The sequence below is a fragment of the Pseudomonas sp. UBA6562 genome (assembly GCF_002434265.1).
Taxonomy (GTDB): domain Bacteria; phylum Pseudomonadota; class Gammaproteobacteria; order Pseudomonadales; family Pseudomonadaceae; genus Aquipseudomonas.
The window spans coordinates 855,571-913,241 of the sequence record NZ_DJJS01000006.1 but is presented as its reverse complement, the minus strand read 5'-3'; the positions used below and the strand labels follow the sequence as shown (position 1 = coordinate 913,241).

At 63.6% G+C, this 57,671-nt stretch carries 43 protein-coding genes (2 of these 43 only partly in view); 29 read left to right on the top strand and 14 right to left on the bottom strand.

What is annotated here, in order from left to right; translation table 11 throughout:
• On the top strand, positions 1-425 hold the 3' portion of the coding sequence (locus B4M43_RS11565) for a lysophospholipid acyltransferase family protein (protein WP_296267109.1). The gene continues 346 nt to the left of window position 1, outside the view; the window shows 425 of its 771 coding nt (coding positions 347-771); its start codon lies beyond the left edge, outside the window; it ends in the stop codon at positions 423-425.
• 326 nt (positions 426-751) lie between these two features.
• Here B4M43_RS11565 and gyrB read toward each other — a convergent pair whose 3' ends face one another.
• Genes gyrB through dnaA form a run of 4 tightly spaced genes read right to left on the bottom strand, consistent with a single transcriptional unit; the run spans position 752 to position 6,967 of the window.
• The gene (gyrB, locus tag B4M43_RS11560) at positions 752-3,172 is read right to left on the bottom strand and encodes a DNA topoisomerase (ATP-hydrolyzing) subunit B (protein ID WP_296267106.1); all 2,421 of its coding nucleotides are present in this window, start codon (positions 3,170-3,172) and stop codon (positions 752-754) included.
• 4 nt (positions 3,173-3,176) lie between these two features.
• Positions 3,177-4,280: a DNA replication/repair protein RecF gene (gene recF / locus B4M43_RS11555; RefSeq protein WP_296267104.1), complete on the bottom strand. Its 1,104-nt coding sequence runs from the start codon at positions 4,278-4,280 to the stop codon at positions 3,177-3,179.
• Between the two features lie 16 nt (positions 4,281-4,296).
• Positions 4,297-5,400: a DNA polymerase III subunit beta gene (dnaN, locus tag B4M43_RS11550; RefSeq protein ID WP_296267101.1), complete on the bottom strand. Its 1,104-nt coding sequence runs from the start codon at positions 5,398-5,400 to the stop codon at positions 4,297-4,299.
• 40 nt (positions 5,401-5,440) lie between these two features.
• On the bottom strand, positions 5,441-6,967 hold the full coding sequence (dnaA, locus tag B4M43_RS11545; RefSeq protein ID WP_296267099.1) for a chromosomal replication initiator protein DnaA: 1,527 nt from the start codon (positions 6,965-6,967) through the stop codon (positions 5,441-5,443).
• A gap of 586 nt (positions 6,968-7,553) precedes the next feature.
• Between dnaA and rpmH the strand changes: the two genes are divergently transcribed.
• From rpmH to B4M43_RS11435, 22 genes are all read left to right on the top strand, one after another.
• Positions 7,554-7,688: a 50S ribosomal protein L34 gene (gene rpmH / locus B4M43_RS11540; protein WP_002551315.1), complete on the top strand. Its 135-nt coding sequence runs from the start codon at positions 7,554-7,556 to the stop codon at positions 7,686-7,688.
• A 13-nt stretch (positions 7,689-7,701) separates the two neighbouring features.
• Positions 7,702-8,106 (top strand): ribonuclease P protein component, encoded by a 405-nt coding sequence (gene rnpA, locus B4M43_RS11535; protein ID WP_296267331.1) that lies wholly within the window; start codon positions 7,702-7,704, stop codon positions 8,104-8,106.
• Entirely contained in the window at positions 8,099-8,344 is a 246-nt protein-coding gene (gene yidD / locus B4M43_RS11530) for a membrane protein insertion efficiency factor YidD (RefSeq protein WP_081673786.1), read from the top strand. Before rnpA ends, yidD begins: the two co-directional genes overlap by 8 nt.
• A gap of 2 nt (positions 8,345-8,346) precedes the next feature.
• The gene (yidC, locus tag B4M43_RS11525; RefSeq protein WP_296267095.1) at positions 8,347-10,029 is read left to right on the top strand and encodes a membrane protein insertase YidC; all 1,683 of its coding nucleotides are present in this window, start codon (positions 8,347-8,349) and stop codon (positions 10,027-10,029) included.
• 86 nt (positions 10,030-10,115) lie between these two features.
• Positions 10,116-11,486 (top strand): tRNA uridine-5-carboxymethylaminomethyl(34) synthesis GTPase MnmE, encoded by a 1,371-nt coding sequence (gene mnmE / locus B4M43_RS11520; RefSeq protein ID WP_296267093.1) that lies wholly within the window; start codon positions 10,116-10,118, stop codon positions 11,484-11,486.
• A gap of 514 nt (positions 11,487-12,000) precedes the next feature.
• Positions 12,001-13,893 carry a tRNA uridine-5-carboxymethylaminomethyl(34) synthesis enzyme MnmG gene (gene mnmG, locus B4M43_RS11515; RefSeq protein WP_296267091.1) on the top strand — a complete coding sequence of 631 codons (1,893 nt, stop codon included), beginning with the start codon at positions 12,001-12,003 and terminating at the stop codon, positions 13,891-13,893.
• Positions 13,890-14,540 carry a 16S rRNA (guanine(527)-N(7))-methyltransferase RsmG gene (gene rsmG / locus B4M43_RS11510; RefSeq protein WP_296267089.1) on the top strand — a complete coding sequence of 217 codons (651 nt, stop codon included), beginning with the start codon at positions 13,890-13,892 and terminating at the stop codon, positions 14,538-14,540. The genes mnmG and rsmG overlap by 4 nt, the downstream gene beginning before the upstream one ends.
• An 18-nt stretch (positions 14,541-14,558) precedes the next feature.
• The gene (locus B4M43_RS11505; RefSeq protein ID WP_296267088.1) at positions 14,559-15,347 is read left to right on the top strand and encodes a ParA family protein; all 789 of its coding nucleotides are present in this window, start codon (positions 14,559-14,561) and stop codon (positions 15,345-15,347) included.
• A 9-nt stretch (positions 15,348-15,356) separates the two neighbouring features.
• Positions 15,357-16,229, top strand: coding sequence for a ParB/RepB/Spo0J family partition protein (locus tag B4M43_RS11500; protein ID WP_296267086.1), 873 nt, complete (start codon positions 15,357-15,359; stop codon positions 16,227-16,229).
• Positions 16,230-16,377: 148 nt separating this feature from the next.
• On the top strand, positions 16,378-16,785 hold the full coding sequence (locus B4M43_RS11495; protein ID WP_296267084.1) for a F0F1 ATP synthase subunit I: 408 nt from the start codon (positions 16,378-16,380) through the stop codon (positions 16,783-16,785).
• A 16-nt stretch (positions 16,786-16,801) separates the two neighbouring features.
• Positions 16,802-17,671, top strand: a complete 870-nt coding sequence (atpB, locus tag B4M43_RS11490) for a F0F1 ATP synthase subunit A (RefSeq protein WP_296267082.1) — start codon at positions 16,802-16,804, stop codon at positions 17,669-17,671.
• A gap of 145 nt (positions 17,672-17,816) precedes the next feature.
• Positions 17,817-18,074: a F0F1 ATP synthase subunit C gene (gene atpE / locus B4M43_RS11485; protein WP_003097235.1), complete on the top strand. Its 258-nt coding sequence runs from the start codon at positions 17,817-17,819 to the stop codon at positions 18,072-18,074.
• 58 nt (positions 18,075-18,132) lie between these two features.
• A complete protein-coding gene (locus B4M43_RS11480) occupies positions 18,133-18,603 on the top strand; it encodes a F0F1 ATP synthase subunit B (RefSeq protein WP_296267080.1) in 471 nt (156 codons plus the stop codon).
• Between the two features lie 12 nt (positions 18,604-18,615).
• Positions 18,616-19,152 (top strand): F0F1 ATP synthase subunit delta, encoded by a 537-nt coding sequence (locus B4M43_RS11475; protein ID WP_296267079.1) that lies wholly within the window; start codon positions 18,616-18,618, stop codon positions 19,150-19,152.
• A 21-nt stretch (positions 19,153-19,173) separates the two neighbouring features.
• Positions 19,174-20,718: a F0F1 ATP synthase subunit alpha gene (atpA, locus tag B4M43_RS11470; protein ID WP_296267078.1), complete on the top strand. Its 1,545-nt coding sequence runs from the start codon at positions 19,174-19,176 to the stop codon at positions 20,716-20,718.
• Between the two features lie 49 nt (positions 20,719-20,767).
• Complete coding sequence (atpG, locus tag B4M43_RS11465; RefSeq protein ID WP_296267077.1) at positions 20,768-21,628, top strand: F0F1 ATP synthase subunit gamma; 861 nt, start codon at positions 20,768-20,770, stop codon at positions 21,626-21,628.
• Between the two features lie 27 nt (positions 21,629-21,655).
• Positions 21,656-23,032, top strand: coding sequence for a F0F1 ATP synthase subunit beta (gene atpD / locus B4M43_RS11460; protein ID WP_296267076.1), 1,377 nt, complete (start codon positions 21,656-21,658; stop codon positions 23,030-23,032).
• Positions 23,033-23,076: 44 nt separating this feature from the next.
• Positions 23,077-23,502 (top strand): F0F1 ATP synthase subunit epsilon, encoded by a 426-nt coding sequence (locus B4M43_RS11455; RefSeq protein WP_296267075.1) that lies wholly within the window; start codon positions 23,077-23,079, stop codon positions 23,500-23,502.
• Between the two features lie 116 nt (positions 23,503-23,618).
• Complete coding sequence (gene glmU, locus B4M43_RS11450; RefSeq protein ID WP_296267074.1) at positions 23,619-24,986, top strand: bifunctional UDP-N-acetylglucosamine diphosphorylase/glucosamine-1-phosphate N-acetyltransferase GlmU; 1,368 nt, start codon at positions 23,619-23,621, stop codon at positions 24,984-24,986.
• Between the two features lie 171 nt (positions 24,987-25,157).
• Entirely contained in the window at positions 25,158-25,934 is a 777-nt protein-coding gene (locus B4M43_RS11445; RefSeq protein ID WP_296267073.1) for a DeoR/GlpR family DNA-binding transcription regulator, read from the top strand.
• Positions 25,935-25,936: 2 nt separating this feature from the next.
• Positions 25,937-27,772, top strand: a complete 1,836-nt coding sequence (glmS, locus tag B4M43_RS11440) for a glutamine--fructose-6-phosphate transaminase (isomerizing) (RefSeq protein ID WP_296267072.1) — start codon at positions 25,937-25,939, stop codon at positions 27,770-27,772.
• 309 nt (positions 27,773-28,081) lie between these two features.
• A complete protein-coding gene (locus B4M43_RS11435) occupies positions 28,082-28,531 on the top strand; it encodes a LysR family transcriptional regulator (RefSeq protein WP_296267071.1) in 450 nt (149 codons plus the stop codon).
• Between the two features lie 307 nt (positions 28,532-28,838).
• Here B4M43_RS11435 and urtE read toward each other — a convergent pair whose 3' ends face one another.
• The 8 genes from urtE to atzF all read right to left on the bottom strand — a co-directional run bounded on the left by urtE (position 28,839) and on the right by atzF (position 40,673).
• Positions 28,839-29,537, bottom strand: coding sequence for an urea ABC transporter ATP-binding subunit UrtE (urtE, locus tag B4M43_RS11430; RefSeq protein ID WP_296267070.1), 699 nt, complete (start codon positions 29,535-29,537; stop codon positions 28,839-28,841).
• A gap of 10 nt (positions 29,538-29,547) precedes the next feature.
• The gene (gene urtD / locus B4M43_RS11425) at positions 29,548-30,399 is read right to left on the bottom strand and encodes an urea ABC transporter ATP-binding protein UrtD (protein WP_296267069.1); all 852 of its coding nucleotides are present in this window, start codon (positions 30,397-30,399) and stop codon (positions 29,548-29,550) included.
• Positions 30,396-31,475, bottom strand: a complete 1,080-nt coding sequence (gene urtC, locus B4M43_RS11420) for an urea ABC transporter permease subunit UrtC (protein WP_296267068.1) — start codon at positions 31,473-31,475, stop codon at positions 30,396-30,398. The genes urtD and urtC overlap by 4 nt, the downstream gene beginning before the upstream one ends.
• Positions 31,475-32,974 carry an urea ABC transporter permease subunit UrtB gene (gene urtB / locus B4M43_RS11415; RefSeq protein WP_296267067.1) on the bottom strand — a complete coding sequence of 500 codons (1,500 nt, stop codon included), beginning with the start codon at positions 32,972-32,974 and terminating at the stop codon, positions 31,475-31,477. Before urtB ends, urtC begins: the two co-directional genes overlap by 1 nt.
• 74 nt (positions 32,975-33,048) lie before the next feature.
• Positions 33,049-34,314, bottom strand: a complete 1,266-nt coding sequence (gene urtA / locus B4M43_RS11410) for an urea ABC transporter substrate-binding protein (protein ID WP_296267064.1) — start codon at positions 34,312-34,314, stop codon at positions 33,049-33,051.
• A gap of 64 nt (positions 34,315-34,378) precedes the next feature.
• Complete coding sequence (locus tag B4M43_RS11405) at positions 34,379-35,101, bottom strand: GntR family transcriptional regulator (RefSeq protein ID WP_296267062.1); 723 nt, start codon at positions 35,099-35,101, stop codon at positions 34,379-34,381.
• 49 nt (positions 35,102-35,150) lie between these two features.
• Complete coding sequence (gene uca / locus B4M43_RS11400; protein ID WP_296267059.1) at positions 35,151-38,789, bottom strand: urea carboxylase; 3,639 nt, start codon at positions 38,787-38,789, stop codon at positions 35,151-35,153.
• A gap of 63 nt (positions 38,790-38,852) precedes the next feature.
• Entirely contained in the window at positions 38,853-40,673 is a 1,821-nt protein-coding gene (atzF, locus tag B4M43_RS11395) for an allophanate hydrolase (RefSeq protein WP_296267057.1), read from the bottom strand.
• Between the two features lie 367 nt (positions 40,674-41,040).
• Here atzF and B4M43_RS11390 point away from each other — a divergent pair, with 367 nt between their 5' ends.
• Positions 41,041-42,054, top strand: coding sequence for a hypothetical protein (locus B4M43_RS11390; protein WP_296267056.1), 1,014 nt, complete (start codon positions 41,041-41,043; stop codon positions 42,052-42,054).
• Positions 42,055-42,280: 226 nt separating this feature from the next.
• Entirely contained in the window at positions 42,281-44,341 is a 2,061-nt protein-coding gene (locus tag B4M43_RS11385; RefSeq protein ID WP_296267329.1) for a TonB-dependent siderophore receptor, read from the top strand.
• 112 nt (positions 44,342-44,453) lie between these two features.
• On the opposite strand, the gene B4M43_RS11380 is transcribed toward B4M43_RS11385, so the two are convergent.
• Both B4M43_RS11380 and zapE read right to left on the bottom strand, forming a co-directional pair.
• Entirely contained in the window at positions 44,454-45,206 is a 753-nt protein-coding gene (locus B4M43_RS11380; protein ID WP_296267054.1) for a sulfite exporter TauE/SafE family protein, read from the bottom strand.
• A gap of 96 nt (positions 45,207-45,302) precedes the next feature.
• Positions 45,303-46,376 carry a cell division protein ZapE gene (gene zapE / locus B4M43_RS11375; RefSeq protein ID WP_296267052.1) on the bottom strand — a complete coding sequence of 358 codons (1,074 nt, stop codon included), beginning with the start codon at positions 46,374-46,376 and terminating at the stop codon, positions 45,303-45,305.
• A 288-nt stretch (positions 46,377-46,664) separates the two neighbouring features.
• Here zapE and B4M43_RS11370 point away from each other — a divergent pair, with 288 nt between their 5' ends.
• The 4 genes from B4M43_RS11370 to B4M43_RS11355 form a co-directional block, all read left to right on the top strand.
• Positions 46,665-47,099 carry a DUF3592 domain-containing protein gene (locus tag B4M43_RS11370; RefSeq protein ID WP_296267050.1) on the top strand — a complete coding sequence of 145 codons (435 nt, stop codon included), beginning with the start codon at positions 46,665-46,667 and terminating at the stop codon, positions 47,097-47,099.
• A 13-nt stretch (positions 47,100-47,112) separates the two neighbouring features.
• Positions 47,113-47,691 (top strand): hypothetical protein, encoded by a 579-nt coding sequence (locus tag B4M43_RS11365; RefSeq protein ID WP_296267048.1) that lies wholly within the window; start codon positions 47,113-47,115, stop codon positions 47,689-47,691.
• A gap of 224 nt (positions 47,692-47,915) precedes the next feature.
• A complete protein-coding gene (locus B4M43_RS11360; RefSeq protein ID WP_414707830.1) occupies positions 47,916-49,619 on the top strand; it encodes a ShlB/FhaC/HecB family hemolysin secretion/activation protein in 1,704 nt (567 codons plus the stop codon).
• A 38-nt stretch (positions 49,620-49,657) separates the two neighbouring features.
• On the top strand, positions 49,658-57,671 hold the 5' portion of the coding sequence (locus B4M43_RS11355) for a DUF637 domain-containing protein (RefSeq protein WP_296267047.1). The gene runs 407 nt beyond the window's last position; only the first 8,014 of its 8,421 coding nucleotides appear in the window; its start codon is at positions 49,658-49,660; its stop codon lies beyond the right edge, outside the window.

The following is a 57,671-nucleotide window of genomic DNA, read 5'->3' as shown; positions in this document are numbered from 1 at the left end:
TGGCCATGCTGCGCCCCATCGCCATCGACCGCGACAATCCCAAGGAAGCCCTGCGTCAGGTGGCCAAGAAGGGCGACGAACTGCTCAAGCAGCGTATTTGGGTGCTGATTTTCCCGGAAGGGACGCGCGTGCCCTTTGGCGAAGTCGGCAAGTTCTCCCGCGGCGGTACGGCCTTGGCCGTCAACGCTGGCCTGCCGGTGCTGCCCATCGCGCACAACGCGGGCAAGTTCTGGCCCAAGACCGGTTGGAACAAGCGGGCAGGGGTGATCGACGTGGTGATTGGCGAGCCGATGTACGCCAACGGCACCGGGCCACGGGCCATCGCAGAGCTCAACGAGCGCGCCCAGGCGTGGAATGAGGCGACTCAACGCGCCCTGGGCTCGTTGCCTGCCCTAGTCGATGCCAGCGCTGAGCAGGTCGCTTGACGATTCTGTGGATAAGATGTGAGCAACTATTCTGAAAAGCTGTCCATTTCATAGGTAAGCCTTTGAAATATATAGATATTTCAGTCACTCTGAATTTTTAGTAAATCGTGCATAAGTTTTTGTACGTTTTAAAAAACCGGCTCTTATGCCGGTTTTTTATTTCTCGTTCTTCGCCCTTTACCCACAGACGCCAGCTCGTGAGCAGTTGCCAGGTGCCTCTGCGTCATATGCTGGGAATTCGATAGATCAGGGTAGGCGCACACACTTATTTCCAGGCAAAAAAATGCCCCGGGCGACCGGGGCATAGTGTGTCGCTGTAACCTGAATCAGAAGTCCAAGTTGGATACTGACAGCGCATTGCTCTCGATGAAGTCACGCCGTGGCTCGACCGCATCGCCCATCAGGGTATTGAACAGCTGGTCGGCACCAATCGCATCTTCGATCGTCACCTTGAGCATGCGACGCACCGTTGGGTCCATGGTGGTTTCCCACAGCTGGTCCGGGTTCATCTCGCCCAAGCCTTTGTAGCGCTGGATGGTATGGCGCTTTGTTGACTCGTTCATCAGCCAGTTCAGGACTTCCTTGAACTCCGAGACCGCCTTGCGGCGCTCGCCACGCTTCACGTAGGCACCTTCGCCGAACAACGTGCTCAGCTTGTTGCCGATGTTGACCACCGAGCGGTAGTCGTTGCTGCCGAAGAAATCACGGTTGAAGGTCACGTAGCTCGAAGAACCGTGCGAGATGATCTCGACCTCGGGCAGCCAGACGTTGCGCTCCTTGTCTTCACGCAGAGTGGCTTTGTACGACAGGCCAGAGCGCTGGGTAGTGAGCAGCCGTTCCTGGTAATTCGCCAGCCAAGCCTGCATGTGCGCGTGGTCGCCCAGATGCTCCTGGGTGATCTCGGTCATATAGATGAAGTGCTCGGTAAGCGCTTCGGGATACAGACGCGACAGGCGCTTGAGGGTCTTCATGACCGCACGGAAGTCATTCACCAGGCTTTCGAGCTGTACGCCGGACACTGGTGGTGCCGACTCGTCCAGGTGCAAGCTGGCATCTTCGAGAGCCGACTGGGTCATGTATTCCTCCATGGCTTCGTCGTCCTTGATGTACTGCTCGTGCTTGCCTTTCTTGACCTTGTACAGCGGCGGCTGGGCAATGTAGATGTAGCCACGCTCGACCAGCTCCGGCAACTGACGGAAGAAGAAGGTCAGCAGCAGGGTACGGATGTGCGAACCGTCGACGTCGGCATCGGTCATGATGATGATGTTGTGGTAGCGCAGCTTGTCGATGTTGTACTCGTCGCGGCCAATGCCGCAGCCCAAGGCCGTGATCAGCGTGCCGACTTCCTGGGAGGAGATCATCTTGTCGAAGCGTGCCTTCTCGACGTTGAGGATCTTGCCCTTGAGCGGCAGGATGGCTTGCGTGCGACGGTTGCGGCCCTGCTTGGCCGAACCACCTGCGGAGTCACCCTCCACCAGGTACAGCTCGGAAAGGGCAGGGTCCTTCTCCTGACAGTCGGCCAATTTGCCCGGCAGGCCAGCGATGTCCAACGCGCCTTTGCGGCGGGTCATCTCGCGGGCTTTGCGCGCGGCTTCACGGGCGCGTGCCGCGTCGATCATCTTGCCGACCACGGCCTTGGCTTCGTTCGGGTTTTCCAGCAGGAAGTCGGAGAAGTACTTGTTCATCTCCTGTTCGACCGCAGTCTTCACTTCCGAGGAAACCAGCTTGTCTTTGGTCTGCGAGCTGAACTTGGGGTCCGGCACCTTGACCGAAATGATCGCGGTCAAACCTTCCCGCGCATCGTCACCGGTAGTGGAGACCTTGTTCTTCTTCGCCAGGCCTTCCTGCTCGATGTAGTTGTTCAAGCTACGGGTCAGGGAAGAACGGAAGCCCACCAGATGGGTGCCACCGTCGCGCTGGGGAATGTTGTTGGTGAAGCACAACAGGTTCTCGTTGAAGCTGTCGTTCCACTGCAACGCCACTTCGACGCCCACGCCATCGTCACGCTGTACCGAGAAGTGGAAGACCTGGCTGTTCACCGGTGTCTTGTTGGTGTTCAGGTATTCCACGAAGGCGCGCAGGCCGCCTTCGTACTTGAAGAACTCTTCCTTGCCCGAGCGTTCGTCCTTGAGCAGGATGCCTACACCCGAGTTGAGGAACGACAGCTCGCGGATCCGCTTGGCCAGGATGTCCCAGCTGAAGTGGATGTTCTTGAAGGTTTCGGCCGAAGGCTTGAAGTGGATGTGGGTACCGGTGGTTTCGCTTTCGCCCACAACCGCCATCGGTTCCTGGGGTACGCCGTGGACGTAGGTCTGTTCCCAGATCTTGCCGCTGCGGCGCACGGTCAGAACCAGCTTCTCGGACAAGGCGTTCACTACCGAGACGCCCACACCGTGCAGGCCACCGGATACCTTGTACGAGTTGTCGTCGAACTTACCGCCGGCGTGCAGCACAGTCATGATGACCTCAGCTGCCGAGACGCCTTCCTCTTTATGCACGTCGACCGGGATGCCACGGCCGTTGTCACGGACGCTGATGGACTCGTCCGGGTGAATGATGACGGTAATGTCGTCGCAATGACCGGCCAAGGCTTCGTCGATCGAGTTGTCGACGACTTCGAACACCATGTGGTGCAAGCCGCTGCCGTCATCGGTATCGCCAATGTACATGCCGGGACGCTTGCGCACGGCATCCAGCCCTTTCAACACCTTGATGCTGGAAGAGTCGTACGTTTGATTTTCGCTCATGCCTTCACTCCCGATGGACGTGTGTCTGGGTGATGTGGCCTTGTTCCACGTGGAACAAAGCGACTGGCGTTTCCTTCTGCCAGCTCTCCCGCAGAAATTCGTGGTCTACGCAGGTGATGAACACCTGGCAGTTCAATTCTTCGAGCAACCGGCACAGTGCGCGTCGGTGTTGCTCATCAAGCTCGGAGGGCAGGTCGTCGACCAAGTAGATGCATTGCCCGCGACGAGCTTGATTGACCAAATGCCCCTGCGCGATCCGCAGGGCACATACGACCAGCTTCTGCTGGCCTCTGGAAAGGATATCGGCAGCGTTGTGTGCGCCCAGTCTCAGGCGCAGATCGGCACGCTGTGGCCCCGCCTGGGTATGGCCCATCTGCTGATCGCGTTGAAGGGAGGTGGCCAGTACTTCGGCAAGCGACCGGTCTTTATCCCAACCTCGGTAGTAACTGAGTGTCAGGCCTTCGAGGTCGAGCAACTCGCTCAACGTCTTTTCGAAGACAGGCTTCAAAGCGGCGATGTAGCTACGGCGGTACTCGTCGATTTCATCGCTGGAAGCGCTCAATTCGCGGTCCCAGACGGCTTGCGACGCAGTGTCGAGTGTACCATGCCGCAGCCATGAGTTCCGCTGTCTGAGGGCCTTCTGCAAGCGCTGCCACGTGGCCATGAAACGAGGTTCCACGTGGAACACTCCCCAGTCCAGAAACTGCCGACGTACCTTGGGCGCACCTTCGAGCAAGCGGAAGCTGTCAGGATTGATCAGCTGCAAAGGCAACAACTCGGCAAGTTGCGCGGCGCTCCGTGCATTCTGACCATCGATACGGATGGTGAAGTCACCTTGCCGCTCGCGAGACACGCCCAAGCTGCTGGTGGCACCGCTCTCGAGCGACACTTGGCCGAACACCGTGCAGGTCGGCTGCTCGTACTGGATTACCGGAGTGAGTCGCGTACTGCGGAACGAGCGGGCCAGGCCAAGCAGATGCACGGCCTCCAGCACGCTGGTTTTACCGCTGCCGTTGTCGCCGTAGAGGATGTTGATGCGTGGGGACGGAGAGAGGGTCACCGGGTGCAGGTTGCGCACCGCGGTGACTGAAACGCGTAGAAGCGACATAGAGGCGTCTGGGTGGTTACAGACGCATCGGCATGACGACGTAGGACGAGTCGTCGTTGCCGGCTTCTTGCAGCAACGCACTGCTGTTGGAATCGGACAAGATCAGACGCACCTGCTCGGTGGTCATGACGCCCAAAACGTCCAACAGATAGCTAACGTTGAACCCAATCTCCAGCGAAGCGCCGCTGTAATCTACGCTGATCTCTTCCTCGGCTTCCTCTTGCTCAGGGTTGTTGGCCTGAATCTTCAACTGCCCACTGGCCAGTTGCAGACGGATACCGCGGTACTTTTCATTGGACAGAATCGCAGTACGGCTGAACGCTTCGCGCAGCGCCTGGCGATCGCCGATCACAAGCTTGTCGCCGCCCTTGGGCAAGACGCGCTCGTAGTCGGGGAACTTGCCGTCGACCAGCTTGGAGGTGAACGTGAATTCACCCGTAGTTGCGCGGATATGGTGCTGCCCCAATACGATGCTGACCATGCCTTCCGGATCGGTAAGCAGACGCGCCAGTTCGAGGATGCCTTTACGCGGCACGATCACTTGATGCCGCTCGGCCTGGCCGATCGCCGCCTGCATGGCGCACAGGGCCAGACGGTGACCGTCGGTGGCCACGGCACGCAGGGTGTCGGTGGAGACTTCGAGCAGCATGCCGTTGAGGTAGTAGCGAACATCCTGCTGGGCCATGGCGAAGCTGGTGCGCTCGATGAGGCGGCGCAGTTTGCTTTGCTCCAGGTTGCAGGTCAGCGAACCCGGGCCTTCCTCGACATTGGGGAAGTCGTTCGCCGGCAGCGTGGACAGCGTGAAGCGGCTGCGACCCGCTTTGACCAACAGCTTCTGCTCGTCGAGCTTGATGTCGATCAGCACGTCGCTGGGCAGGCTCTTGCAAATGTCCATCAGCTTGCGCGCCGGAACCGTGATCTCGCCGGGCTCGGCGGGTTCTTCCAGCTGTACGCGGCCGACCAGTTCGACTTCGAGGTCGGTACCGGTCAGCGACAGCTGTTGGCCTTGGACCACCAGCAGCACGTTGGACAGGACCGGCAAGGTCTGACGGCGCTCGACGACCCCTGCGACCAGTTGCAGAGGTTTCAACAAAGCTTCGCGTTGAATGGTGAAATGCATGGTCTAGTCCCTTGCCTTCAATAAGCGGTGCGCATACGCATCAGGTGGTCAGCGTACGCAGCAGGTTCTTGTAGTCCTCGCGGATGTCCGCGTCGGATTCCTTGAGTTCGTTGATCTTGCGGCAGGCATGCAACACCGTGGTGTGGTCGCGGCCGCCGAACATATCGCCGATCTCGGGAAGACTGTGGTTGGTCAGTTCCTTGGACAACGCCATGGCCACTTGACGAGGACGGGCCACCGAGCGCGAGCGACGCTTGGACAACAGATCGGAGATCTTGATCTTGTAGTAGTCCGCCACGGTGCGCTGGATGTTATCCACACTGACCAGTTTGTCTTGCAGCGCCAGCAAGTCCTTGAGCGACTCGCGGATCAGCTCGATGGTGATGTCGCGGCCCATGAAGTGCGAATGGGCGATCACCCGTTTCAACGCACCTTCGAGCTCGCGCACGTTGGAGCGGATGCGCTGGGCGATGAAGAACGCCGCGTCGTGAGGCAGGTCGACCTTAGCCTGGTCGGCCTTCTTCATCAGAATGGCGACCCGGGTTTCCAGCTCCGGCGGTTCGACCGCGACCGTCAGGCCCCAACCGAAACGCGACTTCAGACGCTCTTCGAGGCCCTCGATCTCTTTGGGATAACGGTCGCTGGTGAGGATCACCTGTTGGCCCCCTTCGAGCAGGGCGTTGAAGGTGTGGAAGAACTCCTCCTGGGAACGCTCTTTGCGTGCGAAGAACTGGATGTCATCGATCAGCAAAGCGTCCACCGAACGGTAGAAGCGCTTGAATTCGTTGATGGCGTTCAGCTGCAGCGCCTTGACCATGTCCGCGACGAAGCGCTCGGAATGCAGGTAAACGACCTTGGCGTTCGGGTTCTTCTTCAGCAGGTGGTTACCCACAGCATGCATGAGGTGCGTCTTGCCCAAACCCACGCCGCCATAAAGGAAGAGCGGGTTGTAGCCATGCTTGGGGTTGTCGGCGACCTGCCAGGCGGCGGCACGCGCCAACTGGTTCGACTTGCCCTCGACGAACGTTTCGAAGGTGAAAGTACGGTTCAGGTAGCTGGTGTGCTTGAGAGCGCCCTCGACCTGCACGGTGCGCTGTTCGGTACGCGGGCTGGGCGCAGGTGCAGGCGTGCTGTCACCCATGGCGTCGAAACTGTCCCGGGACGACGCATGGTCGACCTGGTTGCCCTGACCGAACTCGAGGGCCGGCTTATGCACAGGCTCGCTGACCGGCACATTGGCGGGCGTGACGACCTGCTGCTGATTGGCCGCCGCCATGGCCGCGCTGACCGGCGCATTGGGCGCCGCGCGAGGTGCGGAACTGCGCTTGCTGCCTATTAATAAGGAAAGGGCGGGGGCCATGCCGTTGCCATGCTCACCGATCAGCTCGAGCAAGCGGCCAAGGTACTTTTCGTTCACCCAGTCGAGCACGAAGCGGTTGGGCGCATAGACGCGCAGCTCGGTGCCTTCGGCTTCGACCTGCAGTGGACGTATCCAGGTGTTGAATTGTTGAGCAGGCAGCTCATCGCGCAAGAGCTCGACGCACTGCTGCCAAAGTTCCACTGACACAGGTATCCCCTGAATTTGAGAGCCGCTAGGCCAAAACAAGCCGGCTATTGTACCGATGCGAGGGAAACTTATCCACACGTCACAGCGAGTTCAGCTAAGACGAATACGCCATATTTTGACGTATATACCGTTTTATCTTGTGCATAAGCTCTGTGGATAACCACTACTGAGGGCTATGCACAACCCGGGCCCATAGCCTGTGTATAAGTCGGATGTGGATAAATAGTCAAGATGTCCACAGGTTGAGCGCAGGTGCAGCACATCCACAGCACCGATTACGGACAGACTTGTCATCCTCTGTACAGCTTGAATTATCTGGTCTTGCGAAGGTTATCCACAGATAGGGGGCTGCCTAAGAGTTATAGATTCTTTAAAAAAGCTTTTTATATCTCTCTCTTTATTTTCAATGTTGTCCGGTTCGTGGACCGACGAAAAAATCGGTCTCGCTCCGCCAGTCGGCTCGCCGACCACAGGTCACAAGTAAAGGCTGGTTGGAAATTGACCTATGGCCTTGCTTTCTCTAGAATCGCCGGTCTCTTAAAAAGGGGTCATTCCGACCCGTTGTTTACAAACCAGGTAGCACGCCATGAAACGTACTTTCCAACCCAGCACCATCAAACGCGCTCGCACCCACGGCTTCCGTGCCCGTATGGCCACCAAGAACGGCCGCGCCGTCCTGTCGCGTCGTCGTGCCAAAGGCCGTAAGCGTCTGGCTGTTTGATTCTCCGGCACAGGTGGTGAGTCAGGACTTCAGTCGGGATAAGCGACTGCTTATACCTCGGCACTTCAAAGCGGTCTTCGACTCCCCAACCGGCAAGGTTCCAGGGAAAAACCTGCTGATCCTTGCGCGTGAAAACGGTCTCGACCTGCCACGGCTAGGCCTGGTGATCGGGAAAAAGAGCGTCAAGCTCTCTGTTCAGCGCAATCGCCTCAAACGTTTGATGCGTGATTCCTTTCGCCGGAACCAGCAGAGCCTTGCTGGTCTCGACATCGTGATCGTCGCGCGCAAGGGGTTGGGCGAGATAGAAAACCCAGAATTGCACCAACATTTTGGCAAGCTCTGGAAACGGCTCGTACGCAGTCGTCCCTCTCCAGCGGTCACTGCCGACACCGCAGGGGTAGACAGTCACGATGCGTAAACTGGCACTCGTCCCGATCCAGTTTTACCGCTACGCCATTAGTCCACTGATGGCCAGTCACTGTCGTTTCTACCCCAGTTGCTCCTGTTACGCCTATGAAGCCATCGAAACCCATGGCCTCTTGCGTGGTGGGTGGCTAACCGTTCGTCGCCTGGGGCGATGTAATCCGTGGAACGACGGTGGTTATGATCCCGTTCCGCCAGCGCCTTCCTCCCGAACTTCTTCGATAGCCGAGTAATCATGGATATTAAACGCACGATCCTGATCGTCGCCCTGGCAATCGTGTCCTACGTTCTGGTCCTGAAATGGAACGAGAACTACGGGCAGGCCGCCTTGCCGACTCAGCATGCTGCTGCCAATAACGCCGCCCCGGCTTTGCCGGACACCACGGCGACCGGTAACAGCGGTGCCAACGCCGATGTGCCGAGCACCACTGCTGAATCCAGCCCGACCGAACTGGCCCCCGTGGCGGTCAGCAAGGACCTGATCCGGATCAAGACGGATGTCCTGAACCTGGCTATCGACCCGGTCGGTGGCGATGTCGTCCAGCTGACCCTGCCCACCTACCCACGTCGCCAAGACCATCCGGAAATTCCTTTCCAGCTGTTCGACAACGGTGGCGAGCGCGTCTACCTCGCGCAAAGCGGCCTGACCGGCGCCAACGGCCCGGATGCCCGCAGCAGCGGTCGCCCGCTGTACGCCGCCGAGCAGAAGAGCTACCAACTGGCCGACGGTCAGCAGCAATTGGTGGTCGACCTCACGTTCAGCGACAACGGCGTCAACTACATCAAGCGCTTCACCTTCAAGCGCGGCGAGTACGACCTGAACGTCAGCTACTTGATCGACAACCAGAGCGCTCAGGCCTGGAACGGCAACCTGTTCGCCCAGCTCAAGCGTGACGCCAGCTCCGATCCTTCCTCGAGCACCGCGACCGGCACCGCCACCTACCTGGGTGCGGCGCTGTGGACCAAGGAAGAGCCCTACAAGAAAGTGTCGATGAAAGACATGGACAAGGGCAGCCTGCAGGAAACCGTATCCGGTGGCTGGGTCGCCTGGCTGCAGCACTACTTCGTGACCGCGTGGATTCCCGCCAAGTCCGAAAACAACGTGGTGCAGACGCGCAAAGACAGCCAGGGCAACTACATCATCGGTTACACCGGCCCGGCCATCAGCGTGCCGGCCGGCGGCAAAGCCGAAACCAGCGCCGTGCTGTACGCCGGCCCCAAGAGCCAGGCCAAACTCAAAGCGTTGTCCCCAGGCCTGGAACTGACCGTCGACTACGGCTTCCTGTGGTTCATCGCCCAGCCGATCTTCTGGCTGCTGCAACATATCCACAGCATCCTGGGCAACTGGGGCTGGTCGATCATCGTGCTGACCATGCTGATCAAAGGCCTGTTCTTCCCGCTGTCCGCCGCCAGCTACCGTTCCATGGCCCGCATGCGCGCCGTGGCGCCGAAACTGGCCGCGCTCAAGGAACGCTTCGGTGACGATCGCCAGAAGATGTCCCAGGCGATGATGGAGCTGTACAAGAAAGAGAAGATCAACCCGCTGGGCGGCTGCCTGCCGATTCTGGTGCAGATGCCGGTCTTCCTGTCCTTGTACTGGGTACTGCTGGAAAGCGTCGAGATGCGCCAGGCGCCGTGGATCCTGTGGATCACCGACCTGTCGATCAAGGATCCGTTCTTCATCCTGCCGATCATCATGGGCGCCACCATGTTCATCCAGCAGCGCCTGAACCCGACGCCGCCCGATCCGATGCAGGCCAAGGTGATGAAAATGATGCCGATCGTCTTCACCTTCTTCTTCCTGTGGTTCCCGGCTGGTCTGGTGCTGTACTGGGTTGTGAACAACTGCCTGTCGATTTCGCAGCAGTGGTACATCACCCGTCGCATCGAGGCGGCCAACAAGAAAGCGGTCGTCTGACAGGCTGCGGTCTAACCTGTGAATAAAAACGCCCCCATCGTGGGGCGTTTTGCTATCTGTGATTCAGCCAATGGAGGCTTTCGAGCATGCACACCGCGCGTGAAACCATCACCGCCATCGCGACCGCTCAAGGTCGGGGTGGCGTCGGCATCGTCAGGCTTTCGGGGCCGCTGGCCAAGAAAGCCGGCGAGATCATCACCGGCCGGGCGCTCACGCCCCGCCATGCCCACTACGGACCGTTCCGCGCCGAAGACGGCCTAGTGCTGGACGAAGGCATCGCGTTGTTCTTCCCTGGCCCCAATTCCTTCACGGGCGAAGACGTGCTGGAGCTGCAAGGCCATGGCGGGCCCGTGGTACTGGACATGCTGCTGCAGCGCTGCGTGGCGTTGGGCTGCCGCCTGGCGCGGCCCGGCGAGTTCAGCGAGCGGGCGTTTCTCAACGACAAGCTCGACCTGGCCCAGGCCGAAGCCATCGCCGACCTCATCGAAGCCAGCTCGGCCCAGGCGGCGCGCAATGCCTTGCGTTCGTTGCAAGGCGAGTTTTCCAAACGCGTGCATTCCCTGACCGAGGCGCTGATCGCGCTGCGCATCTACGTCGAGGCCGCCATCGACTTCCCGGAAGAGGAAATCGACTTTCTCGCCGACGGCCATGTGCTGTCGATGCTCGAAGCGGTGCGCCGCGAGTTGTCCACAGTGCAGCGCGAAGCCGGGCAGGGTGCCTTGCTGCGCGACGGCATGACGGTGGTGATCGCCGGCCGGCCCAATGCCGGCAAGTCGAGCCTGCTCAACCAGCTGGCAGGGCGCGAAGCGGCCATCGTCACCGACATCGCCGGTACCACGCGGGACATCCTGCGCGAACATATCCACATCGACGGCATGCCGCTGCACGTGGTCGATACCGCAGGGCTGCGCGACACCAGCGATCAGGTCGAGCGCATCGGGGTGGAGCGCGCCCTCAAGGCCATCGGCGAGGCCGATCGGGTGCTGCTGGTGGTGGACTCCACGGCGCCGGAAGCGGCCGACCCATTCGCGCTGTGGCCCGAGTTCCTGGTGCAGCGGCCCGCGCCCGGTACGGTCACGCTGATCCGTAACAAAGCCGACCTGAGCGGCGAAGCGGTCGGCTTGCAGCAAGGCGCAGACGGCCACGTCACCATCACCCTGAGCGCCAAGGAGGGCGACCAGGGCCTCGAACTGCTGCGCGAACACCTCAAGGCCTGCATGGGCTACGAGCAGACCGCAGAGAGCGGTTTCAGCGCCCGTCGTCGCCATCTGGAGGCCTTGCGCCTGGCCAGCGACCATCTCCAGCACGGGCACGCCCAGCTGACCCTGGCGGGCGCCGGCGAGCTGCTGGCCGAAGACCTGCGACAGGCTCAACAGGCTTTGGGCGAGATCACCGGCGCGTTCAGCTCGGACGATCTGCTCGGTCGTATCTTCTCGAGTTTCTGTATCGGCAAATGACCTTCGGCGCCGTTCGCCCCCTTCGTCCGTGAGGGGGTAGCGCCGATCCGTGCCGCTTATGCACAGGCACGCCGCGTTTCTTCCTCTCGCTGCACCTTCCCATACCCCATCGCTTGCTCATTACACCCAGGCTAAGCCCTGTGGAAAACTGTGCCTAAGCTCAGTTGATAAGCAGGCTCTTTGCCTGAGGAAAAAACACGTTGTGTGTAAATAGGCTAGTTATACACAGGCTACACAGACTTGTGCAGATGGCTCATAGGCAGTGAGCCACAGGGTTTTGAAACGCTGTATGCCACGTATTAAAAGGCTTCTATAGATCTATCCACAGATAAAGGTGTGCATAAGAGTAGTAACAGCAGTAAAGCTTTTTAAATATCTACCTTGTTAATTTCTATAACTGCCACTCATCCACAGCCTGATCAAATTTTGCTCAGACGGTTTCTTTGGGAGGGGTGAATTCCCTATACTTGCCGGCTTACCTTCTTTATTCGCAAAAACAGGCACGAGGTGCGTGGTGGATTTCCCTTCCCGTTTTGAAGTGATCGTCATCGGCGGCGGCCATGCCGGTACCGAGGCTGCGCTTGCCTCAGCACGCATGGGTGTGAAAACCCTGTTGCTGACCCACAACGTGGAAACCCTCGGTCACATGAGCTGCAACCCCGCCATCGGCGGTATCGGCAAGAGCCATCTGGTCAAGGAGATCGATGCGCTCGGCGGCGCCATGGCGTTGGCCACCGATATGAGCGGTATCCAGTTCCGCGTATTGAACAACCGCAAAGGCCCTGCGGTGCGGGCCACCCGTGCCCAGGCGGACCGCGCCATCTACAAGGCAGTGGTGCGCGAGATTCTGGAAAACCAACCCAACCTGTGGATATTCCAGCAGGCCTGCGACGACCTGATCGTCGAACAGAGCGAGGTCAAAGGCGTGGTCACGCAGATGGGTCTGCGTTTCCATGCCGACGCCGTGGTCCTGACCACCGGCACCTTCCTCGGCGGACTTATCCACATCGGCATGCAGAACTACTCCGGTGGCCGCGCCGGCGATCCGCCCGCCATGGCCCTGGCCAAGCGCATGCGTGAACTGCCGCTGCGCGTCGGTCGCCTGAAGACCGGCACGCCGCCGCGCATCGACGGCCGTTCGGTGGACTTCTCGGTAATGACCGAGCAACCCGGCGACACGCCGATCCCGGTCATGTCGTTCATGGGCGATGCGCAACTGCACCCGCGGCAGGTCAGCTGCTGGATCACCCACACCAACGCGCGTACCCACGAGATCATCGCCGCCAACCTCGACCGCTCGCCGATGTACTCGGGCATGATCGAAGGCATCGGCCCGCGCTACTGCCCGTCGATCGAAGACAAGATCCACCGCTTCGCCGACAAGGACAGCCATCAGGTGTTCATCGAGCCCGAAGGCCTGAACACCCACGAGCTGTACCCCAACGGCATCTCCACCTCGCTGCCCTTCGACGTGCAACTGCAAGTGGTGCGCTCGATCCGCGGCATGGAGAACGCGCACATCGTGCGTCCCGGTTACGCCATCGAATACGACTACTTCGACCCGCGCGACCTCAAGTACAGCCTGGAAACCAAAGTCATCGCCGGTCTGTTCTTCGCCGGGCAGATCAACGGCACCACCGGTTACGAAGAGGCCGGCGCGCAAGGTTTGCTGGCCGGCACCAACGCCGCGCTGCGGGCGCAGGGCAAGGACAGCTGGTGCCCACGCCGCGACGAGGCGTACATCGGCGTGCTGGTCGACGACCTGATCACCCTCGGCACCCAAGAGCCGTACCGCATGTTCACCTCGCGGGCCGAATACCGCCTGATCCTGCGCGAGGACAACGCCGACCTGCGTCTGACCGAGAAGGGCCGCGAGCTGGGCCTGATCGACGACGCGCGTTGGGCCGCCTTCTGCGCCAAGCGCGAAGGCATCGAGCGCGAAGAGCAGCGCCTCAAGAGCACCTGGGTGCGCCCCAATACCCCGCAGGGCGATGCCGTGTCGGAAAAGTTCGGCACGCCCCTGAGCCATGAGTACAGCCTGCTCAACCTGCTGACCCGCCCGGAAGTCGACTATGCCGGGCTGATCGAAGTGACCGGCGGCGAAGCCGTGCCGGCGCAGGTGGCCGAGCAGGTCGAGATCAAGACCAAGTACGCCGGCTACATCGACCGCCAACAGGACGAGATCGCCCGCCTGCGCGCCAGCGAGGACACCCGTCTGCCTGTGGATATCGACTACGCCGGGATCTCCGGTCTGTCCAAGGAGATCCAGGGCAAGCTCGGCCAGACCCGCCCCGAAACCCTGGGGCAGGCTTCACGTATCCCAGGCGTCACGCCGGCGGCGATTTCCCTGTTGCTGATCCATCTGAAGAAACGCGGCGCCGGTCGCGAACTGGAGTTGAACGTTTGAGCGCGCAGGTTTCCCCGCAACACGCCGCAGAGTTGTCCACAGGCGCCGAGCAGCTGGGCGTAGCACTGACCGAGCGTCAGCACGAGCTGCTGTTGGCCTACCTGGGCCTGTTGATCAAATGGAACAAAGCCTACAACCTGACCGCTGTGCGCGATCCGGACGAAATGGTCTCGCGCCACTTGCTCGACAGCCTGAGCGTCATGCCGTTTATCCACAGCGACAGCCAGCGTTGGCTGGACGTGGGCAGCGGTGGCGGCATGCCGGGCATTCCCCTGGCCATCCTGCATCCGCACAAGCAGGTCACGGTGTTGGACAGCAACGGTAAGAAAACCCGCTTCCTGACCCAGGTGAAAATGGAGCTGAAGCTGGACAACCTGCACGTTGTCTACAGCCGCGTGGAAGCCTTCGAACCTGCCGAACCCTTCAGTGGCATCGTCTCTCGTGCGTTCAGCAGCATGGAGAACTTCACCAACTGGACACGCCACCTTGGCGACCTCTCTACGCAATGGCTCGCAATGAAGGGGCTGCATCCTGCCGATGAACTGGTAGCATTGCCGCCTGACTTCACAGTGGAAAGCGAACAGGCCTTGACCGTCCCCGGTTGCCAGGGCCAGCGCCATTTACTGACACTGCGCCGCAAGGCATGACAGGGAACACGCGCAATAATGGCTAAGGTATTCGCGATCGCGAACCAGAAAGGTGGCGTGGGCAAGACCACCACCTGTATCAATCTCGCTGCCTCGTTGGCGGCGACCAAGCGTCGTGTGCTGCTGATCGACCTCGATCCGCAGGGCAATGCCACCATGGGCAGCGGCGTCGACAAGCATGAGCTCGAACACTCGGTGTACGACCTGCTGATCGGTGAGTGCGACCTGAGCCAGGCCATTCACTATTCCGAGCATGGCGAGTTCCAGTTGCTGCCGGCCAACCGCGACCTCACCGCGGCCGAAGTGGTGCTGCTGGAAATGCAGATGAAGGAGAGCCGCCTGCGCAACGCGCTGGCGCCGATCCGCGACAACTACGACTTCATCCTCATCGACTGCCCACCGTCGCTTTCGATGCTGACGCTCAACGCCCTGGTGGCCTCCGATGGCGTGATCATCCCCATGCAGTGCGAGTACTACGCGCTCGAAGGGCTGAGCGACCTGGTCGACAACATCAAGCGCATCGCCGCCAAGCTCAACCCGGAGCTGCGCATCGAAGGCCTGCTGCGGACCATGTACGATCCGCGCCTGAGCCTGAACAACGAAGTCTCGGCGCAGCTCAAGGAACACTTCGGTCCGCAGCTCTACGACACCATCATTCCGCGCAACATCCGCCTTGCCGAGGCGCCGAGCTACGGCATGCCGGCCTTGGCCTACGACAAGTCGTCGCGCGGCGCCCAGGCCTACCTGGCCCTGGCCGGCGAGCTGGTGCGTCGGCAACGTCAATCACGCACTGCGAAGGCACTCTGAGGATCGCGCATGGCCGTTAAGAAACGAGGTCTGGGACGTGGGCTGGATGCGCTGCTCAGCGGTCCGTCCGTCAGCGCGCTCGAAGAGCAGGCTGTCCAGATCGACCGCAAGGAATTGCAGCAACTGCCGGTGGAGCAGATCCAGCGCGGCAAGTACCAGCCGCGCCGTGACATGGATCAGCAGGCGCTCGAGGAACTGGCCCAGTCGATCCGTACCCATGGGGTGATGCAGCCGATCGTGGTGCGCCCCATCGGCGAGTCGCGCTTCGAGATCATCGCCGGCGAACGGCGCTGGCGCGCGACCCAACTGGCCGGGCTGGACAGCGTGCCGGCCATGGTCCGCGAGGTGGCCGACGAGGTGGCCATCGCCATGGCGCTGATCGAGAACATCCAGCGCGAAGACCTCAACCCTCTGGAAGAGGCCATGGCGCTGCAACGCTTGCAGCAGGAATTCGAGCTGACCCAGCAACAGGTGGCCGACGCCGTAGGCAAGTCGCGGGTGACCGTGGCCAACCTGCTGCGGTTGATTTCGCTGCCCGAGGCGATCAAGACCATGCTGGCCCACGGCGATCTGGAAATGGGCCATGCCCGTGCGCTGCTCGGTCTGGACGAACAACGGCAGGTGGAAGGGGCGCGTCATGTTGTCGCACGTGGGCTGACCGTGCGTCAAACCGAGGCACTGGTGCGCCAGTGGCTCAACGGGCCGACTGAGCCGGTCGAAGCGAGCCCGTCTGATCCGGACATCACCCGCCTCGAACAGCGTTTGGCAGAGCGTTTAGGGTCTGCGGTGCAGATCCGCCATGGCAACAAGGGCAAAGGCCAGCTGGTGATTCGCTACAACTCCCTGGACGAGTTGCAAGGCGTACTTGCCCACATTCGCTGAAACAATTGCGGTTGTAGCGTGTAGGCGGAAATCACTACCAAGAGTTGAATAGGGGTTAATCCACCCCTATACTCTGCGCGCATTTTGTCGGCACAAATTATGCCAAGTCGTTGCTGGCTTGACGGTCGACTTTCGAGGAGCAGTTGTGATGGAAATCCGCACGCCAAACCGCCTGCCTTTCCATCGCTGGGCGGTTTTTCCGGTACTGCTGGCTCAATGCATCGTTTTCCTGCTGGCGACTCTGGTGTTGTGGCTGTGGCAAGGCGCGGTCGGTGGCTATTCGAGTCTCTGCGGAGGGCTGATTGCCTGGCTACCGAATCTGTACTTCGCCTGGAAGGCATTCCGCTTCAGCGGTGCCAGGGCAGCACAGGCCATCGTCAAGTCGTTCTATGCGGGCGAGGCAGGCAAGATGATTTTGACGGCAGTGCTGTTCGCACTGACCTTCGCAGGCGTGAAACCCCTGGAGCCGCTGGCTGTATTCGGCGTCTTCGTACTGACCCTTCTGGTCAGTTGGTTCGCACCCCTGCTCATGAATAAAAGACTTTCGAGACCTTAGGGCGTTTGAGGCAACCATGGCAGCAGAAACCGCTTCGGGCTATATCCAGCACCACTTGCAGAACCTGACCTACGGTCAACTACCAGACGGCACCTGGGGCTTCGCCCATTCGGCTGCGGAAGCCAAAGCGATGGGCTTCTGGGCGTTCCACGTGGACACGCTCGGCTGGTCGGTCGCCCTGGGTCTGATCTTCCTGTTCATCTTCCGTCTGGCAGCCAAGAAGGCCACTTCCGGTCAGCCTGGCGGCCTGCAGAACTTCGTCGAAGTGATGGTGGACTTCGTCCACGGCAGCGTGAAGGACTCCTTCCACGGCCGCAGCCCGGTGATCGCACCGCTGGCGCTGACCATTTTCGTCTGGGTCTTCCTGATGAACGCCGTCGACCTGATTCCCGTCGACTGGATCCCGCAACTGGCGATCCTGATCTCGGGCGATCCGCACATTCCGTTCCGCGCCGTTTCCACCACCGACCCGAACGCGACCCTGGCCATGGCCTTCTGCGTGTTCGCGCTGATCATCTTCTACAGCATCAAGGTCAAGGGCCTGGGCGGCTTCATCGGTGAGCTGACCCTGCACCCGTTCGGCAGCAAGAACATCTTCCTGCAGATCCTGCTGATTCCGGTCAACTTCCTGCTCGAGTTCGTCACCCTGATCGCCAAGCCGATCTCGTTGGCACTGCGACTGTTCGGCAACATGTACGCCGGCGAGCTGGTGTTCATCCTGATCGCGGTCATGTTCGGTTCCGGCCTGCTCTGGCTGAGCGGCCTGGGTGTGGTGCTGCAGTGGGCGTGGGCGGTGTTCCACATCCTGATCATCACCCTGCAAGCTTTCATCTTCATGATGCTGACCATCGTCTACCTGTCGATGGCCCACGAAGATAATCATTAAGACCGCCTGGCGTGTCTGATAGTCTTCCCCCCGCTGTTTGGGGGGAGGGCTTAAAACGTCCGCAAGGGCAGTTGTACCGAACGATCCCGTTTATCGCTTCAAACTGAAAAACCTAACCAATACGACGTAAAAGTCGGGAGGAAAGATGGAAACTGTAGTTGGTCTTACCGCTATCGCTGTTGCTCTGCTGATCGGTCTGGGTGCTCTGGGTACCGCCATTGGTTTCGGCCTGCTGGGCGGCAAATTCCTGGAAGGCGCTGCTCGTCAGCCAGAAATGGTGCCGATGCTGCAGGTCAAGATGTTCATCGTTGCGGGCCTGCTCGACGCCGTAACCATGATCGGCGTTGGTATCGCCCTGTTCTTCACCTTCGCAAACCCCTTCGTTGGTCAGATCGCCGGCTGATCACTCGTTTCCAACGAGTGAATGGCTGTGATGAACGAAGACCGAGCGAGGTGTTGGCGTGAATATTAATGCAACCCTGATTGGCCAATCCGTTGCTTTCCTGATTTTTGTCGTCTTCTGCATGAAGTATGTATGGCCTCCGGTCATCACTGCTCTGCACGAGCGTCAGAAGAAGATTGCCGACGGCCTGGACGCTGCCAACCGCGCTGCTCGTGACCTGGAGCTGGCCCAAGAAAAAGCGGGTCAGCAACTGCGCGAAGCAAAAGCACAGGCGGCTGAAATCATTGAGCAGAGCAAGAAACGTGCTGCTCAGCTGGTAGACGAGGCCCGTGAACAGGCCCGTGTCGAAGCTGACCGCGTGAAGGCTCAGGCTCAGGCCGAGATCGAACAGGAACTGAACAGCGTCAAAGACGCCCTGCGTGCCCAAGTGGGTGCCCTGGCCGTTGGCGGTGCTGAAAAGATCCTTGGCGCCACAATCGATCAAAACGCGCATGCGGAGCTGGTTAACAAACTGGCCGCTGAAATTTAAGCGAGGGCGATCATGGCAGAACTGACCACGTTGGCCCGACCTTACGCTAAGGCTGCCTTTGAGCATGCCCAGGCCCAGCAGCAACTGGCCAATTGGTCAGCCATGCTCGGCCTGGCTGCTGCGGTATCGGAAGACGATACGATGCAGCGCCTGCTCAAGGCCCCGCGACTGACGAGCGCAGAAAAGGCCGCCACGTTCATTGACGTGTGCGGTGACAAGTTCGATGCACAAGCACGTAATTTCATCCACGTCGTTGCGGAAAACGACCGCCTCCTGCTTCTGCCGGAGATCGCGTCGCTGTTCGACCTGTACAAGGCCGAACAGGAGAAATCCGTCGATGTGGAAGTCACCAGTGCTTTCGCATTGAACCAAGAACAGCAAGACAAACTCGCCAAGGTTCTCAGTGCACGGCTAGGCCAGGAAGTTCGCCTGCACGCGTCGGAGGATGCCAGCCTGATCGGCGGCGTCGTCATCCGCGCAGGCGACCTGGTAATCGATGGCTCTGTTCGCGGCAAGATCGCGAAACTGGCCGAAGCATTGAAATCTTGAGTTTGAAGGGGCAGCAGAGCAATGCAGCAACTCAATCCTTCCGAAATTAGTGAAATCATCAAGGGCCGCATCGAGAAACTCGATGTCAGCTCCCAAGCCCGTAACGAAGGCACCGTAGTCAGCGTTTCCGACGGTATCGTCCGGATCCACGGCTTGGCCGACGTCATGTACGGCGAAATGATCGAGTTCCCAGGCGGCGTCTACGGTATGGCGCTGAACCTGGAGCAAGATTCCGTCGGTGCCGTCATCCTGGGTGGTTATACCTCCCTGGCCGAAGGCATGAGCGCCAAGTGCACCGGTCGCATCCTCGAAGTGCCGGTCGGCAAAGGCCTGCTGGGCCGCGTCGTCGACGCCCTGGGCAACCCGGTTGACGGTAAGGGCCCACTGGCCACCACCGAAACCGACGCCGTCGAGAAAGTCGCACCGGGCGTGATCTGGCGTAAGTCGGTAGACCAGCCTGTACAGACTGGCTACAAGGCTGTCGATGCCATGATCCCGGTCGGCCGTGGCCAGCGCGAGCTGATCATCGGTGACCGTCAGATCGGTAAGACCGCTCTGGCGATCGACGCGATCATCAACCAGAAAGACAGCGGCATCTTCTGCGTCTACGTGGCCGTCGGCCAGAAGCAGTCGACCATCGCCAACGTCGTGCGCAAGCTGGAAGAAAACGGTGCCCTGGCCAACACCATCATCGTTGCCGCCAGCGCCTCGGAATCGGCCGCACTGCAGTTCCTGGCACCTTATGCCGGCTGCACCATGGGCGAATACTTCCGTGACCGCGGCGAAGACGCACTGATCGTCTACGACGACCTGTCCAAGCAGGCCGTGGCCTACCGTCAGATCTCCCTGCTGCTGCGCCGTCCGCCAGGACGCGAAGCGTACCCAGGCGACGTGTTCTATCTCCACTCCCGTCTGCTGGAGCGTGCATCGCGCGTTTCCGAAGAGTACGTCGAGAAGTTCACCAACGGTGCCGTAGTCGGCAAGACCGGCTCGCTGACCGCACTGCCGATCATCGAAACCCAGGCGGGCGACGTTTCCGCGTTCGTTCCGACCAACGTGATTTCCATCACCGACGGTCAGATCTTCCTGGAATCGGCCATGTTCAACTCGGGCATCCGTCCTGCAGTGAACGCCGGTGTTTCGGTATCGCGTGTAGGTGGTGCCGCTCAGACCAAGATCATCAAGAAGCTGTCCGGCGGTATCCGTACCGCGCTGGCTCAGTACCGTGAACTGGCGGCCTTCGCCCAGTTCGCGTCCGATCTGGACGAAGCGACCCGCAAGCAGCTCGAGCATGGTCAGCGCGTCACCGAGCTGATGAAGCAGAAGCAATACGCTCCAATGTCCATCGCGGACATGGCGCTGTCGCTGTACGCCGCTGAGCGTGGCTTCCTGACCGACGTCGAAATCGCCAAGATCGGCAGCTTCGAACAAGCACTGATCGGCTTCTTCAACCGCGATCACGCCGATTTGATGGCCAAGATCAACGTCAAGGGCGACTTCAACGACGAAATCGACGCAGGCCTCAAAGCCGGCATCGAGAAGTTCAAGGCCACCCAGACCTGGTAAGCCGCAGCGGGGGCTTCGTGCCCCCGCTTGCTAACCTGATAGGTGATACATGGCAGGCGCAAAAGAGATTCGCAGTAAGATTGCGAGCATCAAAAGCACGCAAAAGATTACCAGCGCCATGGAAAAAGTGGCGGTCAGCAAAATGCGCAAGGCTCAACTGCGCATGGCTGCTAGCCGTCCTTATGCGGAGCGTATCCGCCAGGTGATCGGTCATCTGGCCAACGCCAACCCGGAATACCGCCACTCGTTCATGATCGACCGCCCTGTGAAGCGCGCCGGTTATATCGTGGTGAGCAGTGACCGTGGTCTGTGCGGCGGCTTGAATACCAACCTGTTCAAGGCCTTGGTCAAGGACATGAACGACAACCGCGAACAGGGCGTCGAAGTCGACCTGTGCGTGATCGGCAGCAAGGGTGCGGCTTTCTTCCGCAGCTTTGGCGGCAACGTCGTAGCAGCCATCAGCCACTTGGGCGAGGCGCCATCGATCAACGATCTGATCGGCTCCGTCAAGGTGATGCTCGATGCCTACCTCGATGGCCGTATCGACCGTCTCAGCGTGGTGTCGAACAAGTTCATCAATACCATGACGCAAAAACCTACGGTCGAGCAGTTGGTACCGTTGGTTGCAACCCCGGATCAAGAACTCAAGCACCACTGGGACTACCTCTACGAACCCGATGCCAAAGAGCTGCTGGACGGCCTGATGGTGCGTTACGTGGAATCGCAGGTCTATCAGGCGGTGGTCGAGAACAACGCCGCTGAACAAGCGGCCCGGATGATCGCCATGAAGAACGCCACAGACAACGCCGGTGACCTGATCAGCGAACTCCAGCTGATCTACAACAAGGCGCGTCAGGCTGCGATCACCCAGGAGATCTCGGAAATCGTCGGCGGCGCTGCCGCGGTTTAACGGTTCACATATTCAGAGGATCCAGCTATGAGTAGCGGACGTATCGTTCAAATCATCGGCGCCGTCATCGACGTGGAATTCCCACGTGACGTCGTGCCGAGTGTTTACAACGCGCTGAAAGTACAAGGCGCGGAAACCACCCTCGAAGTTCAGCAGCAGCTGGGCGACGGCGTGGTTCGTACCATTGCGATGGGCTCCACCGAAGGCTTGAAGCGCGGTCTGGACGTCACCGATACCGGTGCCGCCATCTCCGTGCCAGTCGGCAAGGCCACCCTGGGCCGCATCATGGACGTCTTGGGCAACCCGATCGACGAAGCTGGCCCGATCGGCGAAGAAGAGCGCTGGGGCATTCACCGCGCCGCGCCTTCCTTCGCTGAACAAGCAGGCGGCAACGACCTGCTGGAAACCGGCATCAAGGTCATCGACCTGGTCTGCCCGTTCGCCAAGGGCGGTAAAGTCGGTCTGTTCGGTGGTGCCGGTGTCGGCAAGACCGTCAACATGATGGAACTGATCCGTAACATCGCCATCGAGCACAGCGGTTATTCCGTGTTCGCCGGTGTGGGCGAGCGTACTCGTGAGGGTAACGACTTCTACCACGAGATGAAGGACTCGAACGTTCTGGACAAGGTTGCGCTGGTCTACGGCCAGATGAACGAGCCGCCAGGAAACCGTCTGCGCGTGGCACTGACCGGCCTGACCATGGCCGAGAAGTTCCGTGACGAAGGTAACGACGTTCTGCTGTTCGTCGACAACATCTACCGTTACACCCTGGCCGGTACCGAAGTGTCCGCACTGCTCGGCCGTATGCCGTCGGCAGTAGGCTACCAGCCGACCCTGGCCGAAGAGATGGGCGTTCTGCAAGAGCGCATCACCTCCACCAAGCAAGGTTCGATCACCTCGATCCAGGCGGTATACGTACCAGCGGACGACTTGACCGACCCATCGCCGGCGACCACCTTCGCCCACTTGGACGCCACCGTCGTACTGTCCCGTGACATCGCCTCCCTGGGTATCTACCCAGCGGTCGATCCACTGGACTCGACTTCGCGCCAGCTGGACCCGAACGTGATCGGCAACGAGCACTACGACACCGCCCGTGGCGTCCAGTATGTCCTGCAGCGCTACAAAGAGCTGAAAGACATCATCGCCATCCTGGGTATGGACGAACTGTCCGAAGCCGACAAGCAACTGGTATCGCGCGCTCGTAAGATCCAGCGCTTCCTGTCGCAGCCGTTCTTCGTGGCCGAAGTCTTCACCGGTGCATCGGGCAAATACGTTTCCCTGAAAGACACCATCGCTGGCTTCAGCGGCATCCTCAAAGGTGACTACGACCACCTGCCAGAACAAGCGTTCTACATGGTCGGCGGCATCGAAGAAGCGGTTGAGAAAGCCAAGAAACTGTAATCCCGGCGCCCCGCAAGGGGCGCTAATCAGGTTGAGGCAAGCAGATGGCTATGACAGTCCATTGCGATATCGTCAGCGCGGAAGGAGAGATTTTCTCCGGCCTGGTCGAGATGGTAGTTGCGCACGGTAACCTGGGCGATCTTGGTATCGCTCCGGGCCACGCGCCGCTGATCACCAATCTCAAGCCTGGTCCGATCACGCTGACCAAGCAGGGCGGCGATCGCGAGGTGTTCTACATCTCCGGTGGTTTCCTCGAAGTGCAGCCGAACATGGTCAAGGTGCTTGCCGATACCGTGCAACGTGCTGCAGACCTGGACGAAGCTTCTGCTCAGAACGCCGTCAAGGCAGCCGAGCAGGCCCTGAACGAAAAAGGTGCCGACTTCGACTACAGCGCCGCGTCCGCGCGCTTGGCCGAGGCTGCAGCGCAGCTGCGCACCGTCCAGCAGATCCGCAAGAAGTTCGGCGGCTAACACCGTCAGGCTTCAGGTAGATTGAGAAAAAGGGTAGCCATCGGCTACCCTTTTTCTTTTTCCGCGGTCCCATTTCCCATCGGTCAGCGCCTGACCGCCCAGCATTGGTAGTTTCCATGTCTCTCGATATCGTCATTCTCGCCGCAGGCCAGGGCACGCGCATGCGCTCGGCGCTGCCCAAGGTGCTGCACCCGGTCGCCGGCAATTCCATGCTCGGCCACGTTATCCACAGCGCACGCCAGCTGCAGCCCCAGGGCATCCATGTGGTGATCGGCCACGGCGCCGAGCAGGTACGCGAGCGATTGGCGGCCGACGACCTGAATTTCGTCATGCAGGACAAGCAACTGGGCACCGGCCACGCCGTCGCCCAGGCGCTGCCGGCCATCACTGCCGACACCGTGCTGGTGCTCTACGGCGACGTGCCCTTGATCGAAGTCGACACCCTGCAGCGCCTGCTGGCCAAGGTCACCGAGCGACAGCTCGGTTTGCTGACCGTCACCCTGGACGACCCCACCGGCTACGGCCGCATCGTGCGCAACGACGCAGGCCACGTGATCGCCATCGTCGAGCACAAGGACGCCAGCGAAGCGCAGAAAGCCATTTGCGAGGGCAACACCGGCATCCTGGCGCTGCCGGCCGCGCGGTTGGCCGACTGGATGGATCGCCTGTCGAACGACAACGCCCAAGGCGAGTACTACCTCACCGACGTGATCGCCATGGCCGTCGGCGACGGCCTGACGATCGCCACCGAACAGCCGTACCACGCCATGGAAGTGCAGGGCGCCAACGACCGTCGGCAACTGGCCGAGCTCGAACGCCACTACCAGTACCGCGAAGCCGGCCGGCTCATGGCCCAGGGCGTTACCCTGCGCGATCCTGCGCGCTTCGACGTGCGGGGTCAGGTCACCGTCGGCCGCGATGTGCTGATCGACATCAACGTGATCCTCGAAGGCACCGTGGTCATCGAAGACGACGTGCAGATCGGCCCCAACTGCGTGATCAAGGACAGCACCCTGCGCAAAGGCGCGGTGGTCAAAGCCAACAGCCACCTCGACGGCGCGGTACTGGGGGAGGGCAGCGACGCCGGCCCGTTCGCCCGCTTGCGCCCAGGCAGCGTGCTCGATGCCAAGGCCCATGTGGGTAACTTCGTGGAGCTGAAGAACGCGCACCTGGGCGAGGGCGCCAAGGCCGGGCACCTGAGCTACCTGGGCGACGCCGAAATCGGCGCGCGCAGCAACATCGGCGCCGGCACCATCACCTGCAACTACGACGGCGCGAACAAATTCCGCACTGTGCTGGGCGAAGACGTGTTCATCGGCTCCAACAGCGCCCTGGTGGCGCCTGTGGATATCGGCTCGGGCGCCACGACGGCGGCGGGTTCGACCATCACGCAGAACGTCGAAGCGGCGCAGTTGGCGGTGGGGCGCGCGCGGCAGCGCAATATCGACGGATGGAAGCGCCCGATGAAGATCAAGAAGCCCTGATCGGGCACTCGCCAGCAACGGAGCCGACTGTGGATAAGTCGGCTTCGTCGTTAATGGGGTTAGGTGTATCTGAGGCGAGGCAGATATCCACAAGCAAACTGTCCTTGACGAAGCGACCCATCTGAGTTTTGATTGCGATCATTATCTTTCGAATCGAAACTTAATCTTCCAATGTCGAAACGTAACACGCCCCAGCGCCGCCATAACATCCTTGCCTTGCTGGCCGAGCAGGGCGAGGTCAGTGTCGACGCCTTGGCCAAGCGCTTCGCAACCTCCGAAGTCACCATCCGCAAGGACCTCGCCGCCCTGGAAGCCAACGGTCTGCTGCTGCGTCGCTATGGCGGCGCGGTGACCGTGCCCCAGGAACTGCTGGCCGAGCCCGTGCAGCCCGTCTCGGCCTATAAGCAGGCCATCGCCCGCGCCGCGGTGGGGCTCATTCGCGAGCATGCGCGCATCATCATCGACAGCGGCAGCACCACCGCCGCCATGATCGGCCAGCTCGGCCGCCAGCCGGGCCTGGTGGTGATGACCAACTCCCTGCACGTGGCCCGCGCCATCGGCGAGCTGGAGCACGAGCCGGTGCTGCTGATGACCGGCGGCACCTGGGACCCGCATTCCGAATCCTTCCAGGGCCAGGTCGCCGAACAGGTGCTGCGTTCCTACGATTTCGACCAGTTGTTCATCGGCGCCGACGGCATCGATCTGGAGCGCGGCACCACCACCTTCAACGAGTTGCTGGGCCTGAGCCGGGTGATGGCCGAGGTGGCCCGTGAAGTGATCGTGATGGTGGAGTCCGACAAGGTCGGGCGAAAGATCCCCAACCTTGAGTTGCCGTGGGACCGAGTGAATACCCTGATTACCGACGACCGCCTGCCCGCCGAGGCACGCGAACAGATCAAAGCCCGTGGCGTGACCCTGATCTGCGCCACGATCAGCCAGGAGCAATAACCATGTGTGGAATCGTAGGCGCCGTCGCCGAACGCAACATCTCGACCATCCTCATCGAAGGCCTCAAGCGCTTGGAATACCGCGGCTACGACAGCGCCGGCCTGGCGGTCTTCGGTGCCCAGCAGGGTTTGCAGCGCTGCCGCCGCACCGGCAAGGTGCGCGAGCTGGAAAGCGCCGTCGCCGCCGACCCGCTGGCCGGCCAACTGGGCATCGCCCACGTACGCTGGGCCACCCACGGCGCGCCGACCGAGCGCAACGCCCACCCGCACTTCTCCAGCCATGACGTGGCGGTGGTGCACAACGGCATCATCGAGAACTTCGAAGCTCTGCGCGAAGAGCTCAAGGGCCTGGGCTACGTGTTCGCGTCCGAGACCGACACCGAGGTCATCGTCCACCTTATCCACAACATCCTGAAGACCACCCCGGACCTGACCGACGCGGTCAAGGCCGCCGTGCAGCGCCTGCATGGCGCCTATGGCTTGGCCGTGATCAGCGCCGCGCAACCCGATCGCCTGGTGGCGGCGCGCAGCGGCAGCCCGCTGGTGATCGGCCTGGGCATCGGGGAAAACTTCCTCGCCTCCGACCAACTGGCCCTGCGCCAGGTCACCGACCGTTTCATGTACCTGGAAGAGGGCGACATCGCCGAAATCCAGCGCGAGCAGGTCAGCATCTGGGACCAGGCCGGCCGTGCCGTACAGCGCGAGACCGTGCAGTACCACGAAGGCGCAGAAGCGGCCGACAAGGGCCAGTACCGGCACTTCATGCTCAAGGAGATCCACGAGCAACCCGACGTGGTGCAGCGCACCCTCGAAGGCCGTCTGGGCAAGGACCACGTGCTGGTGCAGGCCTTCGGCCCGCAAGCGGCCGAGCTGTTCGCCAAGGTGCGCAACGTGCAGATCGTCGCCTGCGGCACCAGCTACCATGCCGGCATGGTCGCCCGTTACTGGCTGGAAAGCCTGGCCGGCATCCCGTGCCAGGTCGAAGTGGCCAGCGAGTTCCGCTACCGCAAGGTGGTGGTGCAGCCCGACACCCTGTTCGTCTCGATCTCCCAGTCCGGCGAAACCGCCGACACCCTGGCCGCGCTGCGCAACGGCAAGGCCCTGGGCTTCCTCGGCAGCCTGGCCATCTGCAACGTCGGCATCAGCTCGCTGGTGCGCGAATCCGACCTGACCCTGCTGACCCTGGCAGGACCTGAGATCGGCGTGGCCTCGACCAAGGCCTTCACTACCCAACTGGTGTCGCTGATGCTGCTGACCCTGGCTCTGGGCCAGGTACGCGGCACCCTCGAAGCCGGCGTCGAAGCCGAGTTGGTGGACGAACTGCGCCGCCTGCCGACCCGCCTGGGCGAAGCCCTGGCGATGGACGGCACCGTCGAGAAGACCGCCGAGCTGTTCGCCGACAAGCACCACACCCTGTTCCTCGGCCGCGGCGCGCAATACCCGGTGGCCATGGAAGGGGCGCTCAAGCTCAAGGAAATCTCCTACATCCACGCCGAAGCCTACCCGGCCGGCGAGCTCAAGCATGGCCCGCTGGCTCTGGTCGACGCCGACATGCCGGTGGTCACCGTGGCGCCGAACAACGAACTGCTCGAGAAGCTGAAGTCGAACTTGCAGGAAGTGCGCGCGCGGGGCGGCGAGCTGGTGGTGTTCGCCGACGAGCAGGCGGGCATGAGCAATGGCGAAGGCACGCACGTGATCAACATGCCGCACATCATCGATGCGCTGGCGCCGATTCTGTATACGATTCCGTTGCAGTTGCTGTCGTATTACGTGGCGGTGCTGAAGGGGACGGATGTGGATCAGCCGCGGAATTTGGCGAAGTCGGTGACGGTGGAGTGAGGAGCCGATAGGCAGCGCGCCGTTGCTCGTAAATATCGAAGTCTGTCTCTGCTTGGAGCCTTCCGGGGCTCCAAGCGGAAAACCCTCTCTACTGCCCCTCCCGCGCAACGAACTCTGCTCAGTCACTGCCCTGTACGTATGAAAGCTATCCGATATCCTAGCCAAGGATAGGGCCATGACCTCCTTTGGAACGGCTGTAACGGAAGCTGCGCTCATCGGTGCGAGCCCACTGGCTGAAGCATGTGCCTGTGCATTCACCCGGCGAGGGCGCGCCAACGCCATGAACTGGAAGATTCAGGAGGAATTTCCATGCTCCACAGCAATTACCTCAAGCAGTTGGATCTGCAGGACATCGTGGTGTTTCTCAACGTGCTGGAGTTGCGCAGTGCCAAACGCACCGCCGAGCGGATGAGCGTGAGCCCGCCGACGGTCAGTTATTGTTTGAAGCGGCTGCGCGGCTGCTTCGACGACATCTTGTTCTCTTCATTCCAAGGGGTGCTGCAACCGACCAGCAAGGCCGAGAAGATCGCGCCTTATTTGCGCGTGGTGGTCGAGTCGGTCAACCGCTGCGCTGAAGACGAAAGCCAAGCGTCTGCGCAAACCGTGCGCAAGATCTGGCGGCTCTGTGCGCCGGAGTATTTCGAGTTGTCGTTCCTGCCGCAAACCCTCGCCATGCTGTCGCGCACGCATGCCAATACGTCGCTGCACCTCGATCGCTTGAGCCGCGACCTGCCTGTGGCACTGCGAGCGCGCCGTTGATCCGCTCGATGCGGGTGACGGGTTGAACGAGTGCGGGCCTTTTTACCCCGATGGCTTTTAGCTCCATCGCACCGATCAAATGGGCGTAACCCACCAGATTTTCCATTCATTCCCCCACTATTGGCCAGATTTTCTTAAAATACGCTTCGAACGCTCAGAAAATATTAACCGAAAATACCTGCACGACCATTTCCTTCGGGCTTTCCGTCTACCGTCAGGTGCAGGATGCTGAGCGCACGGGCCTGTTCCAGGTACAAGGCCTGACATAGGACCTGGGGTCGATTAGGCTGCCCAGGCATTGTCCCCTCTAGATCGTCACTAACCCCCGCACCCCCTCGACCTCCATATCCTCCCCACGCCCCCGCTGCACGATCTCCCCCCGCGACATCACCAGATACTGGTCAGCCAACTCCGCAGCGAAGTCATAGAACTGCTCCACCAACAAAATCGCCATATCCCCACGCGCCGCCAACTTCCCGATCACCACACCGATCTCCTTGATCACCGAAGGCTGGATACCCTCGGTAGGCTCATCGAGGATCAGCAAACGCGGGCGGCTGGCCAAGGCCCGGCCGATGGCCAGCTGTTGCTGCTGGCCGCCGGAGAGGTCGCCGCCACGGCGGTGCTTCATCTGCAGCAGCACCGGGAACAGCTCGTAGATGAAGGGCGGCACCTGCTTCGCTTCGCGGGCGCCGAAGCGCGACAGGCCCATCAGCAGGTTTTCCTCGACGGTCAGGCGCGGAAAGATCTCGCGACCCTGCGGGACGTAGGCGATGCCGGCCTGCACCCGCTGGTGCGGCTTGAGCGGGGTGATGGCCCGGCCTTCCCAGTGGACGCTGCCTTCGCGGGCCGGCAACAGGCCCATCAGACAGCGCAGCAGGGTGGTCTTGCCCACGCCGTTGCGGCCGAGCAGGCAGGTCACTTCGCCGACCTTGGCCTCGAACGACAAGCCGCGCAGGATGTGGCTGCCGCCGTAGTATTGGTGCAACGAATCGATTTTCAGCATGGTGTTGTCCTCATCGCCCCAGATAGACCTCGATCACCCGCTCATCGGCCTGCACCTGCGCCAATGACCCCTGCGCCAGCACGCTGCCCTGGTGCAGTACGGTGACCTGGTCGGCGATGCTGCCGACGAAGCCCATGTCATGCTCGACCACCATCAGCGAATGCTTGCCGGCCAGGCGCTTGAACAGCTCGGCGGTGAACTCGGTTTCGGCATCGGTCATGCCCGCCACCGGCTCGTCGAGCAACAGCAGGTGCGGGTCCTGCATCAGCAGCATGCCGATTTCGAGAAACTGCTTCTGCCCGTGGGACAGCAACCCCGCCGGGCGATGGCACGAGGTTTCGAGGCGGAGGGTGGTCAGCACTTCGTCGATCCGCGTGCGCTGCTCGCCGTTGAGCCGTGCGCCGAGGCAGGCCCATACCGACTTGTCGGCCTTCTGCGCCAGCTCCAGGTTCTCGAACACCGTCAACGCTTCGAACACCGTGGGCTTCTGGAACTTGCGGCCGATCCCGGCCTGGGCGATCTGCACTTCGCTCATGCGGGTCAGGTCGAGGGTGTCGCCGAACCAGGCCTTGCCGCGGGTGGGGCGGGTCTTGCCGGTGATCACGTCCATCAGGGTGGTCTTGCCGGCGCCGTTGGGGCCGATGATGCAGCGCAGCTCGCCGACGCCGATGTACAGGTCCAGGCCGTCGATGGCCTTGAAACCGTCGAAGCTGACGTTGATGTCCTCCAGGGTCAGCACCGTGCCGTGGCGGGCGTCGAGGCCTGGGGCGACCACCTGGCCGAGCCCGATGGCGTCGCGGCCACGGCCTTCGTCGATGATCGGCTCCAGCATGAATTCGGGGTGGACCGACGGGAATCTCATTGTTCGCCCCTTTTCTTCAACAGGCCGACCACGCCCTTGGGCAGGTACAGGGTGACCAGGATGAACAGCGCGCCCAGGAAGAACAGCCAGAACTCGGGGAACGCCACGGTGAACCAGCTCTTCATGCCATTGACCAGACCGGCGCCGAGCAGCGGGCCGATCAGCGTGCCGCGCCCGCCCAGGGCGACCCACACGGCGGCTTCGATGGAGTTGGTCGGCGACATCTCGCTGGGGTTGATGATGCCCACCTGCGGCACGTACAGCGCCCCGGCCAGGCCGCAGAGCACGGCGCTCAGCACCCAGACGAACAGCTTGAAGCCACGCGGGTCGTAGCCGCAGAACATCAGCCGGTTCTCGGCGTCGCGCAGCGCGGTCAGGACCCGTCCGAACTTGCTTTGCGCCAGGCGCCAGCCCACCAACAGGCTGCCCAGCAGCAGGGCCACGGTCAGCAGGAACAGCACCGCGCGGGTGCCCTGGGCGGTGATGTCGAAGCCCAGCAGGGTGCGGAAGTTGGTGAAGCCATTGTTGCCGCCAAAGCCGGTTTCGTTGCGGAAGAACAGCAGCATCCCGGCGAAGGTCAGGGCCTGGGTCATGATCGAGAAGTACACGCCCTTGATCCGCGAGCGGAAGGCGAAGTAGCCGAACACCAGGGCCAGCAGCCCGGGCGCCAGCACCGCCAGACACAAGGCCCAGGCGAAATGCTGGGTGCCGGCCCAGTACCAGGGCAGCTCGCTCCACGACAGGAAGCTCATGAACGCCGGCAGGCCGTCGCCGGCGGCTTCGCGCATCAGGTACATGCCCATGGCGTAGCCACCGAGGGCGAAGAACAGTCCGTGGCCGAGCGACAGCAGGCCGGCGTAGCCCCAGACCAGGTCCAGGGCCAGGGCGACGATGGCGTAGCAGAGGATCTTGCCGACCAAGGTCAGGGTGTAGGCCGAGACGTGCAGGGCATGGCCGTCCGGCAGCAGCGAGAGCAGCGGCAGGGCGAGCAGCGCGGCGAGGACGATGGCGCCAATGGCCAGGGACAGTTTCGCGCCGGCCTTTTGCGTAGCGGTGACAAGCAGTGGCTGGTTCATCAGTCGATTACCCGTCCCTTGAGGGCGAACAGGCCTTGCGGACGTTTCTGGATGAACAGAATGATCAGCGCAAGGATGAGGATCTTGCCGAGCACCGCACCGATCTGCGGTTCCAGCAGCTTGTTGGCGATGCCCAGGCCGAAGGCGGCCCAGAGGCTGCCGGCCAGTTGCCCGACGCCGCCGAGCACCACCACCAGGAAGGAGTCGATGATGTAGCTCTGGCCGAGGTCCGGCCCGACGTTGCCGATCTGGCTCAGGGCCACGCCACCGAGGCCGGCGATGCCCGAGCCGAGGCCGAAGGCGAGCATGTCCACGCGGCCGGTCGGCACACCGCAGCAGGCGGCCATGTTGCGGTTCTGCGTCACCGCGCGGACGTTGAGGCCCAGGCGCGTGCGATTGAGCAGCAGCCAGGTCAGCAGCACCACGCACAAGGCGAAGCCGATGATGACGATGCGGCTCCAGGGCAGTACCAGGTTCGGCAGCACCTGGATGCCGCCGGACAGCCAGGCCGGGTTGGCGACCTCGACGTTCTGCGCGCCGAACATCAGGCGGATGGCCTGGATCAGGATCAGGCTGATGCCCCAGGTGGCGAGCAGGGTTTCCAGCGGGCGGCCGTAGAGGTGGCGGATCACCGCGCGTTCCAGGGCCATGCCGACCCCTGCGCTGACGGCGAACGCCACCGGCAGGGCCAGCAGCGGGTAGAACTCCAGCGCGCCGGGGGCGTAGCGCTGGACCGCGATCTGCACCACGTAGGTGGTGTAGGCGCCGAGCATCAGCATCTCGCCGTGGGCCATGTTGATCACCCCGAGCAGGCCGAAGGTGATGGCAAGGCCAAGGGCGGCCAGCAGCAGGATCGACCCCAGAGAGAGGCCGCTGAAGGCCTGGCCGAGGATTTCGCCGATCAGCAGCTTGCGCTCGACCTGGGTCAGGCTGGTCTGCGCAGCGGTGCGCACGCCGGCGTCGCTTTCCACGGCCGGGTCGAGCAGGGCTTGCAGGCGGGTGCGGGCCATGGGGTCGCCGGTCTCGCCGAGCAGACGCACGGCGGCCAGACGCACGGAGGGTTCGGCGGCGCCCAGTTGCAGGTTGGCCAGGGCCAGACCGAGGGCGGCGTGGACGCTGTCGTCCCGCTCTTGGGCGTACTGGCGGTCGAGAAACGCGACCTGGGCCGGTTGGGCGCTCTTCTGCAATTGTTGGGCGGCTTGCAGGCGCACGGCCGGATCGGCGCTGAACAACTGGTGGCTGGCCAGAGCGTTGTCCACCAGCCCGCGCAGGCGGTTGTTCAAGCGCAGCTTGCGGCTGTCGTCGGCGCCGAGGCGGCCTTGCTGCAACGAGGTGAGCAGGGCCAGCCGGGCCGGGACGGGGAGCGCCGCCCAGTCCTGCAGCAGGCGGGCCTGCTCGTTGGGCTTGGCGGCGGCGAAGTATTCGGCTTCGCTGGCGTGCGCAGCGCAAGGCAGCAACAGGCACAGGCAAAGCAGGAGTCGATGGAGGGCCTTGGGCATGGAACAGGGTCCCTTTTGGGTAACGGTGGGTGATGCGCTCCAGCGCCCCCTCGTAGGCGAGGGGGCTACAGGGATCAGTTGCCCTTCACCGCATGGTCGGGGCGTTTGTCGTTGCCCGGAATGAACGGGCTCCACGGCTGCGCCCGCAGCGGCTGCTCGGTTTGCCAGACCACGTCGAACTGCCCGTCGTCCTGGATCTCGCCGATCATCACCGGCTTGTGCAGGTGGTGGTTGGTCTTGTCCATGGTCAGGGTGAAGCCCGAGGGCGCGTCGAAGGTCTGCCCGGCGAGGGCTTCGCGGACCTTGTCGACATCGGTGCTGCCCGCCTTCTCGGCGGCCTGGGCCCACATGTGGATGCCGACGTAGGTGGCTTCCATCGGGTCGTTGGTCACCGCCTTGTCGGCGCCCGGCAGGTTCTTCGCCCGGGCGTAGGCCTTCCAGTCGGAGACGAACCGGGTGTTGACCGGGTTCTCCACCGACTCGAAGTAGTTCCACGCGGCCAGGTGGCCCACCAGCGGCTTGGTGTCGATGCCGCGCAATTCTTCCTCACCCACGGAGAAGGCCACCACCGGGACGTCGGTGGCCTTCAGGCCCTGGTTGGCCAGCTCCTTGTAGAAAGGCACGTTCGAATCGCCGTTGACCGTGGAGATGACCGCCGTCTTGCCGCCTGCGGAGAACTTCTTGATGTTGGCGACGATGGTCTGGTAATCGGCATGGCCGAAGGGGGTGTAGACCTCTTCGATGTCCTTGTCGGCCACGCCTTTGGAATGCAGGAAGGCGCGCAGGATCTTGTTGGTGGTGCGCGGGTAGACGTAGTCGGTGCCGAGCAGGAAGTAGCGCTTGGCCGCGCCGCCTTCTTCGCTCATCAGGTATTCCACCGCCGGGATCGCCTGCTGGTTGGGCGCCGCACCGGTGTAGAACACGTTCGGAGACATCTCTTCGCCTTCGTACTGCACCGGGTAGAACAGCAGGCCGTTGAGCTCCTCGAACACCGGCAGCACGGATTTGCGCGACACCGACGTCCAGCAGCCGAACACCACCGCGACCTTGTCCTGGGTCAGCAACTGACGGCTCTTCTCGGCGAACAGCGGCCAGTTCGAAGCCGGGTCGACCACCACCGGCTCCAGCAGCTTGCCGTTGACCCCGCCCTTGGCGTTGATCTGCTCGATGGTCATCAGCGCCATGTCCTTGAGCGAGGTCTCGGAAATCGCCATGGTCCCGGACAGCGAGTGCAGGATGCCGACCTTGATGGTTTCGGCGGCCTGAGCCGTCCAGGCCAGACCCATGGCGGCGATCGAGGCGGACAACGTGAAAGCTTTGATCAAACTGCGACGTTTCATGCAGGTGCTCCAATACGTTGGGAAGTGTTGTTTTTGGCTACATCTAGGCAGTCGAATCGACGCTTCAGGGGTTCACCGACTTCAGCTGCGCCCGCTGCCGGGCGACGTGCAGCATGTGGAGGGTGATCTTGCGCACTTCTTTCTTGCTGACCTCGATGTGGGCCTTGAGCAACTGCTGCGCGTTGTCCGTGCGGCGCTGCAAGATCGCGCTGAGGATGCGTCCGTGCTCTTCATAGGTGGCGGCGATACGCGGCTCCTGAGTGAAGTCGAGGCGCCGGATGATGCGGATCTTCTCGGTGATTTCGTAATGCAGCCGCGCCATCTCGCCGTTGCCCGTCGCCTCGACGAGCGCGCAGTGGAAACGCTCGTCCAGCGCCGAAACCGTCTTGCTGTCGTCCAGGCGGTCGCTTTCGGCGACCAACCAGGTGGCCTTGAGCGATTCCAGCAGCGGATGGCTTTGCGCTTCGAGCTGGCACAGGCGGCCCACGGCCGCCAGTTCCAGCACGATGCGCACGTCGTACAGCTCTTCGAAATAGTTGAAGTCGAAGGGCCTGACCTGCCACCCGCTTCTGAAATACACCTCCAGATAACCTTCACGCTCCAGCCGATAGAGCGCTTGGCGTACTGGTGTGCGGCTGACCTCCATGCGCTGCGCGACCGCGCCCTCGCTGAAGCGGTCGCCCGGCAGGAGGCGGAACTCGAAAATGTCGTTCTTGAGCTGCTGGTAGATCCGCTCGACCAGGTTGTCCGGGCGCTCTTTGGTATTGTTCGGCGATGAAATCTGCATGTCGGCTACCCAGTGGCGGACACGCCTCGGCGGCGTGCCCGGATCATGTTCAAACGTCGGCCGTTTCGTGCGCATCGATGTAGACCAGGACATCGCCCGGCACCACCGGCCTGCCCGGCACGCAACCGATCGCCGCCACCGTGCCGGCGACGGGCGCCACCACCGCGAGCTCCATCTTCATCGCCTCGATGACGACCAGCTTTTCCCCGACCTCGACCGCTTGCCCTGCCTCCACCAGGACCTTCCAGACGTTGCCGTTGAGGTCGGCGCAGACGCGCTGCCCGGCATGCTCCGGCGCCTGCGCCACCGGCGTCTCGGCCAGGGCCAGCGGCTGCCCGATGCCGGCCTCCTTCCAGCGCTCGACCTCCGCCTCGTAGGCCTGCTTCTGCCGCGACTGGAAGTCGGCGATGCTGGGCGCGTTGGCTGCGAGGAACTGGGTGTATTCGGCGAAATCGAATTCCGTCTCCTCGATCCGAATCTGCGCTCGCCCTTCGCGGAACCCCTCACGGAAGGCGTTGAGTTCGTCCTCCTCGACCGGGTAGAACTTCACCTGGTCGAAGAAGTGCAGCAGCCACGGTTGGCCGTCTTTGAACTGGGCGTTCTTCGAATACTTGTTCCAGATGGGCAAGGTGCGCCCGACCAACTGATAGCCGCCTGGCGAGTCCATGCCGTAGATGCACATGTACATCCCACCGATGCCCACGGCGCCTTCGGCCGTGTGGGTGCGGGCCGGGTTGTACTTCGAGCTGAGCAGGCGGTGGCGGGGATCAAGCGGCACCGCACAGGGCGCATCGAGGTACACGTCGCCCAAGCCCAGGATCAGGTAGCTGGCCTGACAGACGATGTCCTTGACCTGCTCGCGATGCGCCAGGCCATTGATGCGTTGCAGGAAGTCGACGTTGTTGGGCAACCACGGCGCTTCGGCGCAGACGGTTTCGCGGTAGCGCTCGACGGCGCTCAGGGTCGAGCTGTCCTCGAAGGCGATGGGCAGGTGGACGATACGGGTCGGCACCTTCAGGCGCGTGACGTCGCCCAACTCATGTTCGAGCTGGATCAGGCGCTCGATCAGCGTGCGCTGGTGCAGTACCCGGCTGTCGTAACGCAGTTGCAGGGAACGCACGCCCGGCGCCAGCTCCTCGAGCCCTGGCAGTGGATCGGCCTCGAGCGCCGCCATCAGCACGTGGATGCGCAGGCGCAAGGCGATGTCGAGGACGTTGTCGCCGTACTCCATCAGGACATAGTTGTCGCCGGCCTGACGGTAGACCACGCGCGGGCGGGTGCCGTCGGCGGCCATTTCCGCCAGTACGGTGGCCGACGAAGTCGCCCCTGGCGCCAGCGACGGCACCGGCAAGCTGTCGGCCTTGGCCGGCGCCAGCAGGGCCAGGCTTTGCGCCTGGGCCCGTTCCAGCAGTTGCGCCTGCTCGAAGCTGATGGGGTGGAAACGCAGCGTGTCGCCCGGCTTGATCTGGCCCACTTTCCACAGCTCGGCCTTGGCGATGGTGACCGGGCATACGAAGCCACCGAGGCTCGGGCCATCCTTGGCCAGGATCACCGGGAAGTCGCCGGTGAAGTTGATGGCGCCGATCGCGTACTCGCAGTCGTGCACGTTCGACGGGTGCAGGCCGGCCTCGCCGCCATCGACCCGCGCCCAGGTGGGCTTGGGCCCGGACAGCCGCACGCCCAGGCGGTTGGAGTTGTAGTGCACCTCCCATTCGGTGGCGAAGAACGCGTCGATGGATTCGGCGGTGAAGAAGTCCGGGGCGCCATGGGGGCCGTAGAGCACGGCGATGTCCCAGGACGTGGCGTACTCGGGGATCATCTGCGCAGGTGCCGCACAGGGTGCGCCGACCGGCGCCGGGGTGGTGCACGCCGGCAGATCGGGCTGCGAGATGGCCAGCATGTCGGCAGGCCGCAGCGTCCGCCCGGCATGCCCGCCGAACTGCCCCAAGGCGAACGTCGAGCGGCTGCCGAGGTAGACCGGCACGTCCAGCCCGTTGCGCACCGCCAGGTAGGTCCGGCAGCCATCCAGCGCGCGGCCGAGCTTGAGCACCTGCCCCGCGTTGACGTGGATCGGCGCCCAATAGGGCACTGCCTCGCCGTCGATCTCGGCCGGACACTGCGCGCCGGTCAGCGCGACCAACGCATCGCAGTGGAAGCGCAGGGTCGGCCCTTGCAAGGTGAATTCCAGACCGGCCGCACTTTCGTGGTTGCCGACGATGCGGTTGCCGAGACGGAACGCGTAGTCGTCCATCGGCCCGGAGGGCGGCACGCCGATGCTCCAGTAGCCCAGACGTCCGGGGTAGTCCTGCACGCTGCTGTAGGTGCCAGGCTCGAGCACCTCGATGACGCTGGCCTCGAACGCGCAGTCGTCGAGCATCCGCGTCCAGACCTGACCGGCCAGGAAGCGCGGTTCGGCCACGATCTGCCGCAGGTAGTCGAGGTTGCTGGCGATGCCGTGCAAGCGCGTCGCGCCGAGGGCGTTTTGTAATTTGGCGATCGCCTGTTCCCGGTTCTCGGCGTGCACGATCAGCTTGGCGATCATCGGGTCGTAGAACGCCGACACTTCGGTACCCGTGCTCACCCAGCCATCGACGCGCACATCGTCGGGGAAGAAGACTTCGGTCAACACGCCCGGGCTGGGTTGGAAGTTCTTCAGCGGGTCTTCCGCATAGATACGCACTTCGATGGCACAGCCTTGCGGTGCCCGCTCCATCGCGGCCCAGTCCAGGGCGTCGCCGGCACCGACCCGCAGCATGCACTCGATCAGGTCCAGGCCCGTGACCATTTCCGTCACCGGGTGCTCGACCTGCAAGCGCGTATTCACTTCCAGGAAGTAGAAGGCGTCGCAGGCACCGTCGTAGATGAACTCCATGGTGCCGGCGCTGCGGTAGCGCACCGACTCGCCCAGTTTCACCGCCGCGCGATGCAGCGCCTCGCGGGTGGCGGCCGGCAGGTGCGGAGCCGGCGTCTCTTCGACCACCTTCTGGTTGCGCCGCTGCAAGGAGCAGTCGCGCTCGCCCAGGGCCACGACGCGGCCTTTGCCGTCGCCGAACACCTGCACTTCGATGTGCCGTGCGCGATCGATGAAACGCTCGAGGAACACGCCCGAATCGCGGAAGAACTGCTCGCCCATGCGCTTCACGCCGTCGTAGGCATCGCGCAGGCTATCGGCGTCGTCGCAGCGGGTCAGGCCGATGCCGCCGCCGCCCGCCGTGCTCTTGAGCATCACCGGGTAGCCGATGCGTTCGGCTTCCTGCAAGGCCTGCTCCAGGCTGTCCAGCAAGGCGGTGCCCGGGGTCATGGGCACGCCTGCCGCAGCGGCCAGTTCCCGGGCTCGGTGCTTGAGGCCGAACTCGCGGATCTGCTCGGCCGTCGGGCCGATGAAGGCGATGCCGGCCGCTTCGCACGCGTCGGCGAACTCCGCGCTCTCGGACAGGAAGCCATAGCCGGGGTAGATCGCCTGGGCGCCGGTTTGCCTGGCGGCGGCCAGGATCTTGTCGATTCGCAGGTAGCTGTCCGCTGCTTTTTCGCCTTCCAGGGCGACGGCGACATCGGCCATCAGCACATGCGCGGCATTGCGGTCCGGCTCGGAATAGACGGCGACGGCTTTGACCCCCAGCGTCTTGAGGGTACGAATGGCACGCACGGCGATTTCACCGCGGTTGGCGATCAGGACGGTCTGGAACATGCTGCGCTCCCTGTAGTGGCGCGAATGGCGGGGTTGCCCTCCCGATTGCCGGGAGGCGCGTGGTCAGGCGTTCTGCAAACTGGCGATGTAGGCGCGCCAGCCGCCGAAGTCGGTGATGTCGAGGGCACCGGCCAGTGCCCAGGGCTCGCAGATGAAGCCTTTCACCGTGCGGCCGTCGGCCAGGGTCAGGTTGCCGATGCCCAGCGGGGCGGGGATCTCGGCCACGAATTCGCCGAAACGCGCCATGGGCATGTCCCAGAGCTCGACGACGATCGGGCGGCCGCTGTCCGCACGTGCCAGGCCGGGCTTGGGCGGCACGGTGCCGGGCAGGGCATGGAGGCGGTAGTGGCCGGCCGTCAGGGTCTGCTCGACCAGCACCGCATTGCGCGTCGTCAGTTGGAAGTTCAGCGGCATGCCGGTGAGGTGGGCACCGACCACGGCAACGCGCACGCTGCCTGGCGCTTGGGCCGCTGCGGCGTGCGTGGGCGTGGGCAAAGCCCGGCCGGTTGCACCGAGCGGCAGGTTCAGGTGGGCCTGCCAGCGCTTGCCCACGTCGGCCAGCGCCAGGTCGTGCCAGGCGGGCGCGATCAGCGTGATGCCGGCGGGCAAGCCATCGCTGCGCAGGCCGGCCGGAAGCGCCAGCGCCGAGAGGTCCGCCAGGTTGGTGAAGTTGGTGTAATAGCCGAACTGCGAGTTGAACAGCACCGGCTCCGCTTTCATTTCCGCCAGGGTGCGAAGGGTCGGCGAGGTCGGCACCAGGAGTGCGTCGTAGCCTGCCAGGCTGTCGTTGATCCGGCGGCTCAGCTCGGCACGCAGGTACTCGGCCTTGTACGCGTCGCACGCGGTGTAGGCGAGGCCATTTTCGACGATGCCCCGCACCACGGGGTCGATCGCCTCGGGGGCGCGGGCCAGCATGTCCTCCACCGCGACGGTGCGCTCGGCCACCCAGGAGCCGTAATAGAGCTGCTCGGCCAGCTGACGGAAGGGGGCGAAGTCGATGCGGGTGATGTCCGCGCCCAGCGCCTCGAAGGTGGCCAGCGCCCGTTCGAACACCGCCTGGTTCTGGCTGTCGCCAAAGAACTCCAGCGTGTCCGGGATCGCAAGGCGGATCTTGTTGCCGACGGCAACCGGTGCGGTATTGGGGTTGGGCCGCGAGTAGGCATCCGTCGCGTCGTAGCCGGCCGCGATGGCGGTCACCGTTTGCGCATCGTCGACGGTCAGGGCGAACACCGAAATGCAGTCGACGGTACGGCAGGCCGGCACCAGGCCGGTGTTGGACAGCCGCCCCTTGGTGGGTTTGAGGCCCACGATGTTGTTGAAGCCGGCGGGCACACGCCCGGAGCCTGCGGTATCGGTGCCCAGGGAAAACGCCACCAGCCCGCGCGCGACGACCGACGCCGAGCCCGAGCTCGACCCGCCGCTGACGTAGGCGGGGTCGAAGCTGTTGGGCACGGCGCCATGGGGGGAACGTGTGCCCACCAGGCCGGTGGCGAACTGGTCGAGGTTGGTCTTGCCCATCAGGATCGCACCGGCGGCGCGCAGCTTGCCGACCACGGCCGCGTCGCTTGCGGCGACATAGGCGAAGGCCGGGCAGGCGGCGGTGGTCGCCCAGCCCGCCGCATCGATGTTGTCCTTGATCGCGAACGGCACGCCGTACAGCGGCAGCCGGTCGAGGTCACCCTCCACGGCCGCGAGGCGCTGCTCCAGTTCCGCTAGTTGTGCGGTCAATTGCTCGCGCTGCACGAGGCTGATCCAGGCGCGGTCGTCGCTCGGGAAAGCGTCCAGCAGCGCCAGCAGGCTGTCCGGGGTCAGCGACTGCTTCCGATAGGCTGCGACCCATTCACTGACCGTCCAACCGAAGGAGGGTGATCGTTCGATGTGCATAGCGGATTCCATGTTGTATCCAAGATATGGAATCGACTCAGCAAGCATTGGGCCAATTATGGAATGTTCAATTCAAACAGAGGGTTAGGGAATTTTTTCGTGGAATGCGCGCGCGCGGGCCTACCGGGTGTGCACATCGTCGGGGCATGCGCCTCAATTTGGTGAGCGCGTCGAAATATCTAACGGCACTACGGCCATGCACCGGCCGCTTCGTCGCCACTGCGCGATCGGGCGGTTCGATTTGCACCGTAGGGCAGGTTTCATTGGCACTCGCAGCCGGCTTGCTGCCATCCTGCGCGTCATCCATTCCGCCGTGCCAATCGAGCCATCGGCAACGTGGCAGGCACCCCCAGCAGCAGGTAGCCCCATGCCCCCGCGCACCGTGCATACCGTCATACGCGTTTGCCTGGTGCTGCTCACCAGCCTGCTGACCGCGCACGCCTTCGCCGCCCCACAAACCCTGCACCTGGGCGCCCCGATACCCTACGAAATGCAGGTCTTCGCGAACGCTGACCTGCAACGCCCCAGCCTTCCCGTGCGCCGCGTCGTGGTCATCGTGCATGGCGTGCGCCGCAACGCCGACGCCTACTACGCCAGTGGCCAGACCCTGCTCGAGAACGCCGGCTTCACCCCGGCCGACACGCTCCTCCTCGCGCCGCGCTTCCTCACACCCAACGACCGGGCCGCCACGCCCGCCATGCCGCTGTGGGCCAAGAATCGCTGGATGCACGGCACGCCCTCGTCGAGCGGCCGAACCGGCATCGCCGGCTTCACGGTGCTCGACGATCTGCTGGCCTACCTCGGTGATCGCCGCCGTTTTCCGGCACTCGAGGAGATCGTGCTCATCGGCCACTCCGCCGGGGGGCAACTGATGCAGCGGTACGCCCTGCTCGGCAGCGGCGACCGGGCGTTGCGCCATGGCTTGGCCGTGCGCTACGTGGTGTCCAGCCCGTCGTCCTACCTCTACCTGGACGCCACGCGCTGGCAAGGCGGGCGCTTCGAAACCGCCTCCCGGCAGACGTGCCCGGACTACGACCAATACCGCTATGGCCTGAACGGCGCGCCCGATTACTTCACGTCCCAGGGCCTGAGCCCGCGGCAGGTGTTCCAGCGCTACGCGGCGCGCGACGTCACCTACCTGGTCGGGCGCCTGGACGACCATCCCGACGACCGCGTGATGGACCGCGCCTGCGGTGCGCAGCTTCAGGGCCGCACCCGCGTCGAGCGGCAGCTTGACTACCTGCGTTACGAGGCGGAGTTGGCGCGGCGCTGGCAGCTGCCCATCCGGCACCGGCAATGGCAGATCGACGGCGTGGGGCACGACGCGACCCGGCTGTTCGCCGCACCCGAAGTGGCCCACGAGGTGTTTATCGGCCACTGAGCCCCAAGGGGGCGCCGCCAGTTCGTCCAGTAGGCCGTTCTTCAACCGGTAATACCGCGAGCTGAAACCAGCGAACATGAAAAATTATTTATCGAGAAAATTTCCCATTTGAGTTAGTTTCCCAGGCCCAATAGAAACGCCTCCCATTTCCATTCGCCCTGCCCAGGACACCGCCTTGAAAACTCCTCTTCCTGCCCGCCTGCTATTCGTCGGCGCGTGCAGCGCCATGCCTATCGTTCACGCGGCCGACGACCTCACGCTGCCCGCCATCCAGGTCGAAAGCGTCCAGAACCGTGACGAAGGCCCGAGCGAGGGATACGAGGGCAGGGCGTCGTCCAGCACCACCAAACTGGGCCTGACCGACAAGCAGACGCCCCAGGGCGTGACCACCATCACCCGCCAGGAGCTGGACGACTTCAAGATCACCGGCATCAAGGACGCCCTGCGCGCCGCGCCGTCGGTGACCGTCGAGCAAACCGAGACCGACCGCACCCAGTTCACCTCGCGCGGTTTCGACATCAACAACTTCGAGTACGACGGCGTGGGCATGCCCTTCGTCAGCAGCGTGCTGGTGGGCGAGCAGGACCTGGCCGAATACGAACAGATCGACGTGCTGCACGGCGCCAACGGCCTGATGAGCGGGGCGGGCAACCCCTCGGCGACCGTCAACTTCGTGCGCAAGCGCCCCACCGACACCTTCCAGGCGCAGGTCGAGACCACGGTCGGTTCCTGGGACGGCCGCCGCGTCGACGTCGACGTCGCCGGCCCGCTGACCGACAGCGGCAATGTGCGCGGCCGCTTCATCTATTCCCACGACAAGGGCAATTCGTGGATGGACCGCTACAGCCACGAGCGCAACATCGCCGCCGGCCTGCTGGCCTTCGACGTGTCCGATGCCGACACCGTGACCGTTGGCTTCTCCCAGCACAACAGCGATGCCAACGGCAGCACCTGGGGCAACCTGCCGCTGGTCGACAGCAGCGGCAACCCGATCCACTACAGCGGCCGCAGCAGCAACATCGGCCAACCGTGGACGTATTGGAACCTGCACACGCAGCGTGCCTTCGTCGAGCTCAAGCACGATTTCGGCAACGACTGGAACGCTACTCTGACGGCCACTGGCATTCAGGAGAAGCAGAACACCAACATGTTGTATGTCGACTCGGTCACCGACGATGTGGCGGGGGCCTATGCCAACCACACCCGTAGCGAAGCGCATCAATTGATCGGTGAAGCCAAGGTCCAAGGCCCCTTCAACCTGTTCGGCCGCGAGCACCAGCTGACCTTCGGTGCGGCCTATGGGCGTACCCACCAGAAGGGTCAGGAGTACGACGAAGACATTGAAAACGGCAGCGCCTTCGACACCTCCTTCTCGGGCATTCTGGCGGGCGCCACGCCCATGCCCTCGTTCGGCGTCACCAGCGAAGCATTGGGGCAGAACTTCCAGGACACGCAAAAAAGCCTCTTCGCCGGCGCCCGCTTCAGCCTCGCCGACGATCTGCACTGGATCGCCGGTGCGCGCATGCTCAGCGCCGACGGTAAGGGCACCAGCTACGGCAGCCCGCACTCCACCCGCGAACACGGCAAGGTCACGCCCTACACCGGCCTGGTCTACGACCTGAACGAAGCCTGGAGCGTCTACGGCAGTTGGACCCAGATCTACAACCCGCAGTACAACGCGGTGGGCCTGGACCATCGCCTGCTCGACCCGCTGGAAGGCAAGAGCATGGAAGTCGGCATCAAGGGCAGCGTGCTGGACCAGCGCCTGCACCTGACCGGCGCACTCTTCAAGACCGAGCAGCGCAACGTGGTCGTGAGCACCGTGTATGACGGCAGTCAGAACCTGTCCATCCCAGGCGACATCAAGAGCCACGGCGTCGAGCTGCAAGCCTCCGGTGAAGTATCGCCAGGCATCGACCTGCTCGCCGGCTACACCTACGTACACATCGACAACGACGACGGCGACCGCGCCCGCAAGTACGTACCGGCCCATGCGATCCGCGCCATAGCCACCTACCGCTTGCCGAGCCTGCCGCAGATGAAGGTCGGTGCGCGGGTCAGCTGGCAGACCAAGGTGGAGAACGACAACAACGGTGCCATCGCGCAGAACGCCTACGGCCTGGTCGACCTGATGAGCAGCTACGAGATCGACAGCCACTGGAGCACGTCGCTGAACCTGAACAACCTCACCGACCGCAAATACCTGCTGTCGCTGTACAACAACGCCACCACCGCCAGCTACGGCGCGCCGCGCAACCTGACGGCGTCGGTGACTTGGAAGTATTGATCGGCAACGCCGCAGCGCAAGCGGGTGCCGACAGGCATCTGCTCTTTACGGCCCGTCGCGGTGAGCCTCGCAGGGCGGGGCAAGGCCATTTCGCGAGGCTCCGCGCCTCCCATCAAAAGAAATACCGCACGATCAACATCACCCCCGACCCCAGCACCACCAGGTTGATCACCTTGAGGAACTGCTCGCGCGACATCCGCAAAGTCATCCGCCGCCCCAAGGTAATGCCCAGCACCATCCCCGGCGCCAGCAACAGCGCCAGCCACAGCACCGACGTGTCCAAATACACCCCGGCCAGCGCGAACAGCACCACGCGGGTCAAGGTGCTGAGGCCGATCAGGGTGGTCTGGGTGATGCGCAAGGCTTCTTTGCCGTCGAGCCGACCGCTCAGGTAGATGGCATAGATGAAGCCGCCGCTGCCGAACAACGCGCTGAACACCCCGCCCACTCCACCGAAGGGAATGGCCGTGACTGGGCTGAAGCGGCGCTGCGGCTTGAGGCCGCTGAGCGAATACAGGGCATAGCCGACCACGAACACCCCCAAGGCCAGCAACAGGCGCTCGGGCCGTGCAGTGAGCAGGATCGCCGCGCCGGCCAGGCTGCCCAGCACCATCATCGGCACCAGCCGGCGCAGCTCGCGCCAATCGGCCTTGCGCCCGTCGCGGCTGACGTTGATGCAGGCCGCGCACAAGTCCATCAGCGCCAGCAGCGGCACGATCTTGGCGATGGGGATGTAGAGCGCCAGCACGGGGCTGGCGATCAGGGCGGAGCCGAACCCGGCGATGCCGAAGATGACATAGGCGCCCAACAGCGTTGCGAACACGACGGCGTAACTCGACCAACCCAACGACAACGCTTCTTCCATGGCAGGCAACTTCCTGTAGTGAGTGATCCGGCATCGGCCCGATGCGGTCTGTTTTCCCTGAACGAACAATCGGTGGTTCGACTCAGCGGATTCGGCTCAGCCCGGATCGGCGCACACCGGCGTATCGCCTAGCGCCGTGATCTGGCGCAGCTGCGACAGGCGGCTGCGGGTGCGGGAAATGTCGGCCGCCTCCGCGCTGTTCAAGGCTTGATGCAAGGGCAACGCGCTGATGAGGAACACCTGACAGCGGCGGTCGTACAGCACGTCGACGAGGTTGATGAAGCGCTGCTGCGCGGCCGCCGAGGCGCTGGAGAGCTGCGGCAGGTCTTCGAGAATCCAGCGGTCGTGGTCGGCCACCAAGGCCAGGTAGTCCATGGTGGCGGTCGGGCCCTCGCAGAGGTGCTTGAACGAAGCGTGCAAGGTCCGCCCCTCGGCGCCCAGCACCCGCAGCAGACGGTGGCCGACCTTGAGGTCCTGGGCGCGGGCGGGGCGCGGCGGCAGGCCCAAGGCCTGGCGCTGGGCCAGGTCGCCGGGGCAGAGGTAGGCGCCCTGGTGGAACGGGTCCGGTGCGGCGCCGGTCAAGCCGCGGTAGTCCACCTCGCCGGCGATGGCGAGCACGTCCATGTGCTGTTCGATCAGCGCGATGGTGGGCAGGAAACGCTCGTGGTAGAGCGGGTTGGGCAGCAGCTGTCCGGGCGCGTAGTTGGAGGTGACCAGCAGGGCGATGCCGCGGGCGAAGATGGCCTTGAACAGCCGGCTGATGAGCATGGCATCGCCGATGTCGTGCAGGTGGAATTCGTCGAAGCACAGCAGCCGACAGTCGCCCAACATGCCGTCCAGCGCCCTGTCCATGGCCTGGCCGCTGTCGACGTGGTCGAACAGGCGCTGGTGCAGTTCGCGGAAGAAGGCATGGAAATGCACGCGGCGCTTGTGCGGCAAGGCGATGGCGTCGAAGAACCCGTCGAGCACGAAGCTCTTGCCGCGGCCCACCGGGCCCCACAGATAGACGCTGCGTACAGCGCTGCGACGGCGCGGCGCGAGCAGCCCGTCGGCCATCTGCCCCAGACGCTCGATGGCCACGCACTGGAAGGGGTCGAGGGTATAGCCGCGTTTTCGGGCCGTGGCGTGCAGGGCGGCGACGACGGTGGCGCCGGGTTGGGTCGGGGTCATTGGCGGGCTTTCTAGTGGGCCAGGAGTGGCCATTCTAGAAGGCAGGCGAGGGATGAAGGAATAGCCGCCCGTGCAGGCGAGCGGGCGATGCAGGCGCAACGATTCGCACGCCGTAGGGGAAGAGGGCTGCCGTACAGCGTGCTTGCCGAGGCCACGCCAGCCCAGACACCCACCGTCGGCGCCGGTCGATTGCAGCCTTTGCCGAGTCGCTCACACCTGGCCGCTTGCATTTCCCTCATCGATTCATTGCAATACACCCCACTCACGGACGATGTAAGGAAATCTTTCATGGCAAGCCCGCCGACCCAACCTCGCGGCGACCTGCTCCGCGCGGTGATTTTTCTGCCCTTGGGCCTGTGCCTGCTGCTCGTCACCTACTCGATGGTCGAGGCGCGTGCCTCCTTCCTCGCCCAGGCGCTGCGCGCCGACGGCCATGTCAGCGCGCTGAACGCTGGCGGCAGCCACCCGCAAATCGACTTCATCGACGCCACCGGCCAAGCGTTCAGCTACCCCGAGGACGGCTTGATCTACGGCTATGCGGTCGGTGACCCGGTCAGCGTGCGCTACCAGGCCGAAGCGCCGGCCCGCACGGCCATCATCGAAGACCGCGGTGCACTGTGGGGCGCTAGCCTGCTGGTGGGCTTGTTCGCCGTGGTCGCGACGGCAGGGGGCGGCTACCACTTGGCCGCATGGATTCGCCGTCGCCGTTCGGCGCGGCCCTGATAAGGACGTTCCTATGCACATTCCACTTCCGGTCAACGTCAGCGACTGGCGCTACAAGACCGCCACCGGCGGCGGCTTGACCGTGCTGTTCGCCGCGGCCTCCGGTGGCGCCCTGACCGTGATCGACCCACAAGGCAAGGACCACCAGTTCCGCTATGGCTCGGTGGGCGTAGGGGCCGGGCTCGGCGCGCGGCTGCCGCGCTTCGGCAAGATCAACCTGAACATCCGCGGCAAGAGCGTAGGCGGGGCAGGGGCCACCGAAGACTTTCCGGCCGTCGGCCGGATCCTGGTCGCCGACGCCGTCGCCGAGCGCGGCTTGCAGCCCGAGGACTTCACCGGTGCCTGCGTGTTCTTCGAAGGCGGCGTGGGCCTGCTCGCCGGTGCCAGCGGCTCGGCGATGCTGTTCGGGCTGGACGCCAAGCTGTTGGCCATGACCGTCGCCACCGTCACACCCATCGGCAACCTGCTGCTGCCCCACGACAGCGCCGTGCGCCTGCTGCGCTCGGCCAAGGGTGTGATCCTCACGGCAGGCATCAACGCCGGCGCGCAAGCGGGCGGCGGGGTCACCCTCACCCTGGGCGGTCTGTTCTAGCGAAGGCCTTGGCGACCGACTGCCCGTGCAATCGGTCCGACCTGCCAACTATGTACCGCGTGTCGCGTTCTTGAACGCACCATTCTTCCTTTACGCGGCACACGGAATTTTTCTTTCCGAAAACGGTCAGTGTGAGCAATGTTACAGATGATGTCAGATCGCTGGCATCCGCTGCCATCCTGACGCCTCCTGCGCGCATCTCCCGTATTTCCAATGGAATTTCTATGCCCGTTTCTACAAGGATGTGGATGGCCCCCGGTGTGGCCTTGCTGAGCCTCGCAGCCGCTTTCTCCGCCTACGCCGCGACCCCAGGCGAGCAAGACCTGATCCGCGACCGCCAGGACCGCCTGCTCGAAGAGCAACGCCGCCGCTTGCAGGAACTGCAAGACCTGCCCGGCAAACAGGCTACCCCCGCCGCGCCCGAAGCGCCCGCCGACACCCGCTGCTTCGACATCCAACGCATCGAACTGCAAGGCGCCAAGGCCCTGTCCGACCGCGAGCGCCAGGCGCTGACCGCGCCGTACCAGGGCCAATGCCTGGGCGTGGCGCAGCTCAACGGGCTGCTCAAGGCCATCACCGACCACTACCTCGACAAAGGCTGGGTCACCACCCGCGCCTACCTGCCGCAGCAAGACTTATCCACAGGTCGGCTGCAAGTGCTGGTGGTCGAAGGCACCCTGGAAAAGCTGCGCAGCGACGCCGCCAGCGGCCTGTCCGAGCGCGAGCTGGCGATGACCTTTCCCGGCGAAGAAGGCCAGCCCCTCGACCTGCGCGACATCGAGCAGATGGTCGACCAGCTCAACCGCCTGCCGTCCAACCGCGTGCGCATGGAGCTGAGCCCCGGGCAGAACGTCGGCGGCAGCGACGTGCTGGTGCGCAACGAAGCCGACAAGCCCTGGCGTGCGACCCTGTCGCGCAACAACGACGGCCTGCGCAGCACCGGCGAGCAGCAGTGGAATGCCGGCCTGGACTGGGACAACCCGCTGGGCCTGGCCGACCAGTTCAGCGTGCGCGGCGGCCACGACGCGGTCAGCGACCACCAGCGCAGCTCGCGCAACGGCTTGCTGGCGTACAACATTCCCTGGGGCTGGTGGACCTTCAGCTACTTCTACAGCGAAAGCCACTACCGCTCGCGCATCGACGTGCAAGGCAGCGAAGTAGAACAGGACGGCGACAGCCAGACCCACCAGTTCAGCGCCGAGCGCGTGATCCACCGCGACACCCTGAGCAAGACCTCGGTCAGCCTGGGCCTGGCGCACATCCGCACCAACAACTTCTTCGGCGACACCCGCCTGGACCTGAGCAGCAACCGCATCAGCGAAGCGCAGGTGGGCATCAACCACGGCCGGCGCATCGGCTCGGCCTTCGTCAACCTCGACCTGGGCATGCAGCAGGGCATCGGCCTGTTCGACGCCCAGGGCAGCCACGACCCGGGCCCGGGCGAAGCCGACGCGCGCTACCGCAAGTACACCGGCACCCTCAGCTACCTGCAGCCATTCGAGCTGTGGGGCGAACGCCTGGCCTTCACCAGCCTGGCCACCGGCCAGCGCAGCGAAGACGCGCTGTTCAGCCCGCAGCGCCTGAGCCTGGGCGGGTCGTCGTCGGTACGCGGCTACAAGGACCAGTTCCTGACCGGCGACAGCGGCGGCTACTGGCGCAACGAACTGCGCTGGACCCGCCCGGTGACTTTCGACGCGCTGCGCCCGGTGCTCGGCGAATACGGCGTGGCCCTGGGCTACGACCAGGGCGTGATCCGCAACGACCGCTACAACGGCGAAGAGCACGGCCGCCTGAGCAGCAACTCGCTGGAGCTGTTCGCCCGTGGCGAGCATGTCGCCGCCTCGGTCACCTTCGCCCATTCCCTGGAACGCCCGGACGTGCTCGACCGCGAAGCACCGATCTACTTCCGCATGGATTTCTATCTTTAATTTTCGCTCGTCGACGACGTAGCTTCGAGGTTGCCCACATGGACGTTCGCCACTTGACCCTGGCTGCCCAACCCACCGCCGCGCTCGCCGAGCGGCCGAATTTCCTTGGGTTGCCCAAGCGCCTGCTGGCCGTATTGCTGGCCAACGTCATGTTCTGGCAGCCGATCTGGGCGATGGCCGACGGCATCGCCGTGAGCGGCACCACCAACACCAGCGTCGGCCAGGCCGGCAACGGCGTGCCGGTGGTCAACATTGCCGCGCCCAACGCGGCGGGCTTGTCGCACAACCAGTACCAGCGCTACAACGTCGACAGCCAAGGGCTGATCCTCAACAACTCGACCCAAGCCATCCAGGGCACGCAACTGGGCGGCAACATCCTCGGCAACCGGCAGCTGGGCGGGCGTGCGGCGAGCACCATCCTCAACGAAGTCAACGGCGCCAACGCCACCCAGCTCAAGGGCTACACCGAAGTGGCCGGGCAGGCGGCGCGGGTCATCGTCGCCAACCCCCATGGCGTGACGTGCAACGGGTGCGGCTTCATCAACACCCCGCGGGTCACCCTCAGCACCGGCAAGCCCGTGCTGGACGCGACCGGCAAGCTCGACCACTTCGCGGTCGACGGTGGCAGCATCAGCATCGAAGGGCAGGGCCTGGACGCCAGCAACATCGACCAGTTCGACCTGATCACCCGCTCGGCCAAGCTCAACGCCGACCTCTACGCCAAGCGGCTCAACGTGGTCGCCGGCGCCAACGACGTCGACGCCGACACCCTGGCCACCACTCCGCGCCAGGGCGACCCGGCCGACAAACCGCAATTGGCCATCGATTCCTCCGCGCTTGGCGGCATGTACGCCGACACCATCAAGCTGGTGGGCACCGAGCAGGGCGTGGGTGTGAAGACCGCCGGCAACCTGGCCGCCAGCGCCGGCGACATCCAGATCGACGCCAACGGCCAGCTGAACATGGCCCAGGCCTCGGCCAGAGGCGCGTTGAACGTCACCGCCCCCAGCGTCGAGATGACCGGCAAGGCCTACGCCAACAGCGTCAACGTGCGCACCCCCGGCGAGCTGGTGAACCGCCAGAGCCTGGCGGCCCGCGAGCGGGTCGAGATCGACGCCGGCACGCTCAGCAACCCCGGCACCGTCGCGGCCGGCATCGAAAACGACAACAGCCGCAACGCCATCGGCGACGTCACCGTACGCACCGCCTCGCTCGACAACGCCGGCACCCTGCAAGCCAGCCGCAACCTGACCGTCGAGGCCAGCCAGCGCATCGACAACCGCGGCGTCCTCCAGGCCCAGCGCACGCAACTGACCAGCGCCACCCTGAACAACCAGGGCAAGGCCGCCCGCGTGGTCGGCGAACAAGCGCTGTTCGTGACGGCGCCCGCCATCGTCAACCTGGGCGGGGTACTGCTGTTCGGCAACGGCCAGGACGTCACCCTCGACCTGGCGCGGCTGGACAACCGCGAAGGCCTGCTGCAGGTCGTCGACGGCAAGCTGACCCTCAACGCCGCCACCCTCGACAACGCCGCCGGGCAGATCGACGCCAAAACGCTGAACGTGGATAGCGACACCCTCGACAACCGCGCCGGCCTGCTCTCGGCCAGCGGCAGCGACGCGCAGATCACCGCGCGCACGCGTCTGGACAACCGCGACGGCACGGTGCAGGCCCAGCAGCACCTCGACTTGTCCACAGGCCAGGTCGACAACCAGGGCGGGCGCCTGCTGGCCGTCACCGGCAACCTCGACCTCGCCACCACCGGCCTCGACAACCGCAACGGCAGCCTGCTCGGCACCGGCATCCGCGTGACCGCGCCCAAGGCCGACATCGACAACCGCCAGGGCAAGATCATCGGCGAGCGCCTCGACCTCGACGTCGCCCAGCTCGACAATCGCCAAGGCCAGATCGTCGGCGAACAGCTCGCCATCACCGCCACGCGCCTGGACAACCGCGACCAGGGCCTGCTGGCCGCCGGCACCCAGGGCCTGACCCTGGACTTCGCCCGCAGCGCCGCCCAGGCCCAACTGCTCAACGACGGCGGCCGGGTGCAGAGCGATGGCAGCCTGCTGCTGCGCGGCGCCTGGCTGGACAACAGCGGCGGCACGGTGATCGGCCGCAGCCTGAGCCTCGACGCCCAGCGCCTGTACAACGACGGTAAGGGCGCGTTGGTCAGCGATGGCGGCGACGTGCAGCTGCGCGTCAGCGATGTGCTGAGCAACCTCACCGGCATCGTCGATGCCGGCCAGTACAGCGTGACGCTGGACGGCACCGCGGCTGTGGATAACCGCGGCGGCAGCCTGCGCGGCCAGCAACTGGACCTGCACGCCAACAGCCTGAACAACGGCCAGGGCGGCCAATTGGTCGCCGGCAGCGACGGCCTGCGTTACACGGGCGGCGCCTTGAACAACGACGCCGGCATCGTGCTCGCCACCGCCGGCACCACCGCCCTGCAACTGGGCCAGGCGGCGCTGAGCAACCTGGGCGGCATCGTCCAGGGCGACAGCGTCGACATCACGGCCGGGCGCCTGGACAACGGCAGCCAGAACGGCAAGGCCGGCTCCATCGCCAGCCTGAGCGGCGGCCTGACCCTGAACGTCGACACCCTCGACAACGCCGGCGGCACCTTGTTCGCCAAGAACGCGCTGCGCTCGACCGGCACCACCCTGGGCAACACCCAAGGCGGGCAGATCAGCGGCGAGACCCTCGACCTCAATGCCGACCAGGTGGACAACCGTGGCGGCCTGATCGAAGCCAACGACCGCTTCACGCTCAGCGCCGCGACGCTGGACAACCGCGACGGCCAACTCAGCGCCTTGGGCAATTCCCCTGTCGGCCTGGCCACGGCCCGGGCCGCGGCAAGCGACCTCAGCCGCCTGGAACTGACCGGCAGCCTGCTCAACCAGAACGGCCGCATCGCCGCCGGCAACACCGATTTCAGCCTCAAGGCCGCCCTGCTGGACAACCGCGGCGGGCGCATCGAACACGCAGGCGACGGCCTGCTGAGCCTGGCCTTCGACCGCGTCAGCGGCGCCGGCGGGCGCATCACCGCCCTGGGCGCCGGCGACTGGCAGTTCGGCCAGGTCGACGGCCTGGGCAGCGTGCAGCTCAACCGCGCCCTGACCTACACCAGCGACGCGCTGGCCCTGCAAGCCGGCGACCGCCTGGCCAGCGCCAGCGGCCTGACCTTGAACCTCGCCAGCCTCGACAACGGCGGCGAGCTGCTCAGCGACGGCGACCTGACCCTCAACCTCAGCGGCGACCTGAACAACCGCGGGCGCCTGTCGGCCCAAGGCCTGGTGGCCATCAACGCCGGCAACGTCACGCAAAACGGCGGCCGCATCGGTGCCGGCACCGACGCGCGCCTGAGCCTGACCGGCAACCTCGACAACCTCGGCTACCTCACCGCCCGCCAGGCCCTGGCCATCGACGCCGCGCAGATCCTCAACCGCGGCACCCTCGGCGCCCAGGGCGCGGTCACGCTCAACGCCGAGCGCATCAGCAACGACCCCGACACCCTGCTGTTCAGCGGCGGCGCCATGGCGCTGCGCGCGCAGGTGTTCAGCAACCTCTATGGCGACGTGTACAGCCGTGGCGACCTGAGCGTCGCCAACCGCGACGGCAGCGCCGCGCAGCGCTTCAGCAACCTGTCCGGCACCGTCGAAAGCGAAGGTGCCATCACCTTGAATGCCGCCAGCGTGGAAAACGCCAAGGCCAGCTTCGAGCTGGGCGAGTCGATCGTCAGCGGCAGCCTGAGCTGGGTGTGCGGCCAGCACTGCGGCGGCCACGACTCGTTCAAGCGCGGCACCATCACCATCGAACAAACCCTGCTGGAACGCGCCATCCAGGACAGCCCCGGCGCGCGCCTGGTGGCCGGCAAAGACCTGACCATCCAAGCCAGCGACGTGCAGAACCGCTACAGCCTGCTGGCGGCCAACGGCAACCTGAGCATCACCGCCAACGACCTGCTCAACTTGGGCGCTACCGAACGCAACGGCCAGCAGAAGATCGTCCTTGGCACGCCGAAGCGCATCGACACCGACTACTGGGACCAGATGGAATACATCGACGTCCCGGCCTTCAACGCCGCCGTGGCCGCTGGCAACTTCGACCTGGCGCGTTTCGAGCTGCTCAAGGCCCGCTCGGCCGACGCACGCTTCGATGAGGAGAGCAACGTCACCACCTGGAGCGACAGCGGCAAACCGCTCTACGCCGCCACCTTGCAAGCCGGCGGCACGGTCAACCTGAACGTCGCCCGCAGCGTGCAGAACGGCTCGGTGAGCGAGCACAACGCCCTGGAAATCCTCACCGGCAAGCTGGGCGACGACCAGACCGGCGTACCGGTCGGCGGCATCGACATCACCCTCAACAAACAGGCCGTCGACGCCAGCGCCGCCACCGTGGGCGCACTGCCCAGCGTGCAGCGCGTGACCGACGCCAACGGCCAGACCACCATCGTCCCGGTGGACTACAGCGGCATTCCGTTCGCGGCGGTCGACCCCACCGCCGGCCCCACTTTCCAGTTGCCCCAGGGCGACTACGGCCTGTTCGTGCGCAACCCCGACCCGAACGGCCACTACCTGATCGAGACCAACCCCAACCTCACCGACCTGTCGCGCTTCCTCGGCTCCGACTACCTGCTCGAGCGCCTGGACATCGGCCCCGACACCAACTGGCGGCGCCTGGGCGACGGCCTCTACGAACAACGCCTGATCCGCGACGCCGTGCTGGCCCAGACCGGCCAGCGCTTCCTCGCCGATGGCCTGGTCAGCGACTACGACCAGTACCGCTACCTGATGGACAACGCCCTGGCCAGCAAGGACGCCCTCAACCTGAGCCTGGGCGTAGCCCTGACCGGCGCACAGGTCGGCGCGCTGACCCACGACATCGTGTGGATGGAAAACCGCGTCGTCGAAGGCCAGACCGTACTGGTGCCGACCCTGTACCTGGCCCAGGTGGACGCCCGCAACGTACGCGGCAGCAGCCTGATCCAGGGCCGCGACCTGAACCTGATCAGCGGCGGCGACCTGGTAAACGTCGGTACCTTGCGCGCCAGCCGCGACCTGAGCGTGAGCAGTGGCGGCAGCATTTACCAGGGCGGCCTGGTGGAGGCGGGCAATAACCTGCAACTGATCGCGCAGGACAGCATCCGCAACGCCATGGCGGGGCAGATTCGCGGGGAGAACGTGAGCCTGGCGGCGGTGCGCGGCGACGTCACCAACGAGCGCACGGCGATTCAGGTGCGCGATGGAGCGGGGTATCGCACGGTGACGGATGCTGGGAGCGGGGTGAGTGCTCGGCAGGATCTGGCGGTAAGCGCCGGTCGGGACGTTACCAACTACGGCACGTTGCAGGCTGGGCGGGATGTGGCGTTGCAGGCGGGCAATGACGTTAATTTGCTGGCGAAGACGGACGGCAGCGAGAAGCACGAAATCTTCAAAGGCGGCCACCGATACGTCGTCACCACCCAAGCCGAACAACTGTCGTCGACTGTCGATGCCGGGCGTGATCTGGATATCCAAGCGGGCCGCGACATCAATGTACTTGCCAGCCAGGCCAACGCCGGCCAAGACCTGCGCTTGGGCGCTGGCCAGGACATCAATGTCACATCGGCAGCCGAAGTACACAACGTCGAAACGCGGATCAGGGACGGTAAGAAACGCATCACCGAAGCCAATGACCAGAGCACCCAGCTGGCCAGTGCGCTGACGGCTGGACGCGATCTGCGTACTGAGGCTGGACGCGATACCACGTTAGTGGCCAGCAAGATCAGCGCGGGTAATGAGGCGTATCTGGTGAGTGGCAACCAGCTGAGTCTGGTAGCTGCGCAGGACAGTACGCACACGCTTTATGACATGAAGGAAAAGGGTAATTGGGGTGCGAAGAAGGCGCAGCGCGATGAGGTGACCCAGACCACTCAAGTCGGTACAGAAATCAGAACAGGGGGCAACCTCACGCTGCGCAGCGGCGGCGATCAGCTCTATCAGGTCGCCAAGCTGAACAGTGGCAACGACCTGAACCTGCAAAGTGGCGGGGCCATTACCTTCGAGGGCGTCAAGGACCTGCACGACGAGAGCCATACCAAGAGTAAAAGCAACCTCGCCTGGTTCTCCATGAGGGGTAAGGGCAATACCGACGAGACCCTGCGTCAGAGCGAACTGTTGGCCCAAGGCCAAACCGTGATCCAGGCAGTGCAAGGCCTGAAGATCGACGTCAGGCAGGTCGATCAGCAGACGGTCAGTCAGACCATCGATGCCATGGTCGATGCAGAGCCGCAGTTGGCGTGGTTGAAAGCAGCCGAGCAACGCGGGGATGTGGATTGGCGCCAGGTAAAGGAGCTGCACGAGTCGTTCAAGTACGACAATTCCGGGATGGGCCAGGCTGCCATGCTGGCAGTGATCATCATCGTCACTGTGGTGACTGCCGGGGGCGCGAGCGCCTTGGCGGCTTCAGCGGGTAGCGCTGTGGGGGCTGGCAGCACCATGGCTGCCGCCAGCGCGGCTACAGGAGCCTCCGCAGGCCTCGGCAACGTCATGGCAACCGCTGCGCTGACTTCGATGGCCAGTACTGGAGCGGTCAGCTTCATCAACAACAAAGGCAGCCTCAGCCTCGCCGCGAAAGACACGTTCTCCAGCAACAGCCTGAAGAACGCGACGGTAGGTGCCCTGACAGCTGGATTGATCAATTATGCGGACAGCACCTGGTTCCAAGGCGCGAGCCCAGCCGAAGGAGCCGGTGCCCAGGTAACGACCGCCGGACCGGTGCAGAACCCTGGCTATTCCGAACAGTGGCTGAGCTGGGACAAAGCCCAAGATGCCTTGGCCCGCAGCGGGACCCATGCGGTCATCGAGAGTGGTGTTTCAACGGCAATCAATGGCGGAAGCCTGAAGGAAAATCTGGGCACTGCGCTGGTGTCGCAAGGCTTCGATCTGGCTGCGGCGATGGGTAACAAACAGCTGGGCGATTTCGCCGACTATCTGGACCTGAGCCCAGGCTCGGCCGAGAAGATCTTCCTTCATGCCATGCTCGGCGGCGCGCTTTCCGCAGCCCGAGGCGGCGACTTCAAAACAGGCGCCCTGGCGGCAGGTGCCGCCGAGGGGCTGACGGGCGTTGCCAGCGAAAACCTCGGTAAGTACATCGATACGCGCTTCATGACCGATGACCAATTCCGAGTCGCCACGGCGCAGATCATCGGCATTGCGGCCGGTTCGCTGGTAGATGGCAATCCGAACGATTCGGCCTGGGTTGCAGGGAATGTCGAGCGTTATAACGAGCAGCTGCATCGCGAGACCGTAGAGAAGATCGAGCAAGAATCTGGGCGCTATGCGCAGGAGAATCAGATCTCCCGACCTGAAGCTGAGAAGCGTCTGGCCCAGGCCGCGCAGTATTACTCCGACGCCGATTGGCGGGCCGTCATGCTCAAAAACGGTTATGTGCCGGATGAGGCGGCGCTTGATTATCTGGGCGAGATCCTGGCACCTACAGGCAGCTATTACGCTGAGCGTCAGACACCTAAAGGTGTGAGTCTCGAACCGGGTCGTCAGTACACAGCGCAAGAAACGGCAGCATTGCTGAGGGACTTCGAATTCAATAATCCGGGCGCTTTCAGCGATACCTCGATCAACTCCGAGAATTTCGTCGGCTTCGCGCAAGGCGATTTGGGTAACAGTTACAAGCGATTCTACGAACGTACGTTAAAGGTGGATTCCAGCTGGAGTGACTGGTCACTTGGCAATGCCGTAGGCGCGACACAGGGCATGAGTGCCTCGGTGCGCGGGTTGCAAAATACGGTTTCGGGAATAGCGAATGATCCGGTAGGCGCCCTTGAGCAGTTCGCCAACGGGGTAGGGTATTTTGCTCAGTATCCACTGACTACCCTTGGGAATGGGTGGGATTCGCTCGTTGAGAAAGGTGGCTTGTCCCAGGCGTATGCTCTGCAGGGTCGGCATGAGCTTTCGGGAGCGGTGACTGCAGAGCAGGCAACGAATTTTGGGATTAGCTTACTTCCTGGTGAGCGGTTGTTGGCGCTGGGTAAGGTGGGCGGGGCTAAAA

Bases quoted from the DNA above. Each gene is read 5' to 3' on its own strand.
- B4M43_RS11435 (WP_296267071.1), top strand. From the start codon at position 28,082: ATGCTCCACAGCAATTACCTCAAGCAGTTGGATCTGCAGGACATCGTG.
- B4M43_RS11405 (WP_296267062.1), bottom strand. From the start codon at position 35,101: ATGCAGATTTCATCGCCGAACAATACCAAAGAGCGCCCGGACAACCTG.
- gyrB (WP_296267106.1), bottom strand. From the start codon at position 3,172: ATGAGCGAAAATCAAACGTACGACTCTTCCAGCATCAAGGTGTTGAAA.
- urtD (WP_296267069.1), bottom strand. From the start codon at position 30,399: ATGAGATTCCCGTCGGTCCACCCCGAATTCATGCTGGAGCCGATCATC.
- B4M43_RS11475 (WP_296267079.1), top strand. From the start codon at position 18,616: ATGGCAGAACTGACCACGTTGGCCCGACCTTACGCTAAGGCTGCCTTT.
- B4M43_RS11500 (WP_296267086.1), top strand. From the start codon at position 15,357: ATGGCCGTTAAGAAACGAGGTCTGGGACGTGGGCTGGATGCGCTGCTC.
- B4M43_RS11380 (WP_296267054.1), bottom strand. From the start codon at position 45,206: ATGGAAGAAGCGTTGTCGTTGGGTTGGTCGAGTTACGCCGTCGTGTTC.
- yidC (WP_296267095.1), top strand. From the start codon at position 8,347: ATGGATATTAAACGCACGATCCTGATCGTCGCCCTGGCAATCGTGTCC.
- B4M43_RS11505 (WP_296267088.1), top strand. From the start codon at position 14,559: ATGGCTAAGGTATTCGCGATCGCGAACCAGAAAGGTGGCGTGGGCAAG.
- atpA (WP_296267078.1), top strand. From the start codon at position 19,174: ATGCAGCAACTCAATCCTTCCGAAATTAGTGAAATCATCAAGGGCCGC.
- urtA (WP_296267064.1), bottom strand. From the start codon at position 34,314: ATGAAACGTCGCAGTTTGATCAAAGCTTTCACGTTGTCCGCCTCGATC.
- mnmE (WP_296267093.1), top strand. From the start codon at position 10,116: ATGCACACCGCGCGTGAAACCATCACCGCCATCGCGACCGCTCAAGGT.
- B4M43_RS11385 (WP_296267329.1), top strand. From the start codon at position 42,281: ATGCCTATCGTTCACGCGGCCGACGACCTCACGCTGCCCGCCATCCAG.
- glmU (WP_296267074.1), top strand. From the start codon at position 23,619: ATGTCTCTCGATATCGTCATTCTCGCCGCAGGCCAGGGCACGCGCATG.
- urtB (WP_296267067.1), bottom strand. From the start codon at position 32,974: ATGCCCAAGGCCCTCCATCGACTCCTGCTTTGCCTGTGCCTGTTGCTG.
- atpB (WP_296267082.1), top strand. From the start codon at position 16,802: ATGGCAGCAGAAACCGCTTCGGGCTATATCCAGCACCACTTGCAGAAC.
- rpmH (WP_002551315.1), top strand. From the start codon at position 7,554: ATGAAACGTACTTTCCAACCCAGCACCATCAAACGCGCTCGCACCCAC.
- recF (WP_296267104.1), bottom strand. From the start codon at position 4,280: ATGTCGCTTCTACGCGTTTCAGTCACCGCGGTGCGCAACCTGCACCCG.
- B4M43_RS11370 (WP_296267050.1), top strand. From the start codon at position 46,665: ATGGCAAGCCCGCCGACCCAACCTCGCGGCGACCTGCTCCGCGCGGTG.
- atpG (WP_296267077.1), top strand. From the start codon at position 20,768: ATGGCAGGCGCAAAAGAGATTCGCAGTAAGATTGCGAGCATCAAAAGC.
- urtC (WP_296267068.1), bottom strand. From the start codon at position 31,475: ATGAACCAGCCACTGCTTGTCACCGCTACGCAAAAGGCCGGCGCGAAA.
- urtE (WP_296267070.1), bottom strand. From the start codon at position 29,537: ATGCTGAAAATCGATTCGTTGCACCAATACTACGGCGGCAGCCACATC.
- yidD (WP_081673786.1), top strand. From the start codon at position 8,099: ATGCGTAAACTGGCACTCGTCCCGATCCAGTTTTACCGCTACGCCATT.
- B4M43_RS11495 (WP_296267084.1), top strand. From the start codon at position 16,378: ATGGAAATCCGCACGCCAAACCGCCTGCCTTTCCATCGCTGGGCGGTT.
- B4M43_RS11445 (WP_296267073.1), top strand. From the start codon at position 25,158: ATGTCGAAACGTAACACGCCCCAGCGCCGCCATAACATCCTTGCCTTG.
- atpD (WP_296267076.1), top strand. From the start codon at position 21,656: ATGAGTAGCGGACGTATCGTTCAAATCATCGGCGCCGTCATCGACGTG.
- B4M43_RS11455 (WP_296267075.1), top strand. From the start codon at position 23,077: ATGGCTATGACAGTCCATTGCGATATCGTCAGCGCGGAAGGAGAGATT.
- B4M43_RS11390 (WP_296267056.1), top strand. From the start codon at position 41,041: ATGCCCCCGCGCACCGTGCATACCGTCATACGCGTTTGCCTGGTGCTG.
- B4M43_RS11365 (WP_296267048.1), top strand. From the start codon at position 47,113: ATGCACATTCCACTTCCGGTCAACGTCAGCGACTGGCGCTACAAGACC.
- uca (WP_296267059.1), bottom strand. From the start codon at position 38,789: ATGTTCCAGACCGTCCTGATCGCCAACCGCGGTGAAATCGCCGTGCGT.
- atzF (WP_296267057.1), bottom strand. From the start codon at position 40,673: ATGCACATCGAACGATCACCCTCCTTCGGTTGGACGGTCAGTGAATGG.
- zapE (WP_296267052.1), bottom strand. From the start codon at position 46,376: ATGACCCCGACCCAACCCGGCGCCACCGTCGTCGCCGCCCTGCACGCC.
- glmS (WP_296267072.1), top strand. From the start codon at position 25,937: ATGTGTGGAATCGTAGGCGCCGTCGCCGAACGCAACATCTCGACCATC.
- atpE (WP_003097235.1), top strand. From the start codon at position 17,817: ATGGAAACTGTAGTTGGTCTTACCGCTATCGCTGTTGCTCTGCTGATC.
- B4M43_RS11360 (WP_414707830.1), top strand. From the start codon at position 47,916: ATGCCCGTTTCTACAAGGATGTGGATGGCCCCCGGTGTGGCCTTGCTG.
- dnaN (WP_296267101.1), bottom strand. From the start codon at position 5,400: ATGCATTTCACCATTCAACGCGAAGCTTTGTTGAAACCTCTGCAACTG.